Genomic DNA, 54,106 nt, shown 5'->3' on the forward strand with positions numbered 1-54,106 from the left:
GTGTCGACCGCAAAGCCCTCCGGCAGCTTGGCGATGGCTGCCTTGCGGAGGATCGCCTTCATCGTTTCCGGCCGCCGTCGGCTGAGCTGGTACGTCAGCATGGAAAAAAGAATGTTCTTTGCCCGGACGACGTTGTACGCCAGCTGCGCCGGCACCTTGCCTTGAAGAAGGTCGGCCAGATGGTCCCGGGAGGGCACGGGGGCGATGTAGGTGGGGGAGCGCTGCAGCATGGTGACCTTGGCAGCCGAGCCCGCCATCGACGGGACGAGGGTCACTGCGGTTGCCCCGCTGCCGATGATCACCACCTGCTTGCCTTCGTAGTCGAGATCAGCAGGCCAGTGTTGCGGGTGGACGATCGATCCCGCAAACGTTTCGGCCCCCTCGATGGCCGGGGTGAACCCTTCATCATAGCGGTAGTAGCCCGAGCAGACGGACAGGAACGCGCAGGTGAACGTGACTGACTGGGCGGCGTGCGACGTCGGACGGTCCGGTCGATATTCGCCGGCGGACGTGAGCGCGGCCGTGACGGTCCACAGCGCGGTTTCGCTGGACCACTCGGCCGATTCGACCCGGTGATGCAGCCGGATCCGCGCTTCGAGTTCCTCGTCCGCGACCGTCGCCTCGATGTATTCGCGAATCGCATCGCCGTCGGCAATGGCCTTCGCGCCGGCCCAGGGCCGGAAGGAGTATCCGAGGGTGTACATGTCGCTGTCGGAACGGATGCCCGGGTACCTGAAAAGATCCCAGGTGCCTCCCACCGCACCGCGGGACTCGAGGATGGTGAAGGTCTTCCCGGGTATTTCGCGTTTCAGCCGGCTGGCGAATCCGATGCCGCTCAGCCCGGCACCGACAATCAACACATCGACGTGTTCGCTCATGAGGCCAAGCTATAACATCTGGGCGCAGAACATCGGCGAGATGGGTCAGGGCTTGGTCATGGACTCGGGTGGAGGCGGGAAAGGCTCGGCGGGATAGAGACGCCCGACCTCGAGCATGTAGTTCGCCCACTGCGGTCCGGCCAGCATGTAGCCGTCAATGTTCTGATAGAACTTGCCGTTGATGGTGACGTTCTGGCCGGGCCGTGTCTGGCCTTCCAGGGCGTCTCCGAAGAAGGACGCGGTGGCCAGGCCGCTGGTGTAGCCGACCACCCAGGTCGCGCCGTTGGTGTTGGACGTGCCGGTCTTGGCTGCGACCGGGAAACTGGTGTGGACCTTGGGTTGGATGTGGACTCCGGACCCCAGTTTCAGCACATCCTGGAGCACGGAGTTCACGCCCCGGGCAACGTCGGGCTTAACCACGCTGCGACAGTCGCTGATCTGGGCCGGAAGCTCCCGTCCCGCCGCGTCGGTCACGCCCGAGATGGCGATCGGGGCGCAATACCTCCCGTCGTTGGCGAACGTCGCAAACGCGTTGGCCAGCACGAGCGGCGCCACGCCAATGGCACCGAGCAGGTTGCCCAGCTGGTGCATATTCACCGGGGCATTATCGACGCCGCTGTGAAGCCCCACGGCATCCACCATTCTCTGGATGCCGCAGAAGTCCAGATCGGCGGCTTCTGCGAAGGTCGCCGTATTGATGGAGTTGTAGAGCCCGTAATTGACAGGCATCTTGCGGTAGTAGCCCTCGTCGTTGTTCTGGAGGTCGTCTGCGGCGCCGAGGGCCGTTTCAGCTGTGTTGTAGGCCCCGAGGACCTTCCCGCAGCTGGACTTCCACGGGAAGTCCAGCGGATAAGTCCGTCGGGCGGCGTCCACCTCGGCGACCATGGACTTGCCTTCATTGAGCCATTCCGCGAATGTGAACGGTTTCATCGTGGACCCGGGTTGGAACCCGCCGGCGCCGTTCAGGTCATTCCCGTCGGCGTCCTTGGCATCGACGTTGAAATTCAGCTGGGTGTCGAATTTCCCGGGGGCGGGCAGAAACACGGTGTTTTGGGCCATCGCCAGGATCTTGCCGCTGCCTGGCCCGATCGAGACCAGCGACGCGCCCCACTTGTCCGGGTTGGCCCCGGCGGTGGCATCAACCTGCGCCTGCGCCGCCGCCTGCAGCCTGCTGTCCAGCGTGGTGGTGATGGTCAGGCCGCCGCGGTACAGCCTCTTCTCGCGAGCCGTGGCGTCAACGCCGTACACCGGGTTGTTAAGGATTAGGTGAGAGACGTAGTCGCAGAAGTAGGGCGCCATGTCAGCCGCCGAGCACCCCTGCTTTGCAGGCGTGATCCTCAGCTCGACACCGCTGGCGACGGCCGCGTCATGATCGGCCTGGAGGATTTTCCCGTCGCTGAGCATCTTGTCCAGCACTTGGTTGCGCCGCTTGACGGCGTTGTCGGGGTTAACGGAGGGATCGTAAAAGCTGGGGCTGTTGACCAGGCCGGCGAGCAGGGCAGCCTGCGGCAGGGTGAGGTCTTTGGCGGTGGTGCTGAAGAAATGCCGGGCCGCGGCCTCAATGCCGTAAGCGTCACGGTTGAAGAACACGATGTTGAGATAGCCCTCAAGGATCTGGTCTTTGGTGAAATTCTTTTCCAGCTCGATGGCGAGCTTCATCTCCCGCACCTTGTCGCCGATCGTCTTCTGCCCGCTGAGGATGACCTGATCGGTCCTGTCCGCCGACATCAGGGACTCGTTGATCACATTCGTTACGTACTGCTGCGTCAACGTGGACGCGCCCTGCCTGTCGCCGCTGGTCAGGTTTGTCGTGAGCGCCCGAAGGATCCCCTGGGGGTCGACGCCGGCGTGCTGGTAGTACCGGCTGTCCTCGATGGCAACAATCGCGTCCTTGATGTAGGGGGACATCTCGTCCAGCCTGATCTTTACGCGGTTCTCCGCGAAGAAGGTGGCGATTGGCTTCCCGTCCGCGCTCAGCACTTTAGTTGACTGCGACGGCGGATCAACCGACAGCTCAGCGGGGAGGTTGTTGAAGAAGGTGATTGACCTGCTGACGGCAACGCCGGCGGCAGCGACGCCGGGAATCGCCAGGCTGGCGACGAGTACACCGCAGACGGCGCTCACTGTTAGGAATCCGACGACCCCCCAAAGGGCCGCGGCAAGACGAGATCGATTCCGCTTCTTCGGCGCCATGTTGTCCAACTGTCGCGCTCATTTATGCGTCCAGAATAGACCGGCCGGCCGCCGAGGGACCAGTGCCGGAAGTCCTAGGCAGGCATCTTGGTTGCGGCGATATGGCCCCGCAGGGCAGCTGAATCAGCGGCAATACAGGTTCCTCCTACATGCGCGAGACCCGGTCCGGAAGGCACGATGACACACCGCGCGACGAATTGGGCCGCTCAGGCCGGAGCTGCTGCCGCTGCAGCTGCTGTGGTGTCAGGCGCTGCTTTCCCGCACACAGAGGGTCGGTTCCAGCCTGACCGGCTCGACCGTTTCGCCGTCCAGTACCCGTTTCAGAAGCTGCACCGCGGCGCGCCCGATGTCGAGCATGGGCGAGTGGACGGAGGACAGCGGAATGGGAAGTTCTGCGGCCAGCGAGGTGTCATTGAAACCGACCACCGCCACGTCGTCGCCGACAGTGAGGCCGTGGGACCGCAACGCTCCCATGGCACCGATCGCCGCAAAGTCGTTGACGGCGAACAGTGCCGTTGGTTGAGGGTGGCAGTGAGTCAGCATTTGTTCGGCCGCTTCCCGACCGCCGGCGGTATCGAATCGAGACCAGACGACGGAGTTCCTGGGGATTGTGCCGCCCAGTGAACGCCAACGGTCCACGAAGCCTGCCGTCCGGTCAACGGCCGTACTGGCGTAGGGCTCACCGGCGATGACAGCGACGTTCCGATGCCCCTTGCTCCACAGATGGTCGGCAACAAGTTCGCCGCCAAGGACGTCGTCGCAAGTGGCGGACGGGTAGCCCGGGACACGGCGGTTCACGAGTACGAAAGGCACCTTCCGGTCCGTCAACTCCCGCAGCAGGCCGCCGTCGAGGTGAGCGTCGCCGATGATCAGTCCGTCCACGCGCCGGGCCAGCATGGTGTCAGTTTTCCGTCGTTGTTCCTGGGGATCGTCGCGGGAGTTCATGACAAACGTCGAATAGCCCAGCGCCGCGGCGGCCTCGTCCATGCCCTCGTACATGGTCGCCAGGACGAGATCCGAAAGCCGGGGCACGATCACTCCCATGAGGCGCGTGCGCCGAGTCCGCAGGCCGGCGGCCTGCGGGTCAGGGGAGTATCCCCGTTTCCGGGCCAGTTCCCGTACACGTTCGGCCGTAGCCACGGAGGCCGCCCCACGCGCCACTGCGGAGTCCGAGTGAAGGATCCTGGACACGGTCGACGGGTGGATGCCAAGCTCGTCCGCCAGATCCTTCAACGTGACGGTCGGGTTCCCGGCCATGGTTCCTTCCATGCGCATACCTGCCTCATTTAAATAACGATGTCGCCACCAAGCCTGCCCAATATCAGGCCGATCTGTGGTCCGAGAACCCCTTGACGTGCCGCACCTCACATCTTATAGTCAATTTACCGCTTACCCAATCGATTGGGTAGCTGTGTTTAGGACATCGCAGGAATAGTTTCATCCCACAACCCAATCGATTGGGTACGCGTCTGGCAGCAGATGCAGGACAACTGGAGTGGACATGACTCGCACAGAATTGGCTGGCCCCCATGTGGTGCTCCTGGCGACGGGAGGGACAATTTCCTCCCGTGCAGCGGAGGCCGGGGGGGCTGCCGTGGCGTCGGACTCGGGGGAGCAGGTGTTCGCCAGCAAGGGGGTGCGAGCTTCGTATCCGGTCCGGGTGGGTGACGTCTTCCGGAAGAATTCTTACCTGCTGACGATCGATGACATGATCGCGATCTGCGCCAGCATCAGGCAATCCCTGGCCGACCCGCAGGTTCTGGGGGTCGTGGTCACGCACGGCACGGACACGATGGAGGAGACCGCCTATCTCGTGGATCTCACTCATGATGATCCTCGTCCGGTGGTGTTCACCGGAGCGCAGGAGGCGGCCGACTCCCCGACGCCGGACGGTCCCGGCAATCTGTCTCGCGCGATCGCCGTTGCGGGTTCCCCGCACGCCCGGGGAAAGGGCGTGCTGCTGGCCTTTGCCGGGACAATCTTCCCGGCTGCTGGAGTTCGGAAGAGCCACACGACCCGCCTCGACGCGTTCGCCAACCCGGACTTCGGAACGGCGGGGTCAGTGTCGGACTCCGGCGAGGTCAGCCTGCATGCAGCACAGCACGGCCTTGCCCCGTTACCGTTACCAGGCTTAGGCGCCGGTTCGCCGCGGGTAGACCTCATTGCTGTTCATCCCGGAGCGGATTCCACGCTCCTGCGGGCTTCCCTGCAGGCCGGGGCGGCCGGGGTAGTGCTCCAGGGAACTGGCACGGGCAACGCCAACCGTGCGCTGTGCCGGGACGTCGCCGACGCAATCGCGGCCGGCGTCGTGGTGGTGACGAGCACGCGCGTGGAAGCCGGCGCAGTCGTTCCCCGATACGGCGACGGCGGCGGCGCCGACCTCCGCGCGGCCGGCGCCATACCCTCCGGGCTGCTCAGACCATCCCAGTCCCTGGTCCTTCTCAGCCTGTTACTCAGACTCGAAACCCCCGCGGCCCGCATCGCGGAAAGCTTCGCCCACCGGGGAACGCTCCCGGACTAGTTCCACCCCAAAGCAGAACCGCACCAACAAACCTCAACAAAAGCGCAATGAAAGGTTGATCCCATGACCAAGGACATCCAAGTCGCATTCGGCGTGGACGTGGACGCCGTGGCCGGAATGCTCGGCTCCTACGGGGGCGAGGATTCCCCTTGCGATATCTCACGTGGTCTGTTCAGCGGCGAGGTCGGCGGCCCGCGCATCATCCGCCTCTTCGAGAAGTACAGCCTGCCCGCCACGTGGTTCGTGCCCGGCCACTCAATCGAGACTTTCCCGGACCTGACCCGGATGATCGTGGACGCAGGGCACGAAATCGGAGTGCACGGATACTCGCACGAAAACCCCATCGCCATGACCCGCGAGCAGGAGACTGCCATCCTGGACCGGTCAATCGAACTCATCGAAAAGGTTTCCGGCCGTCGCCCCACCGGCTATGTCGCCCCCTGGTGGGAATTTTCCCCGGTCACCAACGAGATCCTCCTCGAACGCGGGATCAAGTACGACCACTCCCTGATGCATCGCGATTTCGAGCCCTACTACGTGCGTGTCGGTGACAGCTGGAAGAAGATCGACTACACCAAGGCCGCCGAGACCTGGATGGAGCCGCTCGTCCGCGGCAAGGAAACCGACCTCGTCGAAATCCCCGCCAACTGGTACCTGGACGATCTTCCTCCCATGATGTTCATCAAGGCGGCCCCGAACTCGCACGGCTTCGTCAGCCCGAGGGACATCGAACAAATGTGGCGCGACCAGTTCGACTGGGTATACCGCGAAATGGACCAGGCCACCTTTACCATGACGATCCACCCGGATGTCTCGGGCCGTCCCCAGGTCCTGCTCATGCTCGAACGCCTCATCGAACACATCAACTCCCACGAGGGCGTCAGCTGGCTCACCTTCGACCAGATCGCGGACTCCTTCCTCGCACGCAGCCCCCGAAAGGAAAACCAGTCATGACTACCCAGCAGCCCGACGTCGACCTGACGCAACCTGCCCCCAACGAGAAACGCCGCTTCCCGGTATTCTCCAAGCACCACACAACCACCGCCACTGTGCTGGCGCTGTGTGCCTGGACCGTCGCCGTGTTCGACTTCGGACTTTTCGGCACCCTCCTGCCGGCCATGCAGCAGGAATTCGGCTGGAGCGCGACCGAAGCCTACGCAATCAACACCTGGATCGCCGTCGGCACCGCGATCGTCTGCTTCGGAATCGGCCCCGTCATTGACCGGCTCGGCCGCCGCAAGGGCATGATGACCACTGTCGGCGGAACCGCCATTGTCTCCGGCCTGACCGCCCTGATCCCAACCGGAATCCCGTTCCTCAGCAACGGCCTGTTGATTCTGGTCCGTTCCTTCGGGGGGCTCGGATTCTCCGAGCAGGCCGTCAACGCGACCTACATGAACGAGGTCTACCAGGTCACCGAAGTCGCCGATAAGCGCAAGCGCCCCGGCTTCCACTACTCCTTCATCCAGGGCGGCTGGCCGCTGGGCTTCCTGCTCGCCAGCGCCCTCGCCCTCGTCTTTCTTCCGTCCCTTGGCTGGCGCGCCCTGTACCTGATGGCGACCGTTCCGGCCGTGATCATCGTGTGGCTCATTGCCAAGAAACTGAAGGAGACCCCGCAGTTCGAGCTGCACCACAAGCTGACCGAACTTGAGAAGAGCGGCAAGACCGAGGAAGCCCACTCCCTGGCCCGCGCATTCGGCGTCGAACATTCCTCCGCTGCCCCGCTCAAGCGCATCTGGGAGCCGCACCTGCGGCGGAACACGATCGTTTTCTCGCTGGCCTGGATCTTCAACTTCTTCGGCATCCTGATCTTCAGCATTCTCGGCAGCTCCGTCCTGAAGAACGCCAAGGGTGTGGAACTCACCGACGCCTTCTGGATGCTGATCGTCATCAACGGGCTGGCGTACTTCGGCTACGTCTTCCACGGGTGGCTCGGGGACAAGATCGGCCGGAAGCGGACTATTATCGGCGGCTGGATTCTCTCCGGCATTTCGTTCACCATCATGCTCAGCCCCATCGCCACCAGCCCCTTTATGATCATCGCAACCTATGGTGCCGGTCTGTTCTTCCTGGTCGGACCGTACGCCGCGATCCAGTACTTCATGGCCGAGTGCTACCCCGTCAGCTGCCGTGCCACCGGCACAGCCTTCATCGGCGCAATGAGCCAGCCCGGCACCATTCTCGGCGGGTTCCTGTTCACGCTGGCAGCCGCCAGCGCAGGAACCGGTGCTGCAGCCCTGTGGGTCGGCGCGGCCGGAACGCTGTTCTCCGGCCTCCTGATGATCGCCGCGAAGCCCCCGGCCGAGGCCCTGCTCGAGGATCACCCGCACGAGGTGGAAGCATGACACCGGATACAAGGGTGGCCGTGATCACCGGTGCGGCCAGCGGCATTGGACGGGCCCTCGCGGTCCACTACGCCCACCGCGGCGTGCATTCGGTGATCGGCACCTTTCCCGGAGACCCGCACGACCCGGAAGAAACCCTCCGCCTGGTGACAGACGCAGGCGGCCAGGGAGTCGTCCACGAAGTCGACGTCCGCAGCACACCGTCCGTCGACGCGTTCGCCGAACGCGCCCTGGCGGAGTACGGCCGCCTGGACTACGCGGTGGCCAACGCCGGAATCCTGCGCAACTCACCGCTGGGTGAGATGACCGATGAGCGCTGGCACGACATGCTCGACGTCGACCTCACCGGCGTGATGCGGACCCTGCGCGCCGGGTCCACGAAGATGACCGACGGGGGAGCGATGGTTGCCGTGTCCTCCATTGCCGGCGGTGTCTACGGGTGGGAGGAACATGCCCACTACGCAGCCGCCAAGTCCGGCATCCTCGGGCTGATCCGCAGTGTGGCCGCCGAGTTGGGGCCGCGCGGCATTCGCGCCAACGCTGTTATCCCCGGACTGATCGAAACTCCGCAGTCCCTGGACCCAGTGAACTCCCTCGGGCCAGAGGGTCTGCAACGCGCCGGGCTGGAAATCCCCTGGGGCCGGGTCGGGCGGCCCGAGGAGGTCGCCAGCGTGATCGGCTTCCTGACCTCCGATGACGCCACCTACGTCACCGGCCAGTCCCTGATAGTCGACGGCGGACTCACCATCAAGATGCGTGCCTGAAAGCCCTGGAAGGACAAGGATGAACAACTCAGAAGCCTCGCGTCCCACAGAGGGCCGGGCCGTAGTGGTCACAGGCGGAGCCAGCGGCATCGGCAGGGCCATCGCCGAAGCCTTCACCGCCAACGGCGACAGAGTGGCTGTTCTGGACCGGTCAGGTGTGGCGGGAACCATCGCCGTCGACGTCTCAGACGAAGCGAGCGTGAGGGGCGCCTTCGCCGCCGCACGCGCCCAGCTCGGGAGCATCGATATTCTCGTGAACAGCGCGGGCCTGCTAACCGAATCGCGGCTGGAAGACATGACCCTGGCCATGTGGAATGAGACGATTTCGGTTGACCTGACGGGTGTCTTCCTGTGCTGCCGGGAGGTGGTGGGGGAGATGCGGCAGCAAAAGTGGGGCCGCATCATCAACATCGCTTCCCAACTGGCCATCAAAGGCGGAACCGGGCTCAGCCACTACTGTGCGGCCAAAGCCGGAGTCGTCGGACTGACCAAGGCCCTGGCGCTGGAAACCGCCGGCGACAACGTGCTGGTCAACAGCATCGCCCCGGGCCCTATTGAGACGCCCTTGGTTGAAGGAATTTCCGCGGAGTGGAAAGCGGCGAAGCGTGCCGGACTGCCGCTGCTGCGCTTCGGCCTTCCGGCCGAGGTGGCGCCTACGGCGCTGCTTCTCGCCAGCGATCCGGGAGGCAACCTGTATGTCGGCCAGACGCTCGGGCCAAATTCCGGCGACGTCATGCCCTAGGAAGGGAACCCCCACATGTGCGGTGCGTGCGGAAGAAGTGTTGTGAGCGACCCGGTGCTGGGGCCGAATCGAACGATGCGGCAGCACCTCATCGTCGCCCAAACGATCAATAGCGTCTGCCAAACGTGGCCCGGGGCCCCGAAAGTGGCCGCCACCAGCGACGGCTGGCAGGTTTCGGGCCCGACGGGGGCCACCGTGGCCATCGCGACAGTGGAGGCGGTGTGGTCCGCTGTTCTCCTAAGCAACCCGGGAATGCGGTCGCCGGAGATGGATAGATTTGCGCACGGGCCCGGTGCTGCGGAAAACGCCGGCGCCGCGGCGCACGTCGTGGGTGTGGACGAGCCGGTCCTGGCGGCAGCGGACTTGCATCCGGAGGACTTGTCACTCCGGGTTTTGACCCTTGGCTTCAAGATGGCGCGCGCTGCGGACACGGCGCTGGGATCATAAAACCGAAGCACACGTGGCGGCAACCTTGCTGACTTCCGATGCGCCGGGGCGCTCGGTCTCATATATGGCTCAGATGCTAGTAGATGACGGTGCCGGTGGAATGCACAACGGTTCCGGTGCTTTGGGTTCGTGCGCTGATGTCGATCTGCAGCCGGCTGCGCTGCAGTGGCACCTCCAGGGCGCTGGACAGCTCCGGCAGGGTGGATGTTTGGATGCGGTGGATGACGTCCCGGACATCGGACCTGTCATTGACCGTCACCTTCAGGGTCAGGTCGGGTGCCGTGGCTGTTCCTCGCAGCTGGGCCGCGGAAGTGACGACACCGGGCAGGGTGTTGATCTGCTTTTCGACGGCGGCGGTGAGGACCGACGGGTCGCAGAGGGTGAATCCCTGACTGCCGTCGTCATGGAGCCGGTAGGCGCCCGCCGTGTTTTTCCTCGGGATCTGGGCGATGATCCACAGCAGCCCGAGGACCCCGATGATGACTCCGATGATCAGTACGACGGCCGCCACCCACGGCAGCGCGAAGAATGCGTGCAGATCACCGGTGACGACGGAATGCCATGCGGGGGCGGTGTTTAGAAGAGTATGCAGTGTCCCGCTGGCCTGCAGGAGCAGTGCGGTGCCTGCGGCCAGGAAGAGGATGCCGAGAATTGTCAGCCAGATCCGGTTCAGGGTTCCTGCGGTCTGCCTCATCGGAGGCCATCCTTCGAATAGTCGGGGTTAGCGGGTGGCGTTAGTCTCTGGACCGGACCGTGGCGGTAACCTGCGGCACCGGCGAGAGCCCGGTTTCTTCCAGACGGGACCGGACGGCGTCGGTGATTCTCTGGCGCAGGTCCCCAGGCTCGTGCAGGGAAGTCGTCACGTTCACGTGTACGCGCCGGGTGGTGGCTGTCGCTGAGGCCGAACCGACGCCGTCGATTTGCACACACCGGGCTTTGGCCAGGCGGGCGACCGCGCGGCGGGTCATCACTGTCTCCTGCTCCTGGACCGGTGGCGCCTCAACACCGGCGCCCGTGCCGGAATCATCGATCGCGAGGGCACTGAACCCTCCGGGAATGATGGCGCACAGCAACAGGATGACCCCTGCGAGGACGGCTGCTGTCCCGATCTGCCAGACGGCTGGGTCGTTCCAAGCCAGCCCGGCGAGCCAGTCGCTGGGTCCCTGCAGCACGGTCGGCCACGAGCCGTAGACCAGCCGGGTGACGCTCAACCAGACCAGCGCGACGCCGGCGGCCAGGAGCACTATTCCGGCGATGAGTGCCGGGACAGCGCGGCTGGGCCGGTGCCGCAGGCGCGTGGACCGTTGGTCGTGCCGGCTCACAGCAGCTTCCTTCGTCCGTTGGTGTCGGTTCCGGTGGTCAGCCAAGCGATCCTGATGTCGACCTGTCGGACGTCAACTCCGGTCAACTCGGTCACCCTGATCGCGATCCGGCGGCGCAGTTCCTCGGTGGCCTGGCGTAGCGGCACCGGATACAGCATCCCGACCTCGACTCTTAGGGTCGCGATGTTACCGGTGAGCTCCACGGACGCTTTGGGACGGGCGGAGAGATCAGCACGGGTTCCGATGCCCAGAAACCCGCCGGAGGAGCCGCCGGCGGAAGATTCGTCGCTGGCGACCTGGCCGGCAATTTTTTCGATCACCCTGGCCGCCAGGAAGGTCTGGCCCCGCGCGCCCGTCTCACGGAAATCCTCGCTGGCCTCCCCGGTCCAGGGCAAGGGCAGCGCGTGGGCTCCTTGCGGGATCATCGGCTCGATGCTCTACCGAACAGGGCCTGCACATCGAGTTTTCCTTCCGCAACCCGACCGACCAGCAGGCCGATGAATCCGAAGATCACCGCGGTCAGCAGCGCCAGCCAGCCGCCGAAGCTCAAAACGATTCCCAGCACCAGACCTATCGTCACGCACCAACGTGTAGTAGACATAGCCATCCTTTTCATCATCGTCCCGTTCCCCTTGGCGGGAGATACTCTGACGGGGCCGTTACTGAAGTTCGGTCTTCTGGTCCTGGTGGACGTCCTGCTCGTCGTCGGGCAGGTGGACATCGCTGACATTGATGTTCACTTCCAGCACTTCCAGTCCGGTGGCGCGCTCAACGGACTGGATGATGTTGCGGCGGATCGCCTGGCTGACCTCCACCACGGAGAACCCGTAGTCGATGACGATCGAGACATCGATGGCTGCCTGACGTTCACCCTTTTCCACGCTGACCCCGCCGCTGACATTGGTCTGGGAACCGGGAATGCGCTCGGTCAGGGCGCTGAACGCGCGCCGGCCGGCGCTGCCCATGGCGTACACGCCGGGAACCTCGCGGGTGGCTATGCCGGCCAGCTTCTGCACCACCGTTTCCTCGATCGTGGTGGCACCGCGGTCGGTGTGCAGTGCGTCCCTCGCCTTCGTTGGTGCCAGCGCGCTGCCGTGCTTTTGCTCCTCGGGTGTGGCCATGACGCCGCTGGAAGCTCCGGGGGTTCTGGGTGTCTCGGTCATGGAAAACATCTCCTCGTCGGACCTGGTGATCGTGCTTACACCCATATAGACGAAGCCCAGCAGGAATCGTCACGTGTTGGCGCCGACATTTTTCCTACCGGGCAGCAGCACCGCAGTTCGGTTCCTGACGTCGCCCGGCTGTGGCATATTGGGGCCAGGGTCCGGTGCGTTTCAGGACGGGATGGACAATGCATGGATGATCATGGCCCCGGCTTCGAACCGGACCTCGATGAGGGGAGTATCGTCGCCCGTGCCCAGGACGGCGACCTGGCAGCATTCGAACACCTGGTGATCACCTATCAGTACCGACTCTTTCGGCTGGCGTATCGGATGCTCAACGACCGCGGCGAAGCCGAAGACATCGTGCAGGAGACTCTGACCACGAGCTGGCGCGGCCTCCCCATGCTCGCTGATGTCGATGCCTTCGGTGGTTGGATCTATCGGCTGGCGACGAACAAGTGCCTGGACGTACTGCGCAAGCGGTCCGCCCACGCCGAGAACATCATCGACTCGGACGACATGGACGCTGTTCCAGGAGCCCACGCCCGCTCGGTCTCGGCCGGATGGGATCCGGCCCGTGAGGCTGAATGGTCCGCCGAACAGGATTGCCTGATCGTACTGCTGAACACGCTCCCCCCGGCACAACGGGCCTGCTGGCTGCTGCGGGAAATGCACGGACGCAGTTACGCCGAGATTGGTGTCACACTGAAGATCAGCCCGACAGTAGTTCGCGGCACACTCGCCCGGGCACGGCACCAGATAGCAGAAGGGATGAGCCAATGGCGTTAGAAGACGTACCACGGCTCGGCTGCGGCCGCAGCATCGACAGCCTCTGGGCCAGCATCGACCGGCCTCCCGCCGCACACGAGGAACAGTGCGAACAATGCCAGACCGCCAGAACCCAGCTGGAAAAACTCAGTGAAGCAACCCGTTCAATGCGCGAAGGCGACCTTCACAATCCCGCGCTGAAACCCCGTCCCGGGATCAAGAACGCCATCATGGACGTGGCCCGCGCGGAGGTCCGCCGGGGCAGCAGAATCCTCCTGCGCAGCGCAGACAACGGCACCACGGAGATCAGCGAACAGGCCCTGAGCTCCCTCGTCCGGTTCGCGGCAGCAGCGATCCCCGGTGTCCACTCGCGACGCTGTCGCATCGAAATACGCTCAGCCGCCTCCGGCCTCGCCGGTCAAGACCACCCGTCCGGAACCACCTCCACTGCCGGTCCTCGCCTCGTTGTCAATCTTCGGGTTGCCGCAGCCCCGGGCATCGACATCCCCCTCATGGCAGAGGCACTGCGGCAGGAGATCAGCAACGCGATTCCGGCCAGCGTCGGTGTTGGGGCCGGGCCTGTCAATATCACGGTGGAGGACCTGTACGATGTCTGACCCGCCCCTCCAAGGCTCCATCATCACCAGCCGGCTCATCGCCTCCCTCGCCACCCGCACCGCTCTGGAAACGCCCGGAGTCCTCCGGCTTGAGCCCACCGTACATGGCTTCCTGGCCCGGCTCGGTCCCGCCGCCTTGCAACACCTCCGCAAGCCCGGCAGCCAAGACGGCACGTACCGGCACGACGGCGTCACCGCGACCATCAGCGACGGCACGGCACGCGTCCACCTCGATATCGCCACCGACATCGCCTACACCGCCCTTGACGTCGCCGCAGCAGTACAACAGCGCGTTCGCGAAAGCATCAGCCACACCGGCCTTACGCCAGGCGCGATCGACATCACCATCCTCGCCATAGAACACCAACGCGGTACAACGATGATGTAACCGGCTGCGATCAAGGGCTGCACTCCGATGTCGCAGGCGCCGTCTGCAGCCTTGCGGCGCCTCAGCGCCTCAGCCCCGCGAAGCACTGGCACGCCGCCCGCAGGGTTAGTACCGTCGTCGTAACACCAATTCGCACACAGGCGGGGGAACCATGAGCAAGCACGGCAGGAACCGGCACAGGGGCAAGGGCGCCGGCGGTCCCGGTACCCACGCCTCCGCACCCCAATCCCTGAGCGCTGTCAGGGCCGACCGTGCCGTGGACGCGCTCACGCCGGCATTTGTCCGGTGGTTTGAGGAGGTCTCACCCGGCTCGGCGGTTGCCGCCCTGGAATGCCTGGAGCCGATCAAGGCCGTCCTGGGCCGCTATATGGACACCACCGCAGCGGCCGACGTGACAAGCCTTGAACCATCTGGATTGTCAGTCGCCGTGTCGGACGAGATCCTGGCCGCGTTAGACGACGCCGAAGACGTGGCCGGCGCCGCGGCCGCCGAAGTGGGTGTCGTCGAGAGCACGCACTTCGTCGTCCACTCCGTTGGCGCCTTCGTCGAATTCCTCGTCGAGACCGGCCGGTGGAGCGGCTCGGCGGATCAGCTGGCGGCCGTCATGGATTTCCTCGACGCGACGGCGGAGGACGACGGCGGCCGGGGTCTCATCGATGTGCCGGACATCCCCGACGAGGATGCCCTGGCGGCCTTCTCCGAGCTGCCGCTCATCCGGCGGGCGGCGGCGTTGCTCGAGTGGATCGGAGCGGGGAAGCCCGTCACGGCTACCGGCGCGCTCCGTCTGAGGGACGTTGAAGACGCCGCTGCCTGCCTCGGCGTTGCCGTCAGGGGCGGCACCAAACGGTCCGGTTCCCCGCTGCCGGGCACCTCCGGCTCGGAGGGCGCCGTGCCCACGGTCCGGAGCATGTACGAGGTGCCGCTGCTGGCCCGGCTCTGGAACGCGCTGGAGGCGACCGAGCTCATAGAGATCACGTCGACGAAGGTCGTTCCCTCTGCCGATTCCGGTGTGTTCCTGGCCGGAGGGCCTTCGGAGCGGCTGGCGGAACTGGTGTTCTTCGTTGACGAGTTCCTGGACACGGCGGTGCTCGGATGGGATCCGGCGCAGCCGTGGGAGCGGACGGTCTCGGGACTGCAGGCTTCGCTCCTGCTCGCCGCGGCAACTTCGGACCCGCCGGAGAAAGCGCGCATCCTTGCGGGCCCGGACAACGCGCCGCCTGCGGAACGGGCCACGGCCGGGCTGCTGACCGGGGTGGCGATAAGCCGCCTCGAAGAGCTCGCGGAGCTGGGGCTGCTGACCATCGACACGCACTTCCGCGTGCCCCCGCCCCTCATCCGCTGCATCGCGAATGTCTTCGACGACGACTGGTTGCTGGCCGACCTGGGGATCAGTCGGGCCCCGGACGATGCCGACATCGAGCCGACCGACTTCGAGCCGACCGAGCAGACAAAAGCAGATTCGGAGACGACGCTTCCGGCCCCGGCGCTGGCCGCGGTCCGGGAAAATCCGCGGCCGGTCGAGACGCCGATTCTGCAGCTGAAGATCACGCTCAACGACGCGAAGCCGCCCATCTGGCGCCGCGTCCTGGTTCCCGCCGGCATGCCGCTCCCTCAGCTGCACCAGGTGATCCAGGCAGTGTTCGGCTGGCTGGACTATCACCTGCACGAGTTCCGGGTCGGGGGATTCCGCGGCACCGCTTACGCGCCGGTGAATCCGGAAGGTGACGACGAGTTCGTCGGCGCGGCTTCCCTCGACGAATCGACGGTGACGGTCGGCGAACTGTTGCCGGCCGTGGGCAGCAGCTTGGGCTACACGTACGATTTTGGTGACAACTGGGTACTCGCCATCAAGGTGGAGAAAATTCTGGCGAACGACGGCGGGCAGCTCCCGCGGTGCGCTGCGGGACGGGGCATGGCGCCGGCGGAGGACAGCGGCGGCACCTGGGCGTGGGCGAACATTGTCCAGGCTGTCAACGATCCCCGCCACGAAGACCACGAGGAATACCGGGAATGGCTGGGAATGCTGCCGGGCGACACGCTGGATCCACAGGCGTTCGACGTGGCGGACGCCAACGCGGACCTCGCTGACTTCATTCTCTGACAACTGCCGGCGGCGCACCATCGAGGTCCTCCGGGGGTGCGTGCTGGCCCTTCTTACCGGCGGGACCTTTTTGTTATCCTGATGGCGGTCAGGCAGTCGGCCCCTCAGCTTCGTGGAGAGCTCCGTCGATGATAGCCAGACCCAGTGACGCCAGCTGCGGGCCGCGGCCGCCGCCCCAACCCTCTGTGCAGGCACGGGCAGGCGGAACATGTCGCACCGACCCCGCCCCCGGCACCCAGTGCCTCCGACCCTCTTGCCCTGCCCGGTGGGGTGTGGCCCGCATTATTTTGGGGGCGGGCCACATCCGCGCAGGGATTCGAACCCACGACCCGAGGATTATAGAGTCCGCTGCTCTGCCAGCTGAGCTATGGGTGCCGTGGAGTCAGTGCCGGTGATGGTGGGTCAGTTTTCGCTTGCCCGGTTCCGCGGCGCCCGGGCCTGCCCGGAAAGTCTGCGGTCTTCCGCAGGCTCCTTCGCGCTCCGCTGCCGGAGTTCCTCTGTGACGAGCGTCAGCAGTTCGTGGGCCGCCTCGGACCCGGCGAGCTCCACACACTGCGTCAGCGCGGCCTGGAGCCTGTACAGCTCGGCGGACGGTACCAGCGGCCAGCGGCGGAAGGTGCCGAAGATCTGTGAGGACGGGACGCCCGGAGGAACCTGTCGGTTGATCGTCAAGCCGCCATCTCCCGCGGGGGAGCGGTCCGGCGGGCCACGGGGGCAAGTGCGGGGACATGGTTGCGGATGGCTATTGCGAAGGGGGTGACGTTGCTGGTGCCGGAATCCATGTTCACGGCCATGGTGACATCCAGATTGCTTGTCATAGACACTATCTCTCTACGAATCGTGTGGCCGCTCCCTGACCACCTCCAGAGTACCGACTCCAACAGGCGGGGTCACATTTCCATAATATTTGGCTGTTTGGTCCCTTCGCGGCGTGGGTCCGATGATCCGCTTGGGCGACCTTCCGCTCAGCGCCGGTCAGAATCGTGTCGTCGGCCGGAGTCCCCTCGATCCGTATCCTTTCGATCGGGCTTCTTGGTGGTCAGCGACTCGGATTTCTTGGTCATCGAGTCGGGTGGCGGCGGGAACGCCTCGGCGGGATAGAGTCCGGCGACTTCGAGCATGTAGTTCGCCCACTGAGGACCTGCCAGCATGTAGCCGTCAATGCTCTTGTAGAACTTGCCATTGACCGTGACGTTCTGGCCGGGCCGTTTCTGGCCCTCCAGTGCGTCTCCGAAGAATGACGCGGTGGCCAGACCGCTGGTGTAGCCGACCACCCACGTTGCACCGTTGGTGTTGGATGTGCCGGTCTTGGCCGCGACCGGGAAACTCGTGTGGATCTTGGGTTTGATGTATACGCCGGATCCCCTTTTCAGCACATCCTGCAGCACGAAGTTCACGCCCCGGGCAACGTCGGGTTTGATGGCGTCACGGCAGGATTTGGTCTGGGCCGGGAGCTGCCCTGCCGCGTCGGTCACTGCCACAATGGCGACGGGCTCGCAGTACCTGCCGTCATTGGCGAACGTGGCAAAGGCATTGGCCAGCACGAGCGGCGCCACCCCAATCGCGCCGAGCAGGTTGCCCAGCTGGTGCATGTTGACCTGGGCGTTATCCAGCCCGCTGTGGATTCCTGTGGCATCCACCATCTTCTGGATTCCGCAGAAATCCAGTTTGGCGGCCTCCGCGAAGGTGGCGGTGTTGATGGAGTTATACAGCCCGTAATCGACGCGCATGGGCCGGTAGTAGCCGGCGTCGTTGTTCTGCAGATCATCCGCGGCGCCGAGGCTCCTCTGCTTCGTGCTGTAGGCACCAAGCACCTTGCCGCAGCTGGACTTCCACTTGAAATCGAGGGGATACGACCGCCGTGAGGCATCCACCGTGTCGGCCAGGGACTTGCCCTCGTTCAGCCATTCGGCAAGAGTCAACGGCTTCATGGTGGACCCGGGTTGGAACCCGCCGGCGCCGTTCAGGTCATTCCCGTCGGCGTCTTTGGAATCGACGTTGAAATTCAGCTGGGTATCGAATTTGTCCGGTTCGGGAAGGAACACAGTGTTTTGGGCCATGGCGAGGATCTTGCCGGTGCCCGGCCCGATGGAGACCAGCGACGCGCCCCATTTGTCCGGGTTGGCCCCGGCCGTGGCGTCGACCTGTGCCTGCGCGGCCTGCTGCAGCCTGCTGTCCAGTGTGGTGGTGATGGTCAGGCCGCCGCGGTACAGCGTCCTCACCCGGGACGCAAGGTCGACGCCGTAGGCCGGGTTGTTCAGGATGAGGTGCGAAACGTAGTCGCAGAAGTATGGTGCCATTTCGGCCCCGGCGCAGCCCTGTTTCCCCGGACTGAGGGTGAGTTCCACCCCGGTGGCGGCGGCGTCGTCGTGCTCCGGTTGGGAGATCCTGCCGAGGTCGAGCATGGCGTCGAGCACGTGGTTGCGTCGCTGGATGGCGTTGTCCGGGTTGACGGCGGGATTGTAGAAGCTCGGACTCTTGACCAGGCCGGCGAGGAGTGCCGCCTGCGGCAGGGTCAGGCTCTTGGCGGTGGTGCTGAAGAAATGGCGCGAGGCGGCCTCCACGCCGTAGGCATCCCGGCTGAAGAACACGATGTTGAGGTAACCCTCCAGGATCTGGTCCTTGGTGTACTTCTTCTCCAGCTCGATCGCGAGCCGCATTTCGCGCACCTTGTCGCCGATGTCCTTCTGGCCGTTGAGAACAATCCGGTCTCCTTTGTCCGCCGACACCAGGGACTCGTTGAGGACGTTGGTGACGTACTGCTGGGTCAGGGTGGAGGCGCCCTGCCTGCCGCCGCTGGTCAGGTTGGACGCCAGGGCCCGAAGAATTCCCTGCGGGTCGATACCGGCGTGCTCGTAGAAGCGGCGGTCCTCGATGGCGACTATCGCGTCCTTGATGTAAGGCGACATCTGGTCCAAGCTGACCTTCACCCTGTTCTCGGAGTAGAACGTGGCGATGGTCTTCCCGTCAGCAGTCAGGACTTTGGTTGATTGCGACGGCGGTTCGACTGTTAGTTCCGCGGGGAGATTGTCGAAGAACCCAAGCGATTCCCGGAGTGCGACGCCGACCCCGGCGACGGCGGGGACCACGAGGCCGGCGGCAAGGACGCCGCAGATCACGCTCACAGTGAAGTAGCCGAGGACCGCTCGGAGGCCGGCAGCTGACTTTGATTCTGCACGATCCGCCAGCGCCATGTTCCCCCCGTATGCCACGCTCTAAAATTATGATCACACTGCCGCAGGTCCCCGCTCGTCACACCGCCGGGGCTGGCGAGGCCGCCGTCGAACTTTCGCCCGCCCATCTCCTGACCGTAGGGGCGCTGCGCCGGACGGCACCTCACCCGAACCGGATGGTCTCGCCGTCATTTCGCTTTGATGTTGACACCCCTCTTCGGACAAGAGAAGACTAAATCCACACAACAAGCGCTGAAGGTCATTTTCAGCGCCTTGGAGTGAGGTGGGACAATGCAGATTCCGGCTCCATTCGAATACTTGCGGACCCCCGTGATGGACACTGCGCTCGCCGGCGGCCAGAGCCCGCTGCCGATGAAGCTCCGGCCGAACCGGCCCGTGGGGATGACCCACGTCGACGACCCCGGCGTACTTGGCGAACCCAGCCTGGGCGTCCCGTCGCCATGGACGCAGAGGGTGCTGTTCGCCAGTGCGGAGGCCTATCCGTTCGTTAAGGTGGGCGGGCTCGCCGACGTCAGCAGCGCGCTGCCGAAGAGGCTGGCCGAAGTCGGCTTCGACGTCCGCCTCGTGATCCCGGGGTACCGCGGGCTCGACGGAAGCCCGGTGCTGACCTTCGAGGTGCTTTTGGGCCCCGTCGCCGAGGAGGTCGTGGTCCGGCGCCTGCCGTCGCTGGGGGGAGTGGAAGTCTTCACACTGGGCCTCCCGGGGTGGTTCGACCGCGAGGTCCCGTCAGCTACCAGGACGACGACGTGATGCCGTTCGTGCTGTTCTCCAAGGCTGTCACGACGCTGGCGGCTCTGGACGCATGGCGCCCCCACGTCATCCACTGCAACGACTGGCACTGCGGCCTGGTGGCCCAGGAAGCCCGGCAGGGTCCGCACCGGCGTGCACTCGAGCGCACCGGGATCGTCTTCACGATCCACAACATCGCCTATCAGGGGCGGGTCGGGGCCGCCACCGAGCAGTTGATCGGGCTGCCTCCGGCCGGGACCCTGCTTGAGCGGGGCATCGCCTTCGCAGACCGGGTCAACACCGTCAGCCCCCGCTACATGCAGGAGATCCTCACTCCAGCCCAGGGAGCGGGATGGACGAACTGTTGGGCACCCGCGGGGACACCGCCCGCGGCATTCTCAACGGTATTGACTATGAGGAGTTCGACCCCGGGCGGGACCCGTGGATTGACACCCGCTATGAGGGATTCTTCGTGGCTCGCCGTCGCCGTCCACGACGTCGGCAAGGTCTACACCGGCTCCGGGGACGACGGCAACAAGGTGGCGCTCGATCTCGGCCGCGTCGCTGAACTGCTCGCCGCCTACAGCCGGGAGATGCAACCCACGGCGGCGGAGATGGAGGCGCTGCCGCTGCTGCTGGAGGCCAAACGGCTGAAGCGGGGCCTGGGGCGGCGCAGCCGAGCCTTGGACGGGGAACTCCTCTCCGGCAACGACTACGAGAAGATCCGCCTGGAGGACCAGCGGCTGGCGTGGCTGGACGGGCACCGGGAGGCCCTGGCGGGCGTCTGCCGTGACGTGCTGCGCCAGGCCGCCCACCAGATACCCGTCAGCTCGCCGGGATCACCAGGCCCTTGAACTTGGTCTGCAGGAAATCCTTCATGTCCTGCGAGGTCAGGATCTTGTACAGCTTCTGCACGCGCGGATCATCCTTCATCTCGGCCCTCACGGCCAGGACGTTGTAATACGCGCTGTCCTTGCCCTCGACCAGGAGCTGCTTGTCAGCGCTCAGGCCGGCGGGAAGGGCGAAGGCCAGCGTCACGATGGCCGCATCCTTGTCGTTGAGGGCCTGCGGCAGGCTGGCGTTTTCGATCTCCGTGAACTGGAGGTTCTTCGGGTTCGCCTTGACATCCTTGAGCGTGATCGGGTTGTCGCTGACCTCGATCAGCCCCTTGGACGCCAGCAGCTTCAGGGCGCGGGACTCATTGGTGGGGTCGTTCGGGATGGCGATCGAAGCGCCGTCGGGAAGCTCCTCCAGGCTGGCAACATTGTTGGAGTACAGGGCCATCGGCGGCAGGTACACCTTGCCCACGCTGACAAGGTCCTTGCCGGAAGCCTTGTTGTAGGTCTCCATGAACGTCGTGTTCTGGAACAGATTGGCGTCGATGTCGCCGTCGCTCACGGCGGGGTTGGGCGTGTTGTAGTCGCTAAATTCCTTGTAATCCACGGTGAGGCCCTCCTTGGCGGCGAGCTCCCGCTGGACATGCTTGAGCATGTCCCCGGCCGGCACCGCGAGGGCGCCCACCTTGATGGTCTCGGCCGAATTGGTGGAGGTGCTCGCGCCGCAGGCGGACAGGGCGAGGATGGCGGCCACTCCGGTGGCGGCGGCCTTCAGGACATGTGAACGGAACATTTTGGAACTCTTTCGCAGGATGGAACGTGTGGAGGAAGGAAATTTCGGTGCGGTGCGGCTACCGGTGGGACAGGCGCCGCGCCGCGAAGTTGCCCAGCGACTGGAACAGCTGCACCAGCAGGACCAGGAGGATAACGACGCCGAACATGTATTCGGGGCTGTAGCGCTGGTAGCCGTAGCGGAAGGCGACATCCCCGAGGCCGCCGCCGCCCACGGCGCCCACCATCGCCGAGTAGCCGATGAGGCCGACGACGGTGGTGGAGAGGCCGAGGGCCAGGGCCGGGACCGCCTCAGCCACCATGACCTTGGTCAGGATCGTCCAGCGGGTGGCACCCAGAGACTGGGCTGCCTCGACGAGCCCGACGGGCACTTCGCGGATGCCGATCTCCACCAGCCGGGCGAAAAAGGGAATGCCCGCGATGGTCAGCGGGACAATGGCAGCGGTCGGTCCGATAAAGGACCCGACCAGCAGGCGCGTGAACGGAATCAGCAGGATCATCAGGATGATGAAGGGGATGGACCTGCCAATGTTCACCACGACGTCCAGCACCCGGTTGACGAAGAAACCCAGCGCCCGGCTCCCGAAGAGCTTCGACAGCAGGCCGCCGGACTCGGTGGTCACGAGCAGGACACCCGTGGCCAGTCCGAAAACAACCGTGAAAAGCAGGCTCAAGCCCACGGTGTAGAACGTCTCACCGGCACCCTTGAGGATGGTGTCCAGGAGGTCGGACCAGAAGTACGGGTCATTGCGGTCAATCACTGGAGTACCTCCACGAAGAGTCCCTGGGAGCGGAGATCGGCTACGGCGTCGGCCACGGTCTTCGTGTCGCCGGGCAGCTCAAGCCTGGTGCGCCCGGTCTGGTGCCCGTGGATGGTTTCCACCGCGGCTCCCAGGATTCCGACGTCGATGCCGTGCTTGCGCGCCAGCTGGGCGATCACGGGACGGTCCGCGGTGACGCCGTTGAACGTGATTTCCACGATGGCGCTGGAGGTCTCCGGGATTTCCCCGAGGGGGAAGAGAGCCTGGCCCAACAACGACTTCTCCGTTGTCAGCAGCTGTTCCACGGGACCCTGCTCCAGGATTCGCCCACCGCTCATGACGGCGGCGGAGTCGCAGATCCGCTTCACCACATCCATTTCATGGGTGATGAGCAGCACGGTCAGCCCCAGGTCCTTTCTGAGCTGGCGGATGAGATCGAGGATCTGCCGCGTGGTTTCCGGGTCGAGCGCCGATGTCGCCTCGTCGCTGAGCAGGACCGACGGGCTGGACGCCAGCGCCCGGGCAATGCCGACTCGCTGTTTCTGCCCGCCGGACAACTGTGCGGGATAGGCGGCGGCCTTGCCGTGCAGGCCCACCAGGTCGAGGATCTCCAGTGCGCGGGTCCGCCTCGCTGCCCGTCCGGCGCCGGTGATCTCCAGGGAAAGCTCCACATTCGCCTGCACGGTCCTGCTGCTGAGCAGGTTGAAGTGCTGGAAAATCATGCCGATGTTGTGCCGGGCCGCGCGCAATTCCTTGCCGGCGAGGGTGGTCATTTCGCGGCCGTCGACGCTGACGCTGCCCGAATCCGGACGCTCCAGTGAATTGATGGTGCGGATCAGGGTGCTCTTGCCGGCACCGCTCTGGCCCACGACGCCGAAAATTTCGCCACGGCCGACGGACACCGAGACGTCGTCAAGCGCCCGGACTGCCGTCGCCCCGGAGCCATAGCTCTTCGAGACCCGGCTTACGGAAATCATGGTTCTCCCTGGGTGGCTGGAATCCCGCGCTTCCGCAGGGATGGGGGCGGACATCGTCCGCGCACACGCCATAAATTCTGCCAAACAGAAGTTGGAGGCACCTAATCCGAACTTCTTTTCAAGAAATCTGCGGCCGCGGCGATATAATTCCGTCACAATAAGGAGTATGGCGCTGAAGCAGCCCCGGCATCCGGAATCGCCGGGGGAGACGGCAGCCCGACGGTTGTCCTGGCGGATTGTGGGCTTCGTCACTCGGGAGCTGACCATGCCCGGGGCGTCGAGGTCCGCGGCGGGCAGTATTGAGTGTCTCATCGCCGGGTAGTAGCGTGACAGGAAATGTCAAAGCGCATTACACGCATTCGGGAGCGATCATGTCACAGGTGACACGTCGGATGGTTGCCTTCACGGCGGCCTTGGCCTTAAGCATGACGGGCGGCGCTGCCGCCAGCCCCGCGTTCGCAGATCCACGGGAGACCGTCAAGACCTCGACCGCCACCGGGTACGGCGGCGCTGTGAGCACCGTGGACCCGGAGGCATCCGCCGCAGCCATCGAGGTTCTCCGCAAGGGCGGCAACGCGGCTGACGCCGCCGTCGCCGCAGCAGCGACCCTCGGTGTGACCGAGCCGTACAGCGCCGGGATAGGCGGGGGAGGCTACTTCGTGTACTTCGACGCGGAGACCGGCGAAGTGGGCACGATCGACGGCCGCGAGACGGCACCGGCCGGCATCACTGATGACGCGTTTATCGACAAAGCGACGAAAAAGCCCTACCGCTTCACGCCCGAACTCGTCACGAGTGGCGTCGCCGTCGGCGTTCCCGGAACGCCAGCGACGTGGGAGCGTGCCCTCGACCGGTGGGGCTCCGTCAGCCTCGGCGATGCCCTCAGACCGGCCATCAAGGTCGCGACCCGCGGCTTCGTGGTCGACGACACCTTCCGCCAACAGACCCTCGACAACAAGGCCCGCTTCGAGGCGTTCACCTCGACCAGCAGCCTCTTCCTCCCGGGCGGGGACGCCCCCGCCGTCGGCAGCGTCTTCCAGAACCATGACCTCGCCGCAACGTACCGGCTCCTCGCGAAGAAGGGCACAGACGGCTTCTACAGCGGTCCGCTCGCGGCGGAAATCGCGGCCACCGTCCAGGCTCCGCCCAAGACCGCCGACACGGAGCTGCCCGTCCCGGTGGGCTCCATGACGATGGCGGACCTCGCGGCCTACCGTGCCCTGGATCAGGAGCCCACAACAGTGGAGTACCGCGATCTGGATGTGTACGGCATGGCACCGTCGAGCAGCGGCGGCACCACCACGGGCGAGGCGCTGAACATCCTGGACACATTCGAACTGTCCGGGATGTCCGCTCCCGGCGCGCTGCACCACTACCTCGAGGCGAGCGCGATTGCCTTCGCCGACCGGGGCAGTTACGTGGGAGACCCGGCGTTTGGCGACGTTCCCACCGCCGCGCTCACCGACCCGCTGTTCGGCAAGGAGCGCGCCTGCCAGATCGACCCGCGGAACGCCGCTGCCAAACCCGTCCTGCCGGGGGACGTCTCCTCGTACGACGGCGCGTGCCCGGCTACCGCCGCTGCGCCCGTCAATGAGAAGGACACCGAGAACATCTCCACGACCAACCTGACGGTCGCGGACAGGTGGGGCAACGTGGCCGAGTACACGCTCACGATCGAGCAGACCGGCGGGTCCGGGATCGTGGTCCCCGGCCGCGGGTTCCTGCTCAACAACGAGCTGACGGATTTTTCGACCGTCTACAACGAGACCGACCCGAACCGGATCGAGCCGGGCAAGCGCCCGCGCTCTTCCATGTCGCCCACGCTCGTCCTTAAGGAGGGCCAGCCGTTCCTCGCGCTCGGCTCGCCCGGTGGATCGACCATCATCACAACCGTGCTGCAGACAATCCTGAATCGGGTGGATCTGGGAATGACCATCTCGGAGGCCATCGCTGCGCCCCGCGCTTCGCAACGGAACACGGTTAGCGTCACGGCCGAGCCGGAATTCATCGGGGTGCACGGCCAAGAGCTCACGCCCTACGGCCATCAGTTCACGCCGTCGGGGGACGCATTCACCTCGGCAGCAGAAATTGGTGCCGCAACCGCCATCGAGTTCCTGCCCGACGGCCGCATGGTTGCAGCGGCCGAGCCGGTGAGGCGCGGCGGCGGTTCGGCGATGGTCCTCAAAGCGTCGCCGAAGCGATGAAGCGAGCCGGAGTGGCTCGCGTGCCGGACCCACCAGGCCCGGGGGAGCGCCCTATCTCGTGGTGCTGCATCCATGCAGGCATTGGGGCTCACCGCAAATTCACAGAGAAGGGACTCGATGAAATCCAACGAATTGCTGCTCGACGCCTTCGCCCGGATCCGCGAGACCGTGGCCGCCACTCTCGAAGGGGCCGACGACGAGGTCCTGCATCGCCGACCTTCGGGGAACGGTAACTCGGTTGCGTGGCTGATCTGGCACCTCAGCCGGGTCGAGGACGCACAGCTGGCCTCCGCCGCCGGCCTGGAACAGGTCTGGACCTCGCAGGGGTTCAGCGGCCGTTTCGAGCTGCCGCTGTCCGGGCGCGACACCGGCTACGGCCATTCCAGCAGCCAGGTCGACGCCGTGAAGGCACCGCCGGAGCTCTTGCTCGATTACTACGACGCCGTTCACTGGCAGACAGTGGGGTTCCTGGCCGGGCTCGGCGATACGGACTTCGACCGCATCGTCGACACGCGCTGGGATCCGCCCGTCACCCTGGGTGTGCGGCTGGTCAGCACGATTGCCGATTGTCTCCAGCACGCCGGGCAGGCCGCGTATGCCAAGGGCCTAAACCCCGCGCCAGCCGCCTAGGAACCGTTGGTGCTGGTGGTGCCGGGGTACGCGTCACTGGCCGCGGCGATCAGCCGATCGAAACTCGCGGTTCCGATTTCTGGAGGGACCACGGTGAAGACTGCAAACCATTTCTCCGGGGCTCCCGTCTGCACCGATGCAACCCGTTCCACGTGCAGGTTCAGCCCGGGCACCCCGTCGACGAGGAGCGACAGACGCTCGCCGCTCTTGACCAGACGCCGGAATTCCTTGACCGACAGTTGTTCCCCAGGGGTTCCCGTTACCTCGGCGATCGTATCGTTTACCCTTTTTGTCAGCCCCGTCATGAAGGACCTTCGACGCGAGACCGAGGGACTCGTCAGTACCGCCGCGACGATGACCGTGAACAACACAACGGCCCCGAAACTCCTCAGGCCGTGGATGAAAATCATCAGGATGAGGCAGAGGATCAAAGCGAAGACGCTGAACATGACGAACCGGACCGGAGGATCCTCGCCGGGTTTCTTGGACCAACGGACCAGCGCGACAGTGCTCTGCCGGGACTGATCGGGCCGTGCATTGTCCATGATTAGTACCCCTTCACTTCCAACAGCGCTTCCGCCAAGATGACCGCCTTGCGTGCTTCCTTGAGATCGTTCAGCAGACCCCGGTCGGGCAGGGCCGAGGAGGGCGCGGTTGGACCCGCCAGGGCGGAAAAGACAGCGCTGAGTTTTTCGCGGTCCTCTGAAAGCAGCCGGGACGAACTCAGTTTGACCCGGCTCAGTTCCAGTTCCAGCAGGGACTTGTCGATTGCCTCGCGACGGCCCTGCATCACCGATAGCTTGTTCCTGATGCGCTGGGCACGGTCCCGGAACATCGCTTCCATGTTGACCGCCACGTCGTGGAGTTCACCCAGCGCGGAGTATGACTGCCGCGACCCGGAGTGCCGGGCGAGTTCCCCGCTGACGTGGAGCCGCCGTCGTTCCCAACTCGTGACGGCCGATTCGTAGGGGCCAAGGAGCAATGAGACGGCCGCCAGTGCCTTCTCCAGTGACGCCGCCCGCGTGCTCAGGGAAGTTGTGGCAGCGTCCAGCCTGGCCAGGAAGGCGTCGTAGTTGTTAGGGCCCGGGGGTGTGTCGGCCTTCATGAGCGACTCGCACGCCGTGGGGCCGCGCCGTCCAGGCAATCCCGCCTATGACGGCGGGAATTCCGTCGTCGACATCCGCCCCCAACTCTCATGGCAAGAGACTAGAGGCTCCGGGCGCGTTGTCATAGGGTCTATGGTTCGACTTTGCCGGGAACCCCAGGAGCGTCGGCCGCGATTGCGCGGACCTTGACACCAACTTTCTCGGTCGTCGAGACTGAAAGATCCAGGCTGTCCCGAAGCTAGGGATTGGAAAGACAATGACCAGTACAGGCTCGTTCGTGGTTGTGGTTGGTTTTGACGGTTCCAAGAATTCACAGACTGCACTGAGGTGGGCCATAGACGAGGCCCGGCAGCGCAACGGCGAGGTCCGTCTGGTCACGGCCTGGAGCAATCCGCCGCTGTCCTGGTTTCCGGCAGTACTCGAAACGGCCGCCGGTGAAATCGCGGCGGAGGGATCCCCGCAACAAAGCGCAGAGGCGCTCCAGGCTGACGCCCTCAAATCCGCTGAAAGCGAGGGGGTGGCAGCCACCGGGCACGTCGTTCACAGTGATTCGCCGGCGTCAGCAATCGTGGACGCCGCCAAGGACGCGGATCTCGTCGTCGTAGGCGCCCGCGGGCACGGCGGATTTCCCGGCCTGCACCTGGGATCGGCGGCCACCCAGATCATCACCCATGCACCCTGCCCCGTCCTCGTCGTCCGGCCGAAGGCCTCATAGGGCGCAGGCAGCCGGCGCAACCCTGGTTTGGCCCGGTTAATTGGCCGCCGGGAACTCTTCCGCAACCCGTTGTAAGCGCGCGCGGGGAGGGCCTACGATGTGGCCACGGCCCCACTCCGGGGACCAACTCCGGGACCTGATGACGGAGAATGCCGGGCGACCTTCGGATGCCCGAGCCCCGGCCATCATGCGACCGGAAACACGGGAAGACGGAAAAGACCATGACCAAGTATCTGTTCGAAGCGAACTACGTCGGCGAGGGCATTAAAGGCCTCATGCGCGAGGGGGGAACGAAGCGCCGTGGTGCGCTCGTCGACGCCCTCAAATCTGTCGGCGGCTCCCTCGAAAGTTTCTACTACGCATTCGGGGAGACCGATGTGCTCGGGATCTTCGAGGTCCCGGAGCCCGCCGACGCCGCGGCGCTCTCGCTCATGATCAATTCGACGGGATCCGTGAATGTGCGGCTGAAACCGCTCATGACGCCAGAGGATCTTGACGCAGCGGCAAAGAAAACACCGAGCTACCGGGCACCCGGGCAGTAGGGCACCGAGCCCAGCCGACAGCTTCCGGGTCCGGGCGTGGTCCATGAAGCCACGCTATCGTGCACCTGCGACAATTCCCGGCGCCGCTGAATGCGGGAGAATGTCCCCATGAGCGATGCCGGCGATTTCATAGATCTTGCGCTTCAGCGTGAGTCGTCGTGGAGCCGATCGGAGGAGTCCGAAGCACGTCACGGCGGCGGCCACCGGTATTACGGCGCGTCCGTCGGAGCCGTGCGCGGAACGGTCCGGGATGCCCTCCGCCGCCAGCCGGGGCTGACGCACGATGACGTCACCGCCCTCAGCTCCGAGCTGTGGCAGGTGCCCGTCTACGAACGCCGCCTCGCCGCCGTCGTGCTCCTGCAATCCAGCGTCAGCCTGCTGACGAACACGGACCTGACCCGGATCGAGGGCTTTGTGCGGAGTGCACGGCTGGCCGCCCTCGTCGATCCGCTTGCCATCGACGTTGTTGGTCCCCTCATCGAGGGACTCGACGTCGTCGGCAGGGTGCGCGCGGACAGTGTCCTGGACCGCTGGGCGCGGGATCCTGACGGCTGGCTGCGCCGGGCTGCCCTGCTGTCCCCGCTCCGAGCGTTCCGGGCCGGCGCGGGGGACTGGCCCCGGTTCGTGCGCCATGCCCGTCTGGTGCTGCCGCCGCCGCCCCAGCGGCATCACGAGGACGACGACGGTGCGATCGCCGCCGCGGCGGTCTCGCTGGTGCTCGCCGAGACGGCCAGGCACCGTCCGGACCTGGATTTCTGACCCGGCGAACACGACACTAAGCCAGATCAGTCTACGAAGGTGCGATCAACCCGTCGGCCCAGTCCTGGGTCAAGCGCACGGCCGCGCCTCATTAGGGTTGTGACCCAAGCCCAGCGGAGAGCCGATGCTTGCCAGGCATGTTTAGGGCAGACTGGTGGCGTGAGCGGAGTCCCGTGGGTGTTGCACGTCGATCTCGACCAGTTCATCGCGGCGGTCGAAGTGCTCCGGCGCCCGGAGCTCGCCGGCAGGCCGATCATTGTCGGCGGTCGGGGCGACCCCACGGAACGAGCTGTGGTGTCGACCGCATCCTACGAAGCCAGGGCGTTCGGCGTGGGTTCCGGAATGCCCTTACGCATTGCGGCCCGGAAAGTACCCGACGCTGTGATCCTGCCCGTTGATCACGAGGCTTATCTCGCGGCGTCGGAAACGGTAATGGCTACCCTGCGCGCGCAGCCCGGCGCCACTGTGCAGGTGCTGGGTTGGGATGAAGCCTTTGTAGGCATTGAGACTGCGAATCCGGAAGCCTACGCCCGGCAGGTGCAGGCCGCTGTCCTGGAGCGAACTCAGCTGCATTGCAGCGTGGGCATCGGCGACACCCTGGTCCGGGCCAAGGTCGCCACCGGTTTCGGCAAGCCGGCCGGCGTCTTCCGTCTCACTGCCGGTAACTGGCTCGATGTCATGGGCAGTCGGCCCACCATGGACCTGTGGGGCATCGGAACCAAAGTGTCGGGCCGGCTGGCTAAACTCGGCATCATCACCGTCGCCGAGCTCGCCGCGTCCGACCCCCAAGACCTGGTCCCGGAGTTCGGCCCCAGGATGGGTCCTTGGTACGCGGAGCTCGGACGCGGGGACGGCTCCAGTGTTGTGGACGACACCCCGTGGGTTGCCCGCGGGCATAGCAGGGAGACCACCTTCCAGCGGGATCTGACCGAGACCGCTCAGGTGGACGACGCGGTAAGGGAGCTGACAGCGCGTGTCCTCGAGGATGTTGTCGCCGAAGGACGGCCCGTGGTCGGGCTGACCCTCAAGGTTCGGTACGCGCCGTTCTTCACCAAGACCCACGCGAAGAAGATTCCCGAGACATTCGACCGGAATGAAATCCTCGCGCGGGCCCTGGACCTCGCAGCCGGAATTGAAGCGGGCCGTCCGATCCGACTCCTAGGCCTGCGGGCCGAAATGGCAATGCCCGACGATGCCCGAAAGGGACATACGCCCACGCGCGGCGGTTGGTGACGGCGTCGCTCGCCTGCTACGTCGCCTCCGTCGTGATTGGGGACCCCCGCTGGACGGTCCGCGCCCGGGGGGGAAACGTCCAGACGAAACAGCTCGTAAACGACGTGCTCGGCCGGGGCTGATAGAAGGGCGGTGATACGTGCTTCGGGGGTCCGTGGCCATCGCCACCAACGAATCCCTCTCCGGTTGGACCAAATTAGGAGAACACGGCGATGCCGTAGACCGCGAAGACCACGAGATGGGCTGCACCGTGCATGGCCGTGACCTTCTTGGAAGCGAGCGTTGTCACCGACAGCATCAACGTGACGCCGAGGAGCAGCAGGTTGACCGGGGACTCGCCGAGCACAACGGCCTGACCGGTGAGGGCGCCGATGATGAGGACCGCGGGAATGGTCAGGCCGACCGTGGAGACGAGGGCGCCATGACATAGATTGCTGACGCGCTGAATCTCGCCCTGCAGCGCTGCGCGCACTGAGGTGATCGACTCGGGCAGGAACACAATCATGGCGATCAGAATGCCGGAAAGCGCCACCGGCGCACCGACGCGGTCGAGTCCGTCGTCCAGGAGCGTGGCCATGTCGTGCGAGAGCAGCACGATGGGCAGCACCGTCACGATGAGAAACGCGATCCGCAGCAACACCTCGGTCCGGTGTTCGGCGATGACCTGGGTGATGCTGCTTTGCTTGGCGGCCTGGCTGTCAGGTAGGTCCCGGCCGGCGGCGAAGCGCGGATCGACCTCCCGGAAGTCGCCGGCCTGCCTGCCCATCTGCCGGTAGAGGAAGAAGGCATAGAGGGCGAGGGTCAGCACGATGATGGGGACCACCTGCCCCGACGTGTAGGAGCCATCCCGCCCGATCAGGGCCGGCAGGGCGAAAGCCAACGAGACCAGAACAACGAGCATGGCGAGATACGAGGACGTGCCGGTGCGGTTGTGGCCCAGATTGCCGTGCTTGATCGCTCCGACGAGCACAGAGAGCCCGATCACCGCATTAAGAATAATCATCGATACGGCCATCACCGAGTCCCGGGCGATGGTCGTGTGTTCCCCGGGACCGAGCATGACGGCGGAAATGAGCACCACCTCGATCAGCACAATGGAGAGTGTGAGGACCAGGGAGCCGTAGGGATCACCCAGCCGGCGGGCGAGATGTTCGGCCTCATGGACCACCCCGAAGGCGCAGACCAGAACGACCCCGACGATGAGCACGAGTGCAGTAATCAGTAGCCAGGTAGGAACGGGTGCCTCAAGCAGGGGCCCGGCAACCACCAACCCGACGACGGCACCCCAACCGACCACGAGCCGCGAGATGGCGACGGGCGAGAAAATGGATCCTGCAGTAGAGGAAACCACGGGTTGAACCCCATTCCACGGGGCCGTCCCCGTGTCTATCGAAACGAACGGGCCGTCCCGTCCGACGCGCTGGTGTCACACTCTGCGGATCATGCTACTGCAGGGCCGCCACGACCCCCGGGCGGACCCGCAAAATACAGGCATGGAAATCAACGAACCCAGCACCGTCGCCGAGCACATCACTCCACCGCCAGGCAGCGTCCTTTATCGGAACGACTCGCTGCGAGTTTGGCTGCGCCCGGACCTAGAGCCGGACATGGCTCGCAGGGACGATTCAGCTCCGCCTTCTGCCGATCGGGCCCACGCCACTCCGGATGGGCCCGTTCAACGAGTCGAGCTCAGCAGCGACAACACTGGAGACGAACCGGTCCGGTGACAAGGCACGCACGATGCATACAATGCTCCTATTTGTCAGGGCGCTCCCGGGGTGGGCGCAATGAACCTTGACCGTTCCGGGAGTATTCCCCGTCATCAAAGTTGAAACTCCAGTCTGAGTCATTTTCTTCCTCATTCTTGGTCGCTCGGAACAAGGACAGGCTATGGGGAAAAGCGGCCTCATGCGCCGGGTACACAGCACCGAAACAGGGCAAGGAACCCGGGTGCGGCGGCGAAATAGGAGCTTGCCGGATCGGGCACTGTGACACACAGCCGTGGCCGTTCCAATAATTCTTCCGCGATCTCCATTGGCGTCATCAAATGACGTCTGCAACAAAGTCAAAATACCGCGTAGATACGGAATCAGAGGTTTACCCGGGCCCCTGCCGGAATGGGATGGGCCTAGCTTCCCGGCCGGCGTTCCACCACGGCATAGGCCTTTTCATCGAAGAACTCCCAGTCGGTAATCACCATAAAGCCGAGGGCGTCCACGCGGTCGTTCAGGACATGCACATCGAACCCTCCGTCGCGGGGCTCGGCGTCCCAGGTGGAGACGCGGACCTCACCGTTTTCCAGCACCAGCAGTTCGGTGTTGACATTGAAGTCCTCCGGCGGCTGACTGCTCAGCTGGCAGATGGCGACACAGTGCCTGGCGACATCGGGACTTTTCATTTCGAGCCTCCGCTTCGGGGAACGGTGATGGCATCATCCTATGCCTGGGGCCGGTTCCGACGGGGTTCATAGCACGCCGGTAAGCACAGCCCAACCGGAGCTCGATGTGACACTCCGTAATCATTCCGTTACCGTTGTTAGGTGCCTGTTGTTTCCGAGACGGGCTCTCCCCAGCCGATTGCCTAACTCTGCCGCGGCCCGGGGGTAACTCGCAGCAACGTCCGGCAGAGACGGGGAAACCAATTTTGACCCGCTGTTCTCCAGGGGTCTTGGGGTGAAGCCGCACGGCCCGTCATGATCGGGCCAGCGTGCGGCCGGGTGCCTCCCATCCGAATCCGACAGCTCACCTCGCAGGCATTGGGAGAGGCTTCTTAAATGACTTTCAGCAATACCCGTGCGCCCAAACGCGCCGATCTTCGCAGCAAACGCCGCACCGCCGGCACCATTGGCCGCCAGGCCGCAGTGCTTGTAGCCGCTTCCGGAATGGTGCTCAGCAGCGCCATGGCCGCGAATGCAGCCGATGCACCGACCGAGCGGGACTCCGCTCCTGCGTCGGCCGTTGACGTCAAGGGCCAGGTCTCCGCGCCGGTTCTGGCGGACTCGACCGTCCAGATCACTTTCGAGCGTCCGGCTGTTGAGACCACACCGGCGCCCGTCGTCGAGGCGCCCAAGCCCGTGGCCGCTCCGAAAGCCCCGGCAGCACCGGCACCCGCCCCGGCCGCCGCCCCCGCCCCCGCCAAGGCAGCCGTGAACGTCCAGGCCGCACCCGCCGCTGCCCCCGCCGCTGCCCCGGCAGCCGGAGGAGCCAATGCCACCATGCTGGCCGTAGCATACGGCCAGATCGGCATCACGCAGGACTGCACCGCGGTAGTGGAGAAGGCCCTGAATGCTGCCGGAATCCCGGTGGGCAACATCGGCCCGCAGGCCTTCCTGAAGTACGGCAAGGTCGTCGCCTCCCCCCTGCCCGGCGACATCATCGTCCAGTCCGGCCACGTCGCCATCTACGCAGGCAACGGCCAGGCGATCAGCGGCGGCATGAACGGCGTCAACGCCACCATGACGCACCCGCTCTCCTGGCTGACCGCCACCGGCTCCGTGACGTTCGTCCGCGCCGGCTAGCAGCACCGCCAGCAGCACATCGAAGGCCGGTCGATCGGTTGCCTTGGGGGCAGCAGATCACCGGCCTTCTGCGTGCCCGGCGTCCGGCTCCACTGAATACCGCAGCAGTACCACGCCGTTACCGAACGTGCGGCTCTCCTGCAGCCGGAGCGGAGTCACCGCATCCGTCTCCTGGAACAGGGCCTTGCCCCGTCCGATCAGGACCGGGTGCACATAGATCCGGTACTCATCGATCAGCCCGAGCCGCCGGAACGACCCCGCCAGATCGGCGCCGCCGAGCGCCAGATCGCCGCCGGGCTGTTCCTTGAGCCTGGCCACCTCTTCCGCGACCACGTCGTGCACCACCTCGGTATCCCAGCCGGCCGACGTCAGGGTCCTGGAATAGACAATTTTGGGAATGTCCCGCCAGATCCCCGCGAACTCGACCATCGGGGCAGGGCTTGAGGGGTCTTGGTCTGCCGTCGGCCAGAAATCGGCCATCAGCTCATAGGTGATGCGGCCGTCCAGGAAAGCGCCCATAGTCCGGAGCTCGTCGTTGAAATGTCGGTGCAGTTCATCATCGACCAGATGCCAGCTCAGATCCTGCTCCGGACCCTCAAAGAATCCGTCAAGGGATACCTGCATCATAAAGATGACCTTGCGCATGACGGGCTCCTTCTGTTCGCTGCCGACTGGGGTTCCAGCGTACGCCGCACCCTTCAGCCGCGGCAGGGGAACCGGACCGCGCCGGCCGCGGCCCCCGGGATTAGACTGGAGGAGTTGCCTTTCACGGTGGCTCCGCTGCACGGCGTGCTGCGGGAACTCCGGTTCCAGCATTGGGAGCCGGCCGGCTGATCCCGGGCCCGCAGGTGTGGCCACTTGCGCTCGGGTCCCACCGGTAGAAGAATGCAGGAAATTTGAAGCCGCGCCCGCGGTTCTTTACTTTCGGAGGAAAAGCATGCCCACGAGCTTGCCTGAGGCGTCAGCCGACGTCGCGCCCCCGTTGATGTTCCGGGGTTGAGACCGGTGGAATCCTGGGGACCCGGCCGGCACTACAGCAGCGGCCGGCACACACAAGAGTCCGCCCGTGGGGCCGGGCCACGCCTGCTGCGGTTCACAGGCGGGATCCGCCCGCAGTTCCTGGTTGCACTGGTGACCGTCCTCGGCCTGATCACGGCCGGGGCTGTTTACGGCACCATGCAGGCCAGGGGACCGGTCGACGCCGGGGCTGCGCCGGTTGCGTCGGTGTCCGCCTCAGCTGGTGCCGCCGACCCGCTGTCCGCCGCCGGCGGCTCAACGCCGTCGGCAGAACCCCCGACGCCGACACCCGCCGTCGTCACGCCCCCCGCTCCCGCCATCGGGCCGGAACTGGACGCAGAAATCAACGCCGTGATCGCGGCCAACAGCGGCTACCAGGTGGGCGTGGCCCTGATCGATGTGGCTGACGGAACGGTGCACGAATACGGGGACAAGACCAAGTTCGTGGCCGCCAGCACCGGGAAGATCCTCGCCGCCGCCGCCTACTACCATCTGGTGGAAACCGGCAAGGCCTCGCTGGGGACCCCGATGGGGGCATCCACCGCCGGCCAGCAGATCCGGCAAATGGTCCAGCAAAGCAACAACGATTCATGGGCGTTGATCCTCGCCGCCGTGGGCCACAGGGGACTGATCAACTATGCAGCCTCGATGGGCATTCCCTACGACCGGACCGTGAACACCCTGACAGCCGCAGAGATGGCAACGATTCTGTCCGAGCTATACAGCGGCCGGCTGCTGAACCCCGCCAACACAGCCCAACTACTGTCCCTCATGCAGCAGACCAACTACGAAACGCTGATCCCGGCCGCCGCACCTGCGGGGGTCAGCGTCTTCCACAAGTACGGGCTGCTCAACGGGAACCTGCACGACGCGAGCATCCTGGTGCGGGGGGAGCGGGCGTATGTGTTTGTCGTCTACACGCTGGGCCGGGACGCCGAGGCTACCCGGGCCCGCGTCTTCCACGAACTCACCAGCACAGTCGCCGCCCGACTCTTCTGACGAAAGCGGCCGTTCCCCCAAAGAACCCACAACCGTACGCTGGAGAAGGGAGGTGAATGCCATGAAAGCAGCCCAGGGAGACCGCATCATCATCCGTGGCACCACGGTCGAGTCGTCCGACCGGCACGGCGAAATCCTGGAGGTCAAGGGGGCCGACGGGGCCCCGCCGTATCACGTCAGATTTGACGACGGCCATGAGACCATCCTGTTCCCCGGCGGCGATTTCGTCGTCGAAAGCAGCAAGGGCGCCTGACCGCGGCTAGAAACTCGATGAACTGCCGGAGCCGGAGAAGCTACCGCCGCTGCTGCCGTAGCCGGTGGTGCTGCCGCCCCCGCCGCCGCGGGCGCTGCTGACACTGCTGACCCCGCTGGTGAAGCCAGAGTTGAACGTCGGCACGGAGAGGAAGTAATACGAGGGGTACACCGTGCCCAGAATGCTGGGTTCGTACGTGCGCCCGTATTTTGCCTTGCTTCCGGCCTGTGCGTCCTCCATCTCCTGCTGCATGAGCCGGGCTTCCTTCTCGTTCTTGGTGAAGCCGGCAATCACGGTATCGGCATGGTTCTTGAGCAGCTCGGAGAGGTGCGTGCGCGCGTCCCGCAGCCGGTCCAGGGCCGTCTCGGGCGTGATTGTTCCGTCCGAGAGCTCCGCGGTCCACCGTTCGATTTCCCGGTGGTTTTCATCGCGGAAGGAGCGCAGGGCGGCGGCCGTCGCGGAGTCGCCCTCGGCGTTGCGCTTGCTGAGCATCTGTTCGATCGCGGCCAGGTCGGCGCGGAAGGGCGCCAGCTGCCGGTCCCAGGCGGGGGCCCAAGCTGAGCCGCGGTTAAGTAGGGCGTTGGTGTCGGCGATAACGTCGTCGAGGGCATCGAGTTCCGCCGCGGCGTCGGCGTAGCTGCGGACCAGCTTCAGGTTCGGCCGCCTGCTGAGGTCCTTGGGCGACAGGGCATGGACCTGGTTGGCGAGGCCGGTGGCGGTGTTGTACTTGGTCATGAAGGTCCGGTGCTTCTCGAGGACCGTGCTGCCGTAGCGGGAGGCCTCCGGGATGGTGCCGGCGTTGAGGTCCGTGACCTGTAGGTCCAAGCTGACGTTGGAGTAGCTGACGTCGCCGCGGGCCAGTTCCTTGCGGCTATCCACCCGGGTCCGCCAGCGCACGATCAGCCACGTGCCGGCGCCCGCCACGGCGGCCGCAATACTGGTCCACGCCACGACGAGGAAGGCCGTGGAGCGGTACCAGGGCTGATTGATCAGTTCGGCGCCGCGCTGGATTCCGGCGACGGTGCCGTCCGTCCACTGGGCGTCGCGAAGAAGGTCCTTGGATGCGTCCTGGATGTCCTCGCGCTGTCCGGGCGAGACTTTCCGGTCTTCACCCATGTAGGTCCCCACGTGCCGGCCCACCGGGTCCAGGGCGAAGATAAAGAGTCCGTTCGCCCACTTTTGTCCGTCCTCGCTGATCCACTCCGGATGTTCGGAGCGGGCAAACCGCAGCACCTCCTCGTTGAGGTTGTCCGACGCCGAACCGTTGTAGGTGTAGACGGCCACCTTGGTGGGCTGGTAGAAATCGATCGCCTGCACCGCCGGCAGGAGGGTGTTCCGGTCCAGCACACCGGCGCGGTCCTCCACGACGATGTCCACCGGCGTGACTGCCTGCGCCGCCGGCCCGGTTCCGACCAGCCCGATCATCACCAGAGCGAGGAGGCCCAGGACTTTCCGTACGATTCCCATTTCCCGAGCGTAGTGCCTGCCGCGGGCCGCGTCGACGTGCCCGCGCCGAGCGGGGACCTGTCTTTCGGAGGCGGCGCCCGCTAATTGTCAGAGCCGTCCGGAGTCGGCGTCAGTGCAGGTCAGGGCGCCATGGGCCGAAAGACACCATGACGGCGCCCCCAGGTTGCTACATACTGGCGGCATGAGTCCAGAGGCGAAAGAACCGGAGCCGGCTGTGCCCGAACCGGCACACCTCCGGCAGCAGTACCCGCAGCAGAACCGGCCCGGCCGGTGCCGGGAACACCGGCGGGCACGGGGACCGCAGCAGAACCGCGGCGGCCGGACCGCGCCCTGCTCGCTATTCTTGCCGCGGTTTCAGTGATCGTGGTTGTCGCCCTGATTGTTGTGTTCACCCGTGGCGAGCCGGTGCCGGTGGACGAGGCCACCCCCGCCGGGGTGGTCCAGCGGTATGCTGCCGCCGCGATCGCCGGGGACGAGACTGCCGCGGCCGCCTATCTGACGGATGCCGCCAAGAACCGTTGCAGCACCAACATGGAACGGATGCCGGGGGACAACCTCCGCGTCACCCTCGTCTCGACGATCGAGCGGCCAGCCTCGGCGGACGTTAGGGTGCTGATCACCGTCTCCGAGGGCGGCGGGCCGTTCGGAAGTGCCGAGTACCAGATCGAGGACGGCTTTGACCTGGTCAAGACGGGGGACAAATGGCTGATCGACAGGGCTCCCTGGCAGCTGACGGTGTGCCAGAACGCGGCGGTGAAGTGATGGGCGCTGACTCTGCTGTGGGCGGAGCCCAGCGGACCGTGCGCCGCCTCATCACCTACTTGCTGCTCTTCGCCCTCGTGGTGATCGCCGCCGTCGGGCTCAGCGGACTGTTGGGACGACTCCTCGAGGCGGGCACCGTGCTGGCCGCCGGGGACGTGGCCGGGCTGGCGCGTTCGCTGGCCTTCGCCCTGATCGGCGGGCCGCTGGCCGCGCTCCTGTGGTGGGTTGTCTGGCGCCGCCTGGACGACGAGGCGGAGCGGGCGTCCGTCGGCTGGGGCCTGTATGTCACGGGCGCCTACGTGCTTTCCCTGGTGCTGGCGACGAGCAACCTGCTCAGCACCGTGACCACGCTGATCGGCGGCCAGTCGCTGCAGTGGCGCCCGTCCCTGGCCACCGGGCTGGTGTGGGCAGCCGTCTGGGTCTGGCACCGATGGATGTGGCGGCGTCCGGACAAGCGGCCCGTGGACATAGCTGACGCCCCCACGGTCCTCAGCAGCTACATCGGGCTCGTGATAGGGGTCAGCGGCGCCGTCTCAGCCCTGTCGATCCTGCTCGATGCCGCTCTGCGGGGGGCGCTGGCGGCCGCGACGGTGGGCAAGCCCTGGTGGGTGTCCGCGCTGCAGGCCCTCGTCTGGGCCGCGGGCGGCGGGCTGGTCTGGTGGTGGCACTGGAAGCACGACGGCGGCTGGCGGCTGCGCGGTGATCTCGCCAGCGTCGGGCTCATCGCCGTCGGGGTCCTCGGCGCCGGCGTGCTGACCCTTGGCGGTGCCGGGGTCACGGTGTTCGTCCTGCTGCGGCTCGCCTTCGACCGCACCGAGGGGATGGACCAGCTGCTCGAGCCGCTAGCGCCGGCCGTCGCCGCCGCAGCGATCGGGTCACTGGTCTGGGTGTACCACCGCGGGCTGGCCCGCGACAGTTCCGAAGCCCTCCGGCAGGGGAGCCGGCTGGTGACCTCCGGCATCGCCCTGGTGGCCGCCGCCTCCGGGATCGGCGTGATCGTGAACGCCGCCCTGGCCATGGCGGCGAACCCGCTGGCAGGCTCCGGGGCGCGCACCCTCCTGCTCGGGGGCATCAGTTCGCTCCTGGTCGGCGGAGTCGTCTGGTGGCTCACCTGGAAGCCCCTGGAGAGGACCCCGGCGGCGGCGCCCAGTCCTGCCGGCGATACCGGTAACTGGCAGAACGCCCGCCGGATCTACCTGATTGTGGTGTTCGGCCTCAGCGCCGTGGTCGCCGTCATTACCCTGCTGGTCATCGGCTACCGAATGTTCGAGTATGCCCTGGGCGACATCTCGGGCGGCAGCGTGGTAGACAGGATCCGGGCACCGCTCGGTTTGTTGGTGGCCACCGGCCTCGTCGCCGGCTACCACTTCGCGGTGTGGCGCCACGAACGTGCGGTCCTCGCGGCGGCGGGGCCCGCCCGGAAGCGGATGATCGGTCACGTCGTCCTGGTGACCGGCAGCGATCCGGCACCGCTGCACCGGGCCATCGAAGATGTCACCGGGGCCGGGGTGACCATCTGGAGGCGGGCCGACGTCGGGGCCGGTGCCGCTGCCGGCGACGGCCAGCTGGCGGGACGGCTGGCCGGGGAACTCGAGGGTGTTAGCGGAAAACGGGTGCTTGTGACGGTCAGCCCGGACGGCAGGATCGAGGTGATTCCGCTGCTGGGCTGAGGTGCCAAAAGTCGCTGGTCAGGCTGGTCTTGCCGGTGTTGCCGGCTAGCCCCCTTTAGGCCTTAGTCCTGCAGGTCCAGACCGAAGAGCCTCTTGTAGCTCCGCACCGCGTTGGTGACGGTGGGGAAGAAATGGTCCGGGCCGAACCGGCTGCTGACGCCGAACCGGATCAGGCGGTCCTTGATGGGCCCCTTCATCTCGGCGAAGACCAGGCTGATGCCGCGCTTCTCGAGCTCGTCGTCGAGGGCCACGAGGTCATCCAGGGCGGTGGTGTCCAGGCCGGTGATGGCCTCGGAGGCCACGACCACCCACCGGACCGGTTCCGGGGCGTTGGCCACGAGCGTCCGGATGTGTTCGGTGAAGACTTCGCCGTTGGCGAAGAACAGCGGGGCGTCGAAGCGTGCAATCACGAGGCCGGGGACGCGCTGGCCCTCGGGGTGGCGGTTCAGGTCGTGGTACCCGGGCACCTCTCCCACGCTGCCCAGTTCGGTGCGGTAGGGGTCCAGGGCGCGCAGCACAAACGCGATCAGGGACAGCCCGATCGCGACCACGATGCCTTCGAGGACACCCACAAAGGCGACGCCCAGGAAGGTCGCGACCAGCAGCGCGGCCTCGGTCCGGCTTATCCGGAGCAGCCGGAGGAGCGTTTTCACGTCGAGGATCGACGCCGCGGCGACCATCACGACCCCGGCAAGCACGCTGGAGGGAAGGAACGTCGTCAGCCCCGGCGCCAGGATCATGAACAGCAGCACAAGGGCGGCGGCAACGGCTCCGCTGAGGGGGCTCTTGGCGCCGGCCTCGACGGCGATCGGCGTGCGGGATGTGCTGCCGGAGATCGGAAACCCGCCAAAGAGGCCACTGGCCACGTTCGCCACACCGAGCGCCCCCATTTCCTGGTTCCCCTCAACCTGGACACCGCTCCGGGCGGCGAAGCTCTTGGAGAGCACCGAGGTATCGGCAAAGGCGATCAGGGCGATGCCGGCCGCCGGGCCGAGCATGGCGGTGACGTCCTCCATGCTGATGCCGCCGAGGGCGGGAGCCGGCAGGCCCTGGGGCAGGGCCCCCACAGTGGGGAGCGCCGTCGTCAGGTCCAGGGCGGCCGTCAGAGCCGTGGCTGCCACGACGGCGAGCAGCACACCGGGGAGCTTCCACGGCAGGAAGCGGCATCCGACGATGACGGCGATGGTGCCGGCGCCGAACAGCAACGCCAGTGGATTGATGCCGCCCTGGGCCACCGCCTGCGCCGTCCCCGTGGCGCTGTTGACTAGCGACCCGCCCGTGCCCGACATGCCGAGCAGCTTGGGCAGTTGGCTCAGCATGATGACGATGGCGATTCCGTTGAGGTAGCCAACGCGGATGGGCTTGGACAACAGCGCGGTGACGAACCCCAACCTGAAGACCTTGCCGACCAGCAGCATGCCTCCGATCAGCAGGGCCAGAAGGCCGGCGAGGGCCACCGCCTGGTCCGGATCCCTGCCGGCCAGCGGCAGGACGGCGGCGGCGATCATCGGGGCCAGGCTGGAATCCGGGCCGATGATCAGGACCCGGGAGGGCCCGAAGACCGCATAGGCAAGCAGAGGGATGATCGAGGCGTAGAGGCCCGTGACGGCCGGCAGCCCGGCGGCCTCGGCGTACGCCATGCCGGCCGGAATGAGGAACGCGCTGAGGGCGGCGCCGGAGGCCAGATCAGATTTCAGCCAGGGGCGTTCGTAGTCCCGCATCATTCTGAGGCCGGGCGGGAGTTTCATTGCCCTGGCGCCGCGCACCGGGTCCTGGCTACGCGGCAGGGGCCGCGGAGTCGTCGGCCCCCGGCGAGTCCTTGCCGTACTCCGCCGAAATGAGGATGGGGAGGTGGTCCGATGCCCCACGCGGCAGGGTTTCGACACTCTCGATGTTCAGCCCCTGGGAGGTGGCGAAGTCGAAATGGCCGTTGAAGACCTTGTACCGCGTGTACGTCCGCCGGTCACTGAGGGTGAGGTCGTAGCCGGCATCCTTCATCTTGGCCGTGAGGTTCTTGGTGAAGAAGGGGTAGTTGAAGTCGCCCACCATCAGGGACATCAGGCCGCCGCGCATGCTGAGCAGTTCCGCGTGCGCGGCGTGGATCTGGTTCCGCCGCAGCGAGTTCGACGCCGTCAGGGGGGCTGCGTGGAACGACGCAATGACGAGGTCGTGGTCCGTCTCATTGTCGATCACCCGGGTGCCGATCAGCCGCTCGTGCGCGGGGGACAGGACGCGGTCGTGCAGCGATTTCTTCAGCGCGAAGGTCTTCGTCTCGTACGCCGTGAACCGGTCCATGCGGTAGTAAATCGCCAGGCCCAGCCGGTTGCCCTTGGTGGCGTCGGCAAGGTGCAGGTCACCAATGGTGTCCGGGAGGTCGTTCGTGTCGCACTCCTGGAGACACAAGGCATCAATCTCAAAATTGCGGGCCAGATCAACCAGTTCACCGATGGCATGGTGCTTTCGCAGGTTGTAGCTGATGACTCGAATCAGGGGAGCACCTCTTCGGTGGATAGTCGTGGAAAGTCTGATTCCGAGTCTACCCAGTCCAGCCATTCGAGTCGGACCGGCGGCCGCGGGTCCCGGCGGTGACGGTGTACGCGCCGTCCAGCAGGACGGTGCAGTCCTTGCCCCGGATGCCGTCGTCCGCCGCGTTCACGGTCACCTCGCCCGCGGCCAGGACGAGGGAATCAGTGGGTGGATTGGTCTCTACGATTCCCGGCGAGGCTGTGCGGGAACTGTGGCGGGACCAGGGCTGGGATATGAGCTGCGCCTGGTGCGCCTGTGGTGACCGAGGTGGCCGATGGCAAAGTGCCTGGCGGGGTTCGGGCTGCCCCTGGGCCTGCCGCCGGTGCGGAAGCGATAGTGTGTTCTGGGATTACCAGCCACGCGAAAGGGCAGACGTTGATGACTGCTGAACTACCGGAGCTTGCCGAGGGCGACTTCTACTACGAGGTACTGGGCGGCGGGCGTTTCCGCTCCACCATCCACGCCCAGGGCGCCTGGAATGAGCACGAGCAGCACATGGCTCCCGCCTCCGGCATCATGGCTGACTGCCTGGATCGGCATGAGCCGCGCGACGACATGCGGATGGCGCGCCTGAGCTACGAGATTCTCGGCCTGATCCCCGGCGGCGAGTTCGAGGTTGTCACCACGACCCTCCGCCCGGGCCGGACGATCGAACTGGTGCAGGCCGAGCTGACCGCAGGCGGCCGCACCGCGATCCGTGCCACGGCGTGGCGGATGATCACCTCCGACACCAGCGCCATCGCGGCGTTTGAGGATCCCAGGATTTCCGCGCCGGAAGACTGCGAACCGTATGACGCCGCGAGCATCTGGCCGGGCGGCTACATCGCGTCGCTGGACATGCGGATCGCGGCCGGGCACCGCGCCGGGTCGGGCACGGTCTGGCTGCACACCGGGCACCCGCTGACGGACCGGAAGGACAGCAGCGACCTCGCCCGGCTAGTCGGCCTGGTGGACACCGCCAACGGCATTGCCGCCCGTGTTCCCCCGGGCAAGGGCAGCTACGCCTTTCCCAACCTGGACCTCCAGATCCACATGTACCGGCGCCCCGAAGGGGAGTGGCTGGGGCTGGACAACGAGGTCTCTTTCGGCACGGACGGGATCGGCCTGACCTCCACCGTGCTCCACGACCTCACCGGCCCGTTCGGCCGCGCTGAGCAGATCCTGACGCTCCGGAAGTCCTAGGCGCAGCCGTCTGACGCCTAGTGGAAGACGAGCCAGCCGACGACCGTGGCCAGGCCCGTCAGCACGGCACCCCAGGCGATATCCGCGACCACGATGATGAGCGGCCAGTTCTTCAGGGTCGCGGCGTTGGTGAGGTCATAGGTGGCGTAGGCGAAGGTGCCCAGCGCCGCGCCGTACCCGAGCGCCGTGAGCCAGCTGCCGCCGTCGAGCGCCGGCTGCAGGGCGAAGAAGACGATCCCCGCGTTGTACAGGACATAGAAAGCGACGGCGTACCCTAGATGGGGCTTGTCCGCCATGAGGTGCCCGAGATGGCGCCGGTAGAACTTGCTCATCGACTTGAGCCAGACGGAATCGATGACGGCGAACGCGGCGGCTACAACAAGGAACTGCAAAATGACCATATGGGAGCATAACAACATGCCGGAGGCCGCAGGCGCAGCGCGGAGGCTGACGATTTTCCGGCAGGAGGAATCCCTGGGCGCCGCCGCGGACCTGGACTTCGCCCTGGAACTGCTGCGGAGGGTCAAAACCGGTGGTGTGGGCCCCACGATCCGGCTCTACCGGCCGGCGCCCACCGTGGCCTTCGGGCAGCGGGACACGCACCTGCCGGGTTTTGACGCCGCCGCGCAGGCCTGCCGCGAGCTGGGCTTCGAACCTTTGGTCCGCAAGGCCGGGGGACGCGCCGCCGCGTACCATCAGGGAACCCTCGTGATCGATCACCTGGAACCGGACACGGACGCGATCGCCGGGGCCAAGCGGCGGTTTTCCTTCTTCGGTGAACTGCTGGCCGGCGCCCTGCGGAGCGCCGGCGTCGACGCCGCGGTGGGGGAGATCCCCGGCGAGTACTGCCCCGGGGAATTCAGTGTCCACGGCCAGGATCCGGAGTTTCCGCAGCACCAGCTCAAGCTGATCGGCACGGCCCAGCGGGTGGTGGCCGGCGGCTGGTTGTTCAGCTCCGTCATTGTGGTGGAGAACTCGGCCCCGATCCGCGCAGTGCTGGAGGCCAGTTACGCCGCCCTCGGCCTGGACTGGGACCCGGCCACGGCGGGCGCCGTCAACGACCTCGTCCCGCACCTGGACGTGGACGCCATCGAGGCGGCCGTGATCGGCACCTACGCCCGCTACGCCACTCTGGCCTACGGCGACTTCGACAGCCTGCTCGGCTGAGACCGCCGCAGGCCATGGAGAAGGCCGGGCACCAGCGGTGCCCGGCCTTCTGAGGTGCCCGGTTGTAACGGCTGGTGCCTAGTGGCCCCGGGCGATCCATTCCTCCAGCTGCGGCGCCTCGGCACCGACCGTCGTCGGATCGCCGTGACCGGTCCGCACCACGGTGTCCGCCGGCAGGGTCAGCAGCCTGGCTTTGATGGACTCGATGATGGTGGGGAAATCGCTATAGGACCGGCCGGTGGCGCCCGGACCGCCCTGGAACAGGGTGTCGCCGCTGAACACGGTGCCCTCGCTCTCCAGGGAGAAGCACATGGAGCCGGGGGAATGTCCCGGCGTGTGCAGCGCCACGAGCCGTGCGCCGGCGACGTCGAAGGTGTCCCCGTCCTCGATCGCGTGGTCCGGTTCGGTTCCCGGGAACACCCGCTCCCAGAGCATCCAGTCCTCGCGGTTGAGGTACACGGGGGCGTTGACGCGCCCGCGGACCTCGCCGACGGCGGCGATGTGGTCATCATGGCCGTGCGTCAGCAGGACCGCAGTGACCTTGCGGCCGGCGACCGCTGCCTCGACGGCGTCGGGGTCGTGCGCCGGGTCGATCACGACGCATTCGGCGTCGTTGCCCACGATCCAGATGTTGTTATCGACGTCCCAGGTGCCGCCGTCGAGCGAGAAGGTGCCCGAGGTGATCAGCCGGTCGATCCGGAGGCCGCTCACGGGTCCGCCGCTCACAGTTCCACGACCGAACGCAGCACCGAGCCGGAGTGCATCTTGTCGAACGCTTCCTCGATCTGGTCGATCGTGATCCGCTCCGTGACGAAGGCGTCCAGGTCCAGCTTGCCCTGCCGGTAGAGGTCGATCAGCATGGGGAAGTCGCGCGAGGGGAGGCAGTCGCCGTACCACGAGGACTTGAGCGAGCCGCCGCGGCCGAATACGTCCAGCAGCGGCAGTTCCAGGGTCATTTCGGGGCTGGGAACGCCCACGAGGACCACGGTGCCGGCGAGGTCGCGGGCGTAGAACGCCTGCTTGTACGTCTCGGGACGTCCCACGGCGTCGATCACGACGTCGGCGCCGAAGCCGCCGGTCAGTTCGCGGATCGCCTCGACCGGGTCGACGGCGGAGGAGTCCACGGTGTGTGTTGCCCCGAGGTCCTTGGCGCGTTCGAGCTTCTTCGGGTCTATGTCGACGGCGATCACCGTGGTGGCGCCGGCGAGCGCGGCGCCGGCAACGGCCGCCACGCCCACGCCGCCACAGCCGATCACGGCGACGGAATCGCCGCGCTTGACGTTTCCGGTGTTGATGGCCGCGCCGATGCCTGCCATCACGCCGCAGCCGAGCAGGCCGACGGCGGCCGGGTCAGCCTCGGCGTCCACCTTGGTGCACTGACCGGCGGCGACGAGGGTCTTCTCGGCGAAGGCCCCGATGCCGAGCGCCGCGCTGAGTTCGGTGCCGTCCTCAAGCGTCATCTTCTGGGCGGCGTTGTGCGTATTGAAGCAGTATTGCGGCTGGCCTTTAGCGCAGGCACGGCATTCGCCGCAGACGGCGCGCCAGTTCAGCACCACGCGGTCGCCGGGGGCTACCTCGGTGACGTCCGGGCCCACGGCGCTGACGACACCGGTGGCCTCGTGTCCGAGCAGGAACGGGAAGTCGTCGTTGATGGCGCCCTGCTTGTAGTGCAGGTCGGTGTGGCAGACACCGCACGTGAGGATGTCCACCAGGGCCTCGCCGGGTCCGGGATCCGGGACCAGGATGGTCTCCAGGGTGACGGGTGCACCCTTGGAGCGGACTACTGCGCCTTTGACTTTATGGACCATGGAAAATAGCTCCTCTGCTCGGTCGCGGATCTGGCCGCAAACACTCTTTGTCTCAAGACTTCTGTCACGCAAGACTTCACTCGCACAAATTCTGCCGCATAACGGGGGTGCGGCGCGGCCCCCCGTGGGTGGCCGCGCCGTCGTCGTCATCTGTTCAGGGGTGTGCCTTAGGCCGCGAGACGGCTCTTGACCTCGGCAGCGGAGGGATTGGTGGCGGCGGTGCCGTCCGGGAACAGCACGGTGGGAACGGTGCGGTTGCCTCCGTTGAGCTTCTCCACGAGATCTGCGGTGCCGTCCACTTCTTCGATGTTGATCTCGGTGTACCCGATGCCCTGGGCATCCAGCTGCTTCTTCAGGCGGTTGCAGTAGCCGCACCAGGTGGTCGAAAACATGGTGATGGTGCCGGATTCGGGGGTGAAGTCCACGAAGTTCTCCTCAAAGCTGGTTGACGGCGCGCGGTGGCAGCGCCGATTGGCGACAAAAAGTCGTACGTTACTCCCAATAACCGTAACCCGCGGACCGGTATTCCCGCAGGGCGGGCGCTGCCTGCTACGCCGTCGGCCGCGAATACGCGGGAAAGCTGCGACGTCGCTGGAAAGTTCCGGCGACTCCGCAGGTCTCCGGCGACCTCGGCGGGCTCAACCGGGACTCTCGGTTCCGGGTGACAGGGATTGGGTGCGGTGGCATGCTGGTGCCATGTGTGGACGCTACGTGATGGCCCGGGCCGTCGGAGACCTGCTGGCCGAGTTCGACGCAGAACTCGAGGACGAGATTGCGATTCCCCCGTCGTGGAATGTGGCCCCGACGGCGGACGTGCCGATTTTGCTCGAACGGCTGGTCGACGGGGAGCCGGTCCGGCAGCTTCACCTGGCGCGCTGGGGGCTGGTGCCGTCCTGGGCCAAGGACTTGGGCATCGGCTCGAAGATGATCAATGCCCGCAGCGAGAGTGTGCTGGAGAAGCCGGCGTTCCGGAAGGCCACCCGGGCCCGGCGCTGCGCGGTCCCCGCCGACGGCTACTACGAATGGAAGGGCGAAGGCCGCGGCAAGCAGCCCTACTACGTGCACCCGAGGGACGGCAGCCCGATCGTATTCGCCGGACTCTACGAATGGTGGAAGGACCCCTCCAAGGCCGAGGGCGACCCGGAACGCTGGCTGCTCTCGACGTCGATCATGACCACTGACTCGCCGCCGGAGGGCTACGCCGGGGGAATGCTGGCCGAACTCACGGCCCTGCACGACCGGGTTCCTCTGCCGATGGACCGGGGGACGATGCAGGCGTGGCTGGACCCGCAGGCCGACGATGCCGCCGGACTGGTGGGTCTGGTCCGGGCCGGGGCGCACGACGTCGCGGAGGGCTGGACGATCGATGCCGTCGGCACCGCCGTCGGGAACGTGAAGAACGACTCACCGGAACTCATCCAGCCGGTGGGGAGCCTGTTCTAGCCGGGCGCGAATCGCCCGGCACCTCGGTCACCAATGGGATGAAGTACTGCTAGACGAAACCGCCGCTGAGGGCCTGGGCGGCCACCCGTGGGATTTCCGGCCGCGGTGGTACTGAGTACCAGCGCCTCCCTCGAACTCGGTTACGAAGCGGTCGGAACCTACGCCGGGACGATTCCGCGGCAGATCGACCTCCGGTCCTCCAGCCTCCCCCGAGCGAGGGTACCGTCGAGCGCATGATGATCTGGATCAACGGAACCTTCGGCGCGCGAGCAGATATTCCATGTGGTGCTGGACGCGGACGTAGCCAGCCTTCGGCACGGGATTGTGAATGACCAACTGGAGTCAACTGGCAGGCAGTGGCGGCTGGACCACATCGCGGAGTGCGCCGCGGCCCGGGACTGGTTGATCTCCGGTGCCGGCCTGGTCATCGACACGTCCCGACTCACGGCGCAGGACGTTATCGGCCGCATCGCCGGGGCAATCCCGGCGGAACTTGCGGGTGGGACGGACGGCTAAAGGGACACAGCTGGGTCGGCTGCTCAATGCAAGGGGCGGAGCTATCCGGCCCGGAGCCTGTCCTTCCCGTGTTCCGAATGCTGCGGGGTGCCGCCGGTATAGACGCGGCACCACCGCTGCTTCGTAGCCCACCGCACACCGGCTCGAAAAGCGTGCCGCCGTGTGCTCCAAGCCACATTAGCGGCGCAGTCGAGCAGCTCAATAGGGTCATTGTGCCCTTGGTCACAACGGCACCGTCTGCTGAAGCCCATCTTGAAGATCAACTTTTCGATTCGGGAAGCAGTCCAAGGCGACGTTCCGGACTTTACGTCTTCCCAGATCCTGGCCTGGCGTACGGCCTTGGCAGGGATTCTTGATGCAGGTCACCTTGCAGGTCGAGGGCGCTGCATTCGGGAGACCGCGGGATGATGTGGCGAACGGGAAGAAAGGCATGGCTGGTGCCAGGACGGTGAGACCAAGCAGGATTCCCGCTTTGACCCGCCGTTGTTGGAACGCCGGTTTGCGTTGGCTCTTCGCTAGTTGCCGTTAGAGCGTCACGTTGCCGCCGCCGTCGACCGCCCAGCTGGGATTGAACGCCACTTCCCAGCGGTAGCCGTCGGGGTCGGCGAAGTAGCCGGTGTAACCGCCCCAGGGCTGGGTCTTCGGCCCGGCGATGATTTCCGCCCCGGCCGTCTCCGCCTCGGCCAAGGCGCTGTCGACTTCCGCCGCGCTGGCCAGGTTGTGGCTCAGGGTGATGCAGGGACGGCCGGCGGGGGGATCAGTGGCGGCTTCGGCCTGCATCTGCCCGGCGTCCCAGAGCGAGAGGATCAGGCCGTGATTGGCCTGGATGAATAGGACCTCGCCGCGGACTTCCCGGTGCACGGGCCAGCCCAGGCCGTCTACGTAGAAACTGCGGGAGGCGTCAACACTGCGGACACCCAGTGAAATTAAATCGACTCGTGGCTGCATCTTTCGATACTGTCATGGACATGTCCACAAATCAGGAAAACGATAAAGCTGCCAAGGCCGACCGGGAACAGCTCGCCGCCGTGCGGGTGGCTGTTGACGAGGTGGACGAGCAGATCGTGTCGCTGATCGGACGCCGCGAGCGCCTGATCCGGATCGCCGGAACCCTCAAGTCCGATAGCGCCGAGGTCCGTGCCCCCGGCCGTGTGGAACGGGTTATCGAACATGTCCGCACCACGGCGGAACTGAAGGACATCGACGTCGAACTCGTTGAGAAGACCTACCGGGCCATGATCGACGCCTTCATCACGCTCGAACTGGAAGTCTACAAAGCCAGCTCCTAGTGCAGGGAGCCTAAAGGGATTCCTCCACCGGGACGTTCGCCTGGTAGTCGCGGCCGTCGCAGTCGCTGAACGCTGTCATGAGGTGGCCCTTGGCCAGGCCCATGACGGTGCTGATGGGGAAGTTCCCGGTGATGGTGTTGCCGGAGTGCTCCACACCCTTGAGGTCAAAGTTCTCTTCCGTGCCGTCGTGGCTGAAGCAGTAGAAGGACACGGCCTCCCCGTTCATGAACTCGATCCCCATTCGTCGCTGGTGGGAGTGATCCGGGGTTGCTGCCACCAGGCCCACAACGTAGGCGCCCTGACCGGGGATATTTCCGTCTATATCGAACTTCGCCACCAAGGACGTGTCCTCGGCGGCGATGCTTACGTTCTTGAGAAGTGCGTTATGGGAGCTCATGGATCAATCCTGCTACCTGTGCCTGCGTCCGTCCACCCCTGATCTAGGTTTTGCCCCGGCACCGTCGTAGACTGAGGTTGTTCGAAGATATGTTCGAATAGTTTCTGGCAGGTTTAGTACAGATGGTTTTACTGATGGTGTGGGCCGGGAGGCGCGATGGGGATGTTCAGCGAGTCGGTGAACGTCGTCTGCGCACCCTCCGGCCAGCCCCTGGAACTCGACTGGGCCGGCCACCACTACACCGTCTGTGCGGAACCGGTCCGCTGGTACGAGCGGCGCCAGTGGTGGGCGGAAGAACAGCGCGCACCTCTGGGGAGCGGCCCCGGCCTGGTGGACCATGAGATCTGGCGGGTCCAGGTGCGCCGGGTAGATTCCCCCGACCAGGAAAGCCTCACCCTTGACCTGACCCGGCATGTGGGCAGCGGACGCTGGCGCCTGCTGCGGATCCACGATGGCCTGCTTCCCTTCCGGAAGCCCGAATCGGCATGAGCTTCACCCATCTCCATGTCTCCACCGCCTTCAGCGCCCACTACGGGGTCTCCTGGCCGGAGGAGCTGGCCGCCGCCGCGGCCGCGGACGGGGCGACGGCGCTCGCCTGCACAGACCGCGACGGCCTCTACGGGACGGTCAAGCACCTGTTGGCCTGCATGGCCGCGGGGCTGGACCCGATCGTCGGAGTGGACCTTGCGGTCTTTGATGACGACGGGGACCTCCGCACCCAGGTGGGGGGACGCGTCGTCGTGCTGGCCCACGGGCACAACAACGGCGCCGGGTACCGTGCGCTGTGCCGGCTGATCTCCGATGCCCATGCCCGCACCACGGGCAAGGCCGGGGGAGCGGTGCCCGTCGCCGTGACCCGGGCCGAGCTGGCTTCCCGCACCCTGCACCCGGAAACGCTCAAGCCGGTGCTGACCGTGCTGATCGGCCCGGACTCCGACGTCGGACGCGCCATGGGCGGCAGGCGCTACCTGCGCCCCCGCACCCTATTTAAACGCTGGCTCGATGCCATGCCCCCCGGAACCATCGCCGCCGAGGTGGTCAGCCAGCTCAGCCCGCCCGGGGAACCGCTCAGCACCGCCCACGCGGTGCGGATGCTCAAGCTCGCCGCCGAACACGGGGTTCCTGCCGTGCTGAGCAACGCCGTGCGGTATGTCGCCGAGGATGGAGCGGCCACCGCGGACGTGCTGGATTCCGCCCGCACCCTCAAATCGCTGCCCGAACTCTCCACCGCCCCGCTGCTCCAGCCCAACGGGCAGGGCTGGCTCAAATCCGCGGCGCAGATGCTCCAGCTGGGCAAGGAGATCATGCATGCAGCCGGGTACGGCGCCGCGGACCTCAAAAACCTGATGGCGCAGACCGAGGCGCTCGCGGACCGTCACCGGATCGATCCGGTGACGGACATGGGATGGAAACAGCCCGTGGTGCCGGAAGCCTCGGTCATCGGAATCGCCGGGGACGCCCTGGTGGAGCTCACCCAGCGCTGTGAGGCAGGCATCAGCCGGCGATTCCCTGGGATCGCCGGCAAACCCGCCCAGGAACTGCGCTCGCGGCTGGAGCACGAGCTGCGGATCATCGACAGCCTGGGCTTCGCCGCCTACTTCCTGACCGTGGCCGAAGTTTCCCGGATGATCCTGGACATGGGAGTCCGCGCGGCGGCCCGCGGCTCAGGGGCCTCCAGCCTGGTCAACTACCTGATCGAGGTCAGCCAGGTGAACCCGCTGGAGCACGACCTGATCTTCGAACGCTTCCTCTCCCGGGACCGCGCCACCCTGCCGGACATCGACATCGACGTCGAAAGCGCCGAACGGCACAACGTGTACCGGAGGATTTTTGAGCGCTTCGGCTCCGAACGCGTCACGCTGATGAGCATGCAAAACGGCTACCGCGCTCGCGGTGCCGTGCGCGATGCCGGCCTGGCCCTGGGCATGGAGGAGGGCGAGATCGGGGACATCGCCAAGCAGCTGTGGCGTTTCTCGGCACGGAACTTCCGCGAGGCCCTCGAGGAGAAGCCCGAGCTGAAGGAATTTGCCGGCCGGGTCGGGCAGCGCGATTTCAGGGAGAACCAGCAGCTGGACCTGCTGGTGGACCTCACCGAACGGCTGGACCGGCTGCCGCGCCACATTTCCATGCACCCCTGCGGGGTGATCCTGGGGGACGCCACCCTGCTGGACCGCACGCCCGTGCAGCCCAGCGGACTGGGCCTGCCGATGAGCCAGTTCGACAAGCACGACATGGACCCGATGGGCATGCTCAAACTCGATGTCCTCGGCGTCCGGATGCAAAGCGCCATGGCCTTCGCCGTCCGCGAGGTGATCCGGCTGCATCCCTCCAAAGCCGAGGTGGTGGCCGCCGGCGCCCACCCGCCGGGGCCGGACGGGACAGGCCCGGACTACATCGCCCCGGACGGGAAGATCGACCTCAACGCCGTGCCGCTCGACGACGAACCCACCTATGAGCTGATCCGCAGCACCCACACCCTGGGCTGCTTCCAGATCGAATCGCCCGGGCAGCGGGAGCTCATCGGCAAACTCGCCCCCCGGGAGTTCAATGACCTCATCATCGACATCTCGCTGTTCCGGCCGGGCCCGATGAAATCGGACATGGTCCGGCCCTTCCTGGAGCACCGGCACGGCTTCGCCCCCGAGGTCTATCCGCACCCTGACCTCAAGCCCGTCCTGAAGGAGACGCACGGCGTCACGGTGTTCCATGAGCAGATCCTGAAGACCTTTGACGTCATGACCGGCTGCGGGCTGGCGCGGGCCGACGAATTCCGCCGCGCCCTCGGCAACGAGGTCCTGGAAGGCAAGGTGGAGGAGTTCTTCCGGAAGGAAGCCCGCTCGCGGGCGTACAGCCCGGAAGTGGTGGACAAGGTCTGGGGGACGCTCAAGGCCTTCGGCAGCTTCGGCTTCTGCAAAGCCCACGGCGCCGCTTTTGCCGTGCCCACCTACCAGTCGGCCTGGCTCAAGACCCACCACCCGGAGGCCTTCCTCGCCGGGCTGTGGGAACACGATCCGGGCATGTATCCCAAGCGGCTCCTGGTGGCCGAGGCCCGGCGGCTGGGGATCCCCATCCTGCCCCTGGACATCAACCGCAGCCAAGCCGAGTACCGGGTGGAACGCGTGACCACCGGCCCGGACCGCGGCAAGCTGGGCATCCGGCTGAGCCTGAACGGCATCTATGGTCTCTCCGGAACCGAGCTGAAAAGAATCGTGGCGGGACAGCCCTATGACTCCCTCGCGGACCTGCGGGCCAGGTCCCGGCTGAGCAAACCCAGCATCCAGCGGCTGGCCCAGCTGGGGGCCTTCGACGCCCTGCACCGGGCCTCCGGCGGGACGGCCAACCGCGCGGACCTGGTGCAGCATCTGC

At 65.9% G+C, this 54,106-nt stretch carries 59 protein-coding genes and 1 riboswitch (2 of these 60 only partly in view); of the genes, 30 read left to right on the forward strand and 29 right to left on the reverse strand.

From position 1 onward, the window contains the following. The 3 genes from ACZYZ5_RS04405 to ACZYZ5_RS04415 form a co-directional block, all read right to left on the reverse strand. Positions 1-878, reverse strand: partial view of an alpha/beta fold hydrolase gene (locus ACZYZ5_RS04405; protein WP_463899419.1) — the beginning only. 1,534 nt of this gene lie to the left of the window's left edge; the window shows 878 of its 2,412 coding nt (coding positions 1-878); the start codon lies at positions 876-878; its stop codon lies beyond the left edge, outside the window. Positions 879-923: 45 nt separating this feature from the next. Then, entirely contained in the window at positions 924-3,071 is a 2,148-nt protein-coding gene (locus tag ACZYZ5_RS04410; protein WP_463899420.1) for a transglycosylase domain-containing protein, read from the reverse strand. A 243-nt stretch (positions 3,072-3,314) separates the two neighbouring features. Further along, positions 3,315-4,346 carry a LacI family DNA-binding transcriptional regulator gene (locus ACZYZ5_RS04415; RefSeq protein WP_463899421.1) on the reverse strand — a complete coding sequence of 344 codons (1,032 nt, stop codon included), beginning with the start codon at positions 4,344-4,346 and terminating at the stop codon, positions 3,315-3,317. A gap of 226 nt (positions 4,347-4,572) precedes the next feature. Between ACZYZ5_RS04415 and ACZYZ5_RS04420 the strand changes: the two genes are divergently transcribed. From ACZYZ5_RS04420 to ACZYZ5_RS04445, 6 genes are all read left to right on the forward strand, one after another. Beyond that, complete coding sequence (locus ACZYZ5_RS04420) at positions 4,573-5,592, forward strand: asparaginase (RefSeq protein ID WP_463899422.1); 1,020 nt, start codon at positions 4,573-4,575, stop codon at positions 5,590-5,592. A gap of 63 nt (positions 5,593-5,655) precedes the next feature. Beyond that, positions 5,656-6,546 (forward strand): polysaccharide deacetylase family protein, encoded by an 891-nt coding sequence (locus ACZYZ5_RS04425; protein ID WP_463899424.1) that lies wholly within the window; start codon positions 5,656-5,658, stop codon positions 6,544-6,546. Beyond that, positions 6,543-7,937: an MFS transporter gene (locus ACZYZ5_RS04430; protein ID WP_463899425.1), complete on the forward strand. Its 1,395-nt coding sequence runs from the start codon at positions 6,543-6,545 to the stop codon at positions 7,935-7,937. Before ACZYZ5_RS04425 ends, ACZYZ5_RS04430 begins: the two co-directional genes overlap by 4 nt. Beyond that, positions 7,934-8,701, forward strand: coding sequence for an SDR family NAD(P)-dependent oxidoreductase (locus ACZYZ5_RS04435; RefSeq protein WP_463899426.1), 768 nt, complete (start codon positions 7,934-7,936; stop codon positions 8,699-8,701). The genes ACZYZ5_RS04430 and ACZYZ5_RS04435 overlap by 4 nt, the downstream gene beginning before the upstream one ends. A 19-nt stretch (positions 8,702-8,720) precedes the next feature. Continuing rightward, positions 8,721-9,443: an SDR family NAD(P)-dependent oxidoreductase gene (locus ACZYZ5_RS04440; protein ID WP_463899428.1), complete on the forward strand. Its 723-nt coding sequence runs from the start codon at positions 8,721-8,723 to the stop codon at positions 9,441-9,443. A 75-nt stretch (positions 9,444-9,518) separates the two neighbouring features. Beyond that, positions 9,519-9,890 (forward strand): hypothetical protein, encoded by a 372-nt coding sequence (locus ACZYZ5_RS04445; RefSeq protein WP_463899429.1) that lies wholly within the window; start codon positions 9,519-9,521, stop codon positions 9,888-9,890. A 76-nt stretch (positions 9,891-9,966) separates the two neighbouring features. On the opposite strand, the gene ACZYZ5_RS04450 is transcribed toward ACZYZ5_RS04445, so the two are convergent. Genes ACZYZ5_RS04450 through ACZYZ5_RS04470 form a run of 5 tightly spaced genes read right to left on the reverse strand, consistent with a single transcriptional unit; the run spans position 9,967 to position 12,333 of the window. Then, a complete protein-coding gene (locus tag ACZYZ5_RS04450) occupies positions 9,967-10,584 on the reverse strand; it encodes an Asp23/Gls24 family envelope stress response protein (protein ID WP_463899431.1) in 618 nt (205 codons plus the stop codon). A gap of 40 nt (positions 10,585-10,624) precedes the next feature. Continuing rightward, positions 10,625-11,212: a DUF6286 domain-containing protein gene (locus tag ACZYZ5_RS04455; RefSeq protein ID WP_463899432.1), complete on the reverse strand. Its 588-nt coding sequence runs from the start codon at positions 11,210-11,212 to the stop codon at positions 10,625-10,627. Beyond that, on the reverse strand, positions 11,209-11,637 hold the full coding sequence (locus tag ACZYZ5_RS04460; RefSeq protein WP_463899434.1) for an Asp23/Gls24 family envelope stress response protein: 429 nt from the start codon (positions 11,635-11,637) through the stop codon (positions 11,209-11,211). The genes ACZYZ5_RS04455 and ACZYZ5_RS04460 overlap by 4 nt, the downstream gene beginning before the upstream one ends. Next, a complete protein-coding gene (locus tag ACZYZ5_RS04465; RefSeq protein ID WP_463899436.1) occupies positions 11,634-11,813 on the reverse strand; it encodes a hypothetical protein in 180 nt (59 codons plus the stop codon). Before ACZYZ5_RS04465 ends, ACZYZ5_RS04460 begins: the two co-directional genes overlap by 4 nt. A gap of 58 nt (positions 11,814-11,871) precedes the next feature. Further along, positions 11,872-12,333 carry an Asp23/Gls24 family envelope stress response protein gene (locus ACZYZ5_RS04470; RefSeq protein WP_463899701.1) on the reverse strand — a complete coding sequence of 154 codons (462 nt, stop codon included), beginning with the start codon at positions 12,331-12,333 and terminating at the stop codon, positions 11,872-11,874. Positions 12,334-12,567: 234 nt separating this feature from the next. On the opposite strand from ACZYZ5_RS04470, the gene ACZYZ5_RS04475 reads away from it, so the two are divergent. The 4 genes from ACZYZ5_RS04475 (at position 12,568) to ACZYZ5_RS04490 (ending at position 16,249) form a co-directional block, all read left to right on the forward strand. Then, positions 12,568-13,164, forward strand: a complete 597-nt coding sequence (locus tag ACZYZ5_RS04475; protein WP_463899437.1) for an RNA polymerase sigma factor — start codon at positions 12,568-12,570, stop codon at positions 13,162-13,164. Further along, positions 13,155-13,760, forward strand: coding sequence for an Asp23/Gls24 family envelope stress response protein (locus tag ACZYZ5_RS04480; RefSeq protein WP_463899438.1), 606 nt, complete (start codon positions 13,155-13,157; stop codon positions 13,758-13,760). The genes ACZYZ5_RS04475 and ACZYZ5_RS04480 overlap by 10 nt, the downstream gene beginning before the upstream one ends. Then, entirely contained in the window at positions 13,753-14,148 is a 396-nt protein-coding gene (locus tag ACZYZ5_RS04485) for an Asp23/Gls24 family envelope stress response protein (RefSeq protein ID WP_463899440.1), read from the forward strand. The genes ACZYZ5_RS04480 and ACZYZ5_RS04485 overlap by 8 nt, the downstream gene beginning before the upstream one ends. A 151-nt stretch (positions 14,149-14,299) precedes the next feature. After that, the gene (locus tag ACZYZ5_RS04490; protein WP_463899442.1) at positions 14,300-16,249 is read left to right on the forward strand and encodes an IS1096 element passenger TnpR family protein; all 1,950 of its coding nucleotides are present in this window, start codon (positions 14,300-14,302) and stop codon (positions 16,247-16,249) included. A 402-nt stretch (positions 16,250-16,651) separates the two neighbouring features. On the opposite strand, the gene ACZYZ5_RS04495 is transcribed toward ACZYZ5_RS04490, so the two are convergent. The 3 genes from ACZYZ5_RS04495 to ACZYZ5_RS04505 form a co-directional block, all read right to left on the reverse strand. Beyond that, positions 16,652-16,921 carry a hypothetical protein gene (locus ACZYZ5_RS04495; protein WP_463899443.1) on the reverse strand — a complete coding sequence of 90 codons (270 nt, stop codon included), beginning with the start codon at positions 16,919-16,921 and terminating at the stop codon, positions 16,652-16,654. Further along, positions 16,918-17,067 (reverse strand): hypothetical protein, encoded by a 150-nt coding sequence (locus ACZYZ5_RS04500; protein ID WP_463899445.1) that lies wholly within the window; start codon positions 17,065-17,067, stop codon positions 16,918-16,920. Before ACZYZ5_RS04500 ends, ACZYZ5_RS04495 begins: the two co-directional genes overlap by 4 nt. Positions 17,068-17,214: 147 nt before the next feature. Further along, a complete protein-coding gene (locus ACZYZ5_RS04505) occupies positions 17,215-19,443 on the reverse strand; it encodes a transglycosylase domain-containing protein (RefSeq protein WP_463899702.1) in 2,229 nt (742 codons plus the stop codon). Positions 19,444-19,713: 270 nt separating this feature from the next. Between ACZYZ5_RS04505 and ACZYZ5_RS04510 the strand changes: the two genes are divergently transcribed. Both ACZYZ5_RS04510 and ACZYZ5_RS04515 read left to right on the forward strand, forming a co-directional pair. Continuing rightward, the gene (locus tag ACZYZ5_RS04510; RefSeq protein ID WP_463899446.1) at positions 19,714-20,193 is read left to right on the forward strand and encodes a glycogen/starch synthase; all 480 of its coding nucleotides are present in this window, start codon (positions 19,714-19,716) and stop codon (positions 20,191-20,193) included. Continuing rightward, complete coding sequence (locus ACZYZ5_RS04515; protein ID WP_463899448.1) at positions 20,148-21,026, forward strand: glycogen/starch synthase; 879 nt, start codon at positions 20,148-20,150, stop codon at positions 21,024-21,026. Before ACZYZ5_RS04510 ends, ACZYZ5_RS04515 begins: the two co-directional genes overlap by 46 nt. On the opposite strand, the gene ACZYZ5_RS04520 is transcribed toward ACZYZ5_RS04515, so the two are convergent. Genes ACZYZ5_RS04520 through ACZYZ5_RS04530 form a run of 3 tightly spaced genes read right to left on the reverse strand, consistent with a single transcriptional unit; the run spans position 20,998 to position 23,538 of the window. Beyond that, positions 20,998-21,801, reverse strand: coding sequence for a MetQ/NlpA family ABC transporter substrate-binding protein (locus tag ACZYZ5_RS04520; RefSeq protein WP_463899450.1), 804 nt, complete (start codon positions 21,799-21,801; stop codon positions 20,998-21,000). The genes ACZYZ5_RS04515 and ACZYZ5_RS04520 overlap by 29 nt on opposite strands. Before the next feature lie 58 nt (positions 21,802-21,859). Beyond that, a complete protein-coding gene (locus ACZYZ5_RS04525) occupies positions 21,860-22,561 on the reverse strand; it encodes a methionine ABC transporter permease (protein ID WP_463899453.1) in 702 nt (233 codons plus the stop codon). Next, entirely contained in the window at positions 22,558-23,538 is a 981-nt protein-coding gene (locus tag ACZYZ5_RS04530) for a methionine ABC transporter ATP-binding protein (RefSeq protein ID WP_463899455.1), read from the reverse strand. The genes ACZYZ5_RS04525 and ACZYZ5_RS04530 overlap by 4 nt, the downstream gene beginning before the upstream one ends. Before the next feature lie 371 nt (positions 23,539-23,909). Between ACZYZ5_RS04530 and ggt the strand changes: the two genes are divergently transcribed. Then, positions 23,910-25,742 (forward strand): gamma-glutamyltransferase, encoded by a 1,833-nt coding sequence (gene ggt / locus ACZYZ5_RS04535; RefSeq protein ID WP_463899457.1) that lies wholly within the window; start codon positions 23,910-23,912, stop codon positions 25,740-25,742. Positions 25,743-25,859: 117 nt separating this feature from the next. Further along, positions 25,860-26,372, forward strand: a complete 513-nt coding sequence (locus tag ACZYZ5_RS04540) for a mycothiol transferase (RefSeq protein WP_463899459.1) — start codon at positions 25,860-25,862, stop codon at positions 26,370-26,372. On the opposite strand, the gene ACZYZ5_RS04545 is transcribed toward ACZYZ5_RS04540, so the two are convergent. Then, positions 26,369-26,917, reverse strand: coding sequence for a PDZ domain-containing protein (locus tag ACZYZ5_RS04545; protein WP_463899461.1), 549 nt, complete (start codon positions 26,915-26,917; stop codon positions 26,369-26,371). The two genes, ACZYZ5_RS04540 and ACZYZ5_RS04545, sit on opposite strands and share 4 nt — an antisense overlap. Before the next feature lie 2 nt (positions 26,918-26,919). Then, positions 26,920-27,477 (reverse strand): hypothetical protein, encoded by a 558-nt coding sequence (locus ACZYZ5_RS04550; RefSeq protein ID WP_463899463.1) that lies wholly within the window; start codon positions 27,475-27,477, stop codon positions 26,920-26,922. A 257-nt stretch (positions 27,478-27,734) separates the two neighbouring features. Between ACZYZ5_RS04550 and ACZYZ5_RS04555 the strand changes: the two genes are divergently transcribed. The 4 genes from ACZYZ5_RS04555 (at position 27,735) to ACZYZ5_RS04570 (ending at position 30,727) form a co-directional block, all read left to right on the forward strand. Further along, positions 27,735-28,193 (forward strand): universal stress protein, encoded by a 459-nt coding sequence (locus ACZYZ5_RS04555; RefSeq protein WP_463899465.1) that lies wholly within the window; start codon positions 27,735-27,737, stop codon positions 28,191-28,193. A 221-nt stretch (positions 28,194-28,414) separates the two neighbouring features. After that, positions 28,415-28,735 carry a GYD domain-containing protein gene (locus ACZYZ5_RS04560; protein WP_463899468.1) on the forward strand — a complete coding sequence of 107 codons (321 nt, stop codon included), beginning with the start codon at positions 28,415-28,417 and terminating at the stop codon, positions 28,733-28,735. Between the two features lie 108 nt (positions 28,736-28,843). Next, complete coding sequence (locus ACZYZ5_RS04565; RefSeq protein ID WP_463899471.1) at positions 28,844-29,494, forward strand: DNA alkylation repair protein; 651 nt, start codon at positions 28,844-28,846, stop codon at positions 29,492-29,494. Positions 29,495-29,653: 159 nt separating this feature from the next. After that, complete coding sequence (locus tag ACZYZ5_RS04570) at positions 29,654-30,727, forward strand: DNA polymerase IV (RefSeq protein WP_463899473.1); 1,074 nt, start codon at positions 29,654-29,656, stop codon at positions 30,725-30,727. A 196-nt stretch (positions 30,728-30,923) separates the two neighbouring features. Here ACZYZ5_RS04570 and ACZYZ5_RS04575 read toward each other — a convergent pair whose 3' ends face one another. Together ACZYZ5_RS04575 and ACZYZ5_RS04580 are read right to left on the reverse strand one after the other, a co-directional pair. Beyond that, positions 30,924-32,078, reverse strand: a complete 1,155-nt coding sequence (locus ACZYZ5_RS04575; protein ID WP_463899474.1) for a calcium:cation antiporter — start codon at positions 32,076-32,078, stop codon at positions 30,924-30,926. A 777-nt stretch (positions 32,079-32,855) separates the two neighbouring features. Further along, the gene (locus ACZYZ5_RS04580; RefSeq protein ID WP_463899476.1) at positions 32,856-33,125 is read right to left on the reverse strand and encodes a hypothetical protein; all 270 of its coding nucleotides are present in this window, start codon (positions 33,123-33,125) and stop codon (positions 32,856-32,858) included. A 169-nt stretch (positions 33,126-33,294) separates the two neighbouring features. Further along, positions 33,295-33,496, forward strand: a riboswitch (cyclic di-AMP (ydaO/yuaA leader). A gap of 4 nt (positions 33,497-33,500) precedes the next feature. Between ACZYZ5_RS04580 and ACZYZ5_RS04585 the strand changes: the two genes are divergently transcribed. Further along, positions 33,501-34,244 (forward strand): C40 family peptidase, encoded by a 744-nt coding sequence (locus tag ACZYZ5_RS04585; protein ID WP_463899479.1) that lies wholly within the window; start codon positions 33,501-33,503, stop codon positions 34,242-34,244. 57 nt (positions 34,245-34,301) lie between these two features. Here ACZYZ5_RS04585 and ACZYZ5_RS04590 read toward each other — a convergent pair whose 3' ends face one another. Then, entirely contained in the window at positions 34,302-34,889 is a 588-nt protein-coding gene (locus ACZYZ5_RS04590; protein ID WP_463899481.1) for a dihydrofolate reductase family protein, read from the reverse strand. A 486-nt stretch (positions 34,890-35,375) separates the two neighbouring features. Here ACZYZ5_RS04590 and ACZYZ5_RS04595 point away from each other — a divergent pair, with 486 nt between their 5' ends. Then, complete coding sequence (locus ACZYZ5_RS04595; RefSeq protein ID WP_463899483.1) at positions 35,376-36,260, forward strand: serine hydrolase; 885 nt, start codon at positions 35,376-35,378, stop codon at positions 36,258-36,260. A 61-nt stretch (positions 36,261-36,321) separates the two neighbouring features. Then, positions 36,322-36,513, forward strand: coding sequence for a DUF1918 domain-containing protein (locus tag ACZYZ5_RS04600; protein ID WP_354350379.1), 192 nt, complete (start codon positions 36,322-36,324; stop codon positions 36,511-36,513). 6 nt (positions 36,514-36,519) lie between these two features. Here the strand turns inward: ACZYZ5_RS04600 and ACZYZ5_RS04605 are convergent, their stop codons facing one another. Beyond that, on the reverse strand, positions 36,520-37,980 hold the full coding sequence (locus ACZYZ5_RS04605; protein ID WP_463899485.1) for a DUF5129 domain-containing protein: 1,461 nt from the start codon (positions 37,978-37,980) through the stop codon (positions 36,520-36,522). Positions 37,981-38,337: 357 nt separating this feature from the next. Here ACZYZ5_RS04605 and ACZYZ5_RS04610 point away from each other — a divergent pair, with 357 nt between their 5' ends. Next, complete coding sequence (locus ACZYZ5_RS04610; protein WP_463899487.1) at positions 38,338-38,742, forward strand: LpqB family beta-propeller domain-containing protein; 405 nt, start codon at positions 38,338-38,340, stop codon at positions 38,740-38,742. Further along, complete coding sequence (locus ACZYZ5_RS04615) at positions 38,682-40,412, forward strand: DUF5671 domain-containing protein (protein WP_463899488.1); 1,731 nt, start codon at positions 38,682-38,684, stop codon at positions 40,410-40,412. Before ACZYZ5_RS04610 ends, ACZYZ5_RS04615 begins: the two co-directional genes overlap by 61 nt. A gap of 62 nt (positions 40,413-40,474) precedes the next feature. Here the strand turns inward: ACZYZ5_RS04615 and ACZYZ5_RS04620 are convergent, their stop codons facing one another. The 3 genes from ACZYZ5_RS04620 to ACZYZ5_RS04630 are packed head-to-tail and all read right to left on the reverse strand — an operon-like array spanning position 40,475 to position 43,173. Beyond that, positions 40,475-42,160, reverse strand: a complete 1,686-nt coding sequence (locus ACZYZ5_RS04620) for a SulP family inorganic anion transporter (RefSeq protein WP_463899490.1) — start codon at positions 42,158-42,160, stop codon at positions 40,475-40,477. Positions 42,161-42,188: 28 nt separating this feature from the next. Next, a complete protein-coding gene (locus tag ACZYZ5_RS04625) occupies positions 42,189-42,899 on the reverse strand; it encodes an endonuclease/exonuclease/phosphatase family protein (protein ID WP_463899704.1) in 711 nt (236 codons plus the stop codon). Positions 42,900-42,948: 49 nt separating this feature from the next. Beyond that, entirely contained in the window at positions 42,949-43,173 is a 225-nt protein-coding gene (locus tag ACZYZ5_RS04630) for a carbohydrate-binding domain-containing protein (RefSeq protein ID WP_463899706.1), read from the reverse strand. Between the two features lie 143 nt (positions 43,174-43,316). On the opposite strand from ACZYZ5_RS04630, the gene ACZYZ5_RS04635 reads away from it, so the two are divergent. Then, the gene (locus ACZYZ5_RS04635; protein WP_463899492.1) at positions 43,317-44,120 is read left to right on the forward strand and encodes a thioesterase family protein; all 804 of its coding nucleotides are present in this window, start codon (positions 43,317-43,319) and stop codon (positions 44,118-44,120) included. Between the two features lie 17 nt (positions 44,121-44,137). Here ACZYZ5_RS04635 and ACZYZ5_RS04640 read toward each other — a convergent pair whose 3' ends face one another. Next, entirely contained in the window at positions 44,138-44,521 is a 384-nt protein-coding gene (locus ACZYZ5_RS04640; RefSeq protein WP_463899494.1) for a DUF2177 family protein, read from the reverse strand. Here ACZYZ5_RS04640 and ACZYZ5_RS04645 point away from each other — a divergent pair. Further along, a complete protein-coding gene (locus tag ACZYZ5_RS04645) occupies positions 44,514-45,287 on the forward strand; it encodes a lipoate--protein ligase family protein (RefSeq protein WP_463899496.1) in 774 nt (257 codons plus the stop codon). The two genes, ACZYZ5_RS04640 and ACZYZ5_RS04645, sit on opposite strands and share 8 nt — an antisense overlap. A gap of 78 nt (positions 45,288-45,365) precedes the next feature. Here ACZYZ5_RS04645 and ACZYZ5_RS04650 read toward each other — a convergent pair whose 3' ends face one another. The 3 genes from ACZYZ5_RS04650 to ACZYZ5_RS04660 all read right to left on the reverse strand — a co-directional run bounded on the left by ACZYZ5_RS04650 (position 45,366) and on the right by ACZYZ5_RS04660 (position 47,520). Then, positions 45,366-46,013: an MBL fold metallo-hydrolase gene (locus ACZYZ5_RS04650; protein WP_463899497.1), complete on the reverse strand. Its 648-nt coding sequence runs from the start codon at positions 46,011-46,013 to the stop codon at positions 45,366-45,368. Further along, positions 46,010-47,095 (reverse strand): S-(hydroxymethyl)mycothiol dehydrogenase, encoded by a 1,086-nt coding sequence (locus ACZYZ5_RS04655; RefSeq protein ID WP_463899499.1) that lies wholly within the window; start codon positions 47,093-47,095, stop codon positions 46,010-46,012. The genes ACZYZ5_RS04650 and ACZYZ5_RS04655 overlap by 4 nt, the downstream gene beginning before the upstream one ends. 167 nt (positions 47,096-47,262) lie before the next feature. After that, the gene (locus tag ACZYZ5_RS04660) at positions 47,263-47,520 is read right to left on the reverse strand and encodes a mycoredoxin (protein WP_056429693.1); all 258 of its coding nucleotides are present in this window, start codon (positions 47,518-47,520) and stop codon (positions 47,263-47,265) included. A 271-nt stretch (positions 47,521-47,791) separates the two neighbouring features. Between ACZYZ5_RS04660 and ACZYZ5_RS04665 the strand changes: the two genes are divergently transcribed. Continuing rightward, positions 47,792-48,538, forward strand: coding sequence for an SOS response-associated peptidase (locus ACZYZ5_RS04665; RefSeq protein ID WP_463899501.1), 747 nt, complete (start codon positions 47,792-47,794; stop codon positions 48,536-48,538). Positions 48,539-48,862: 324 nt separating this feature from the next. After that, complete coding sequence (locus tag ACZYZ5_RS04670) at positions 48,863-49,054, forward strand: hypothetical protein (protein ID WP_463899503.1); 192 nt, start codon at positions 48,863-48,865, stop codon at positions 49,052-49,054. A 525-nt stretch (positions 49,055-49,579) separates the two neighbouring features. Here ACZYZ5_RS04670 and ACZYZ5_RS04675 read toward each other — a convergent pair. Next, a complete protein-coding gene (locus ACZYZ5_RS04675) occupies positions 49,580-50,002 on the reverse strand; it encodes a VOC family protein (protein WP_463899506.1) in 423 nt (140 codons plus the stop codon). A 14-nt stretch (positions 50,003-50,016) separates the two neighbouring features. On the opposite strand from ACZYZ5_RS04675, the gene ACZYZ5_RS04680 reads away from it, so the two are divergent. Then, entirely contained in the window at positions 50,017-50,343 is a 327-nt protein-coding gene (locus ACZYZ5_RS04680; RefSeq protein ID WP_463899709.1) for a chorismate mutase, read from the forward strand. A 10-nt stretch (positions 50,344-50,353) separates the two neighbouring features. Here ACZYZ5_RS04680 and ACZYZ5_RS04685 read toward each other — a convergent pair whose 3' ends face one another. Further along, positions 50,354-50,740, reverse strand: coding sequence for a hypothetical protein (locus ACZYZ5_RS04685; protein WP_463899507.1), 387 nt, complete (start codon positions 50,738-50,740; stop codon positions 50,354-50,356). A gap of 156 nt (positions 50,741-50,896) precedes the next feature. On the opposite strand from ACZYZ5_RS04685, the gene ACZYZ5_RS04690 reads away from it, so the two are divergent. Beyond that, positions 50,897-51,229 (forward strand): DUF6504 family protein, encoded by a 333-nt coding sequence (locus ACZYZ5_RS04690; protein WP_463899509.1) that lies wholly within the window; start codon positions 50,897-50,899, stop codon positions 51,227-51,229. Then, positions 51,226-54,106, forward strand: partial view of a DNA polymerase III subunit alpha gene (locus ACZYZ5_RS04695; protein WP_463899511.1) — the 5' portion only. It continues 620 nt past the right edge of the window; the window shows 2,881 of its 3,501 coding nt (coding positions 1-2,881); it begins with the start codon at positions 51,226-51,228; the stop codon falls past the right edge of the window. The genes ACZYZ5_RS04690 and ACZYZ5_RS04695 overlap by 4 nt, the downstream gene beginning before the upstream one ends.

The sequence above is a fragment of the Pseudarthrobacter ribosi genome (assembly GCF_055412865.1).

What these genes read in the sequence shown, in the direction of transcription:
- ACZYZ5_RS04410 (WP_463899420.1), bottom strand. Translation starts at nt 3,071, where the DNA reads ATGGCGCCGAAGAAGCGGAATCGATCTCGTCTTGCCGCGGCCCTTTGG.
- ACZYZ5_RS04415 (WP_463899421.1), bottom strand. Translation starts at nt 4,346, where the DNA reads ATGCGCATGGAAGGAACCATGGCCGGGAACCCGACCGTCACGTTGAAG.
- ACZYZ5_RS04420 (WP_463899422.1), top strand. Translation starts at nt 4,573, where the DNA reads ATGACTCGCACAGAATTGGCTGGCCCCCATGTGGTGCTCCTGGCGACG.
- ACZYZ5_RS04425 (WP_463899424.1), top strand. Translation starts at nt 5,656, where the DNA reads ATGACCAAGGACATCCAAGTCGCATTCGGCGTGGACGTGGACGCCGTG.
- ACZYZ5_RS04430 (WP_463899425.1), top strand. Translation starts at nt 6,543, where the DNA reads ATGACTACCCAGCAGCCCGACGTCGACCTGACGCAACCTGCCCCCAAC.
- ACZYZ5_RS04435 (WP_463899426.1), top strand. Translation starts at nt 7,934, where the DNA reads ATGACACCGGATACAAGGGTGGCCGTGATCACCGGTGCGGCCAGCGGC.
- ACZYZ5_RS04440 (WP_463899428.1), top strand. Translation starts at nt 8,721, where the DNA reads ATGAACAACTCAGAAGCCTCGCGTCCCACAGAGGGCCGGGCCGTAGTG.
- ACZYZ5_RS04445 (WP_463899429.1), top strand. Translation starts at nt 9,519, where the DNA reads ATGCGGCAGCACCTCATCGTCGCCCAAACGATCAATAGCGTCTGCCAA.
- ACZYZ5_RS04450 (WP_463899431.1), bottom strand. Translation starts at nt 10,584, where the DNA reads ATGAGGCAGACCGCAGGAACCCTGAACCGGATCTGGCTGACAATTCTC.
- ACZYZ5_RS04460 (WP_463899434.1), bottom strand. Translation starts at nt 11,637, where the DNA reads ATGATCCCGCAAGGAGCCCACGCGCTGCCCTTGCCCTGGACCGGGGAG.
- ACZYZ5_RS04465 (WP_463899436.1), bottom strand. Translation starts at nt 11,813, where the DNA reads ATGTCTACTACACGTTGGTGCGTGACGATAGGTCTGGTGCTGGGAATC.
- ACZYZ5_RS04470 (WP_463899701.1), bottom strand. Translation starts at nt 12,333, where the DNA reads ATGGCCACACCCGAGGAGCAAAAGCACGGCAGCGCGCTGGCACCAACG.
- ACZYZ5_RS04475 (WP_463899437.1), top strand. Translation starts at nt 12,568, where the DNA reads ATGGATGATCATGGCCCCGGCTTCGAACCGGACCTCGATGAGGGGAGT.
- ACZYZ5_RS04480 (WP_463899438.1), top strand. Translation starts at nt 13,155, where the DNA reads ATGGCGTTAGAAGACGTACCACGGCTCGGCTGCGGCCGCAGCATCGAC.
- ACZYZ5_RS04485 (WP_463899440.1), top strand. Translation starts at nt 13,753, where the DNA reads ATGTCTGACCCGCCCCTCCAAGGCTCCATCATCACCAGCCGGCTCATC.
- ACZYZ5_RS04490 (WP_463899442.1), top strand. Translation starts at nt 14,300, where the DNA reads ATGAGCAAGCACGGCAGGAACCGGCACAGGGGCAAGGGCGCCGGCGGT.
- ACZYZ5_RS04500 (WP_463899445.1), bottom strand. Translation starts at nt 17,067, where the DNA reads ATGACAAGCAATCTGGATGTCACCATGGCCGTGAACATGGATTCCGGC.
- ACZYZ5_RS04505 (WP_463899702.1), bottom strand. Translation starts at nt 19,443, where the DNA reads ATGGCGCTGGCGGATCGTGCAGAATCAAAGTCAGCTGCCGGCCTCCGA.
- ACZYZ5_RS04510 (WP_463899446.1), top strand. Translation starts at nt 19,714, where the DNA reads ATGCAGATTCCGGCTCCATTCGAATACTTGCGGACCCCCGTGATGGAC.
- ACZYZ5_RS04520 (WP_463899450.1), bottom strand. Translation starts at nt 21,801, where the DNA reads ATGTTCCGTTCACATGTCCTGAAGGCCGCCGCCACCGGAGTGGCCGCC.
- ACZYZ5_RS04530 (WP_463899455.1), bottom strand. Translation starts at nt 23,538, where the DNA reads ATGATTTCCGTAAGCCGGGTCTCGAAGAGCTATGGCTCCGGGGCGACG.
- ggt (WP_463899457.1), top strand. Translation starts at nt 23,910, where the DNA reads ATGTCACAGGTGACACGTCGGATGGTTGCCTTCACGGCGGCCTTGGCC.
- ACZYZ5_RS04540 (WP_463899459.1), top strand. Translation starts at nt 25,860, where the DNA reads ATGAAATCCAACGAATTGCTGCTCGACGCCTTCGCCCGGATCCGCGAG.
- ACZYZ5_RS04545 (WP_463899461.1), bottom strand. Translation starts at nt 26,917, where the DNA reads ATGGACAATGCACGGCCCGATCAGTCCCGGCAGAGCACTGTCGCGCTG.
- ACZYZ5_RS04550 (WP_463899463.1), bottom strand. Translation starts at nt 27,477, where the DNA reads ATGAAGGCCGACACACCCCCGGGCCCTAACAACTACGACGCCTTCCTG.
- ACZYZ5_RS04555 (WP_463899465.1), top strand. Translation starts at nt 27,735, where the DNA reads ATGACCAGTACAGGCTCGTTCGTGGTTGTGGTTGGTTTTGACGGTTCC.
- ACZYZ5_RS04560 (WP_463899468.1), top strand. Translation starts at nt 28,415, where the DNA reads ATGACCAAGTATCTGTTCGAAGCGAACTACGTCGGCGAGGGCATTAAA.
- ACZYZ5_RS04565 (WP_463899471.1), top strand. Translation starts at nt 28,844, where the DNA reads ATGAGCGATGCCGGCGATTTCATAGATCTTGCGCTTCAGCGTGAGTCG.
- ACZYZ5_RS04580 (WP_463899476.1), bottom strand. Translation starts at nt 33,125, where the DNA reads ATGAAAAGTCCCGATGTCGCCAGGCACTGTGTCGCCATCTGCCAGCTG.
- ACZYZ5_RS04585 (WP_463899479.1), top strand. Translation starts at nt 33,501, where the DNA reads ATGACTTTCAGCAATACCCGTGCGCCCAAACGCGCCGATCTTCGCAGC.
- ACZYZ5_RS04590 (WP_463899481.1), bottom strand. Translation starts at nt 34,889, where the DNA reads ATGCGCAAGGTCATCTTTATGATGCAGGTATCCCTTGACGGATTCTTT.
- ACZYZ5_RS04600 (WP_354350379.1), top strand. Translation starts at nt 36,322, where the DNA reads ATGAAAGCAGCCCAGGGAGACCGCATCATCATCCGTGGCACCACGGTC.
- ACZYZ5_RS04605 (WP_463899485.1), bottom strand. Translation starts at nt 37,980, where the DNA reads ATGGGAATCGTACGGAAAGTCCTGGGCCTCCTCGCTCTGGTGATGATC.
- ACZYZ5_RS04615 (WP_463899488.1), top strand. Translation starts at nt 38,682, where the DNA reads ATGGCTGATCGACAGGGCTCCCTGGCAGCTGACGGTGTGCCAGAACGC.
- ACZYZ5_RS04620 (WP_463899490.1), bottom strand. Translation starts at nt 42,160, where the DNA reads ATGAAACTCCCGCCCGGCCTCAGAATGATGCGGGACTACGAACGCCCC.
- ACZYZ5_RS04635 (WP_463899492.1), top strand. Translation starts at nt 43,317, where the DNA reads ATGACTGCTGAACTACCGGAGCTTGCCGAGGGCGACTTCTACTACGAG.
- ACZYZ5_RS04645 (WP_463899496.1), top strand. Translation starts at nt 44,514, where the DNA reads ATGACCATATGGGAGCATAACAACATGCCGGAGGCCGCAGGCGCAGCG.
- ACZYZ5_RS04640 (WP_463899494.1), bottom strand. Translation starts at nt 44,521, where the DNA reads ATGGTCATTTTGCAGTTCCTTGTTGTAGCCGCCGCGTTCGCCGTCATC.
- ACZYZ5_RS04655 (WP_463899499.1), bottom strand. Translation starts at nt 47,095, where the DNA reads ATGGTCCATAAAGTCAAAGGCGCAGTAGTCCGCTCCAAGGGTGCACCC.
- ACZYZ5_RS04665 (WP_463899501.1), top strand. Translation starts at nt 47,792, where the DNA reads ATGTGTGGACGCTACGTGATGGCCCGGGCCGTCGGAGACCTGCTGGCC.
- ACZYZ5_RS04675 (WP_463899506.1), bottom strand. Translation starts at nt 50,002, where the DNA reads ATGCAGCCACGAGTCGATTTAATTTCACTGGGTGTCCGCAGTGTTGAC.
- ACZYZ5_RS04680 (WP_463899709.1), top strand. Translation starts at nt 50,017, where the DNA reads ATGGACATGTCCACAAATCAGGAAAACGATAAAGCTGCCAAGGCCGAC.
- ACZYZ5_RS04685 (WP_463899507.1), bottom strand. Translation starts at nt 50,740, where the DNA reads ATGAGCTCCCATAACGCACTTCTCAAGAACGTAAGCATCGCCGCCGAG.
- ACZYZ5_RS04690 (WP_463899509.1), top strand. Translation starts at nt 50,897, where the DNA reads ATGGGGATGTTCAGCGAGTCGGTGAACGTCGTCTGCGCACCCTCCGGC.